A 56661-nucleotide genomic window follows, 5' to 3' on the forward strand; every position below is an offset into this window, starting at 1 on the left:
AGCGGGAAGCGGGTCTTAGTTTGAATGAGATTTGCCAGAAGTATCGGATTAGTCGCAAGACCTTTTTGAAATGGAAGGAAGAGGAGCGGCTGGCCAATTTGGAGCGAGTGCCCAAGGCGGAGTATGAGGCTTTATGGCTGCAGCACCAGGTTCTTCGTCAGCAATATCGGGAATTAAAAGAGAATGTAGCTATTGCGACCGCCCAATTGGAGGCCCGTAGAGAGCTATTGGCCCGTTTACTGCCCAAGGGAGAAGAGCAGTAATCATTTTGGCCAATTTAAAACAGAAAAAGCCCGATCAGCGTACTGATCGGGCTTTATATTTTGGCTATACAGCCGTTTCTTCTAAAAGAAGACTACTTTCTAGTAACGAGCGAAACCAAAGTCTTGGATAACGTTAGCACCTTCGAAAACAGAAACAGTTAGGTAAGAACCGCTGTAGTAGAACTCAGCGTTTTCAGTATCACCAGCACCGTCGATGTAGTTAGCGCGGAAATCTTGAGGATAGATACGTACAGAAATGGCATCTTTAGGAGCAGGTACTTCGATAGAGTAAGTACCGTTAGCGCCTACAGTAGTCGTGTAGTACATGTACTCAGAACCGTTGTTCAAAACAGAAACGTTAGGGAAATCGTCGGGATCAACGCGAACGATAAGCTCAGTTCCGCTAGGAGCGTAAGTATCGGCAGAAGTAGTGTCATTTACGGGAGCGTAAACGATACCAGAAACAGTAGCCATACCTGCATTTTCCATTACAGTTACAGTCTGAGGATCATCAACTTTCTTACAAGAAGTGATAGAGAAGGCAAATACAGCCAAGATGAAAGTTACAACTGCTAGATTTTTCATAGCTTATATAATTAAGTGGTAATTATTAAAATAAGAATATAAAAGGGAAAATATAAAATGAACGAAAGTTCAGATTAGAAGTGGAACATCAAGTTGATAGCTCCTCCGTAATCGGCAGTATTGATACCGAAGTTAGTCAAAGTACCAGCATCTACATCAGTGATTTCAACCACCTCTTGAGTAGCGGGGTTAAACTCTTCTGTAACTACTTGTGAGCGGTTAGTACCTCTGTAAGCAATACCTAGGTAAAACTCAGCGCCCAAAGAGATTTGGGGAGCAACGAAGTACTCAACACCAGCAAAACCACGAGCTCCGATAGAGAAAGTGTTTGCTCCTCTTGCAGAAACTTCACGGCTAGTCGCTCGGCTGCTAGCACCTGAGTTAAAGTTAGTAGTAGTGGTAGGGTTTTGGTTATCAACAGTAATCTCGTTACCGTAAGTATAAGTAGAGCCAGAAGTGCTCATACCGATATTGGCTTCAGCACCGTAAACACCTACGATACGGCCTTTGCTGCGGCGCCATTCTAGACCACCACCCAATTCTACAGTAAAAGTGTTAGACACTAGTTCATCTTCTACCTCGATGTTGGTCTGGTTTTGACCGTCCATCATCACGCGGTTTACTTGTTGAACAGTGTTTTGGTTTAGGCGGAGGCGACCACGGATAGCTTGGCTTTCCGAAAGGAAATACTTACCGTACAACTGCAAGCCCGAGTTGTTATCTACATAAGTAGCCGACAAACCGTTGTTGCTTGTGTTGTTGAAGAAGTCACCGACATAACCCAAGAAGGGGGCAGCATCAAAGCCAATAGCGAACTGGCCAGCTTCGGGCATTACGTCTAGACCATTCTTGCTGGTTACTTGTTCTACCTGAGCGTTAGCTACAGCTGCGAACAAAACCGCCATCAAAAAAATCGTCAGTTTTTTCATAATGAAAATTAAGGTTTAAAAATGAACAGCTAAACATTAGGGAAATGTTTGACTGCATTAGTAAATATCTGGATTGCTCTTAAGAGGGCTCGTCCTCCTCTTTAAAATTTAAGAGCGCCATGAATTACAGTGCAAATGTAGGGGCCTTTACCCCATAAAAGCAAGTCTTTTTTCTTTTTTTTACATTTTTTTAACAATCACTCAGAAAATGCTAATTACTAGGGATTTAGACCACTATTTTTTGGGTAAAAAATAGGTCTTTTGTCTATTTATTCTTGATCTTAGTCCAAACTTCTTCTACGCTATCTACAGGCAATTGGCAGGCATAATTTTCACAGAGGAAGATTTTGCTTTGGCCATCCGCTTGTTCTCTTCCTGCTAGCAGGGGGAGATTGGAGCTCTTTTCGGTAGCGGCATAGATCAGGTTGGGGGCAAAGTGACTTTGCATTTCCGCGGCCCAGTTAGCAAACTCTGAGCCAACAATAGCCAGTTCTTTAGTGGGGTATAAAATCTTAAATAAAAAGTTGGCCCATCGGCCAAAGGACTGAGGATATTTGCGAATACTTTTGCGCATAGCTGCGGCCATTTGGGCCGCTCGTTCTCTATATTCGGCCTTATCTAGGAGGATGCCTAGCTGCTCTAAGTTGTGCATCAGGCTTGAGTTTCCAGAGGGGGTTGCGCTATCGTAGAGGTCTTTTTTGCGGTACAAAATGTCAGTCTGTTGCGCAGAGCTATAATAAAAGAGGCCTGCTTCTGCCGAATGGTCGGCTATGCAGGCTTGCATCAATTGGTCGGCCCGTTGCAGATGCTTTTCCTCAAAGCTGACTTCATAGGCCAAAAGATGGGCTTCTATCAAAAAGGCGTAATCGTCAGAGAAAGCGAGTTGTGGAGCAATTTTGTCTCCAGCATAACTATGTAGTAGTTGTCCTTTTTCATTTTGCAGGCGCTTTTCTATTTGCTCCAAAATGCCCAAAGCCGCCTTTTTATATTCGGGCAAGCGGATGGCCTGATAGGCTTTGAGTAAGGCGCTGGCCAAAAGTGCGTTCCAAGAGAGGATAATTTTCTCATCTCGGCCGGGGCGGATGCGCTGGGCTCTGATGTCTAGCAGATGTGCCTTAATTTTATCTAATTCTTGTTGCAGTTCTTCGGGATCTAGCTTGCGGCTTTGGGCAAAGCCGGCCAGACTTTGGGGTCGGCGCAAGATGATTTTGCCCTCCCAGTTTCCTGCGGGAGAGGCATCATAAAAGTCTAAAAAGATTTGTTTCCAGGGTTGGGGCCAATTGGCCAGGGCCCTTTGCAGTTCTTCCCAGTTCCAGACATAAAACTTTCCTTCTTCGCCTTCAGAATCGGCATCTAGGGCCGAGTAGTAGGTTCCTTCTGGGCTTTGCATTTCGCTTTGCAGCCAGTTCCAGCATTCGGCAATGGTTTGGGCGTAGAGTGGTTTTTGGGTCAGTTTATAGCTATCGGCCAATAGGCCAATGAGCAGGGCATTATCATAGAGCATTTTTTCAAAATGCGGAATTTTCCAGTAGCGGTCTACGGTATAGCGGGCAAAACCACCGCCCAATTGGTCATAGATGCCGCCGTAAATCATGGCATCTAGAGAGAATTGGAGCTGCTGCATGGCTTTTTGGTCCTTTTCGTAGTAGTAGCTATTGAGCAGGTAGCGCAAAGACATGACGGAGGGAAACTTTGGGGAGTGGCCAAAGCCGCCCGCTTGTTCGTCAAAATTATCGGCCAATTGGTCCAGACAGTAGTTCCAGTCGCTGGCCTTAAATGGCGAGTCGCCATTTTGGCCAAAGTCGATGCCCTCGGTCATTTTGTCTTCTCCTTTTTGCAAGAAGTTGTAGAGTTTATCGGCTTGGTCGATAATGGTTTTGGGTTGTTCTTGCCAGACCTTGCTGAGGTTGCCGAGCACTTCCATCCAGGAGTTTCGGTTTTGCATTCGGCGGGGCGGGAAGTAGGTGCCGCCAAAGAAGGGGCGGCCGTTGGGGAGCAAAAAGCAGTTGAGGGGCCAGCCGCCTTGTCCGCCGGTCACTAATTGGACAGCCTCCATATAGATATGGTCCAGATCGGGTCGTTCTTCTCGGTCCACTTTGATGCTGACAAAATGCTGGTTCATGAACTCCCCTACCCTAGGGTCTTCAAAGGATTCTTTTTCCATGACATGGCACCAATGGCAGGTAGAGTAGCCGATGCTGAGGAGGATCATTTTGTTTTCGGCTTTGGCTTTGTCTAGGGCTTCTTGACCCCAGGGATACCAATCGACGGGGTTGTGGGCGTGTTGTTGTAGGTAGGGGCTGCTTTCTTTTTGGAGTCGGTTGCTGTATTTCATTTTGTTGTTGTTTTTTTTGGGGGCGTTACTCCTTACCGTCGTCGAACTGCGGCTTGTAGCCTTGTTGTCGTTGTCGCAGCTCGCTGCTGTTTTGGGGCCTCCCGCCTTCGGCGGGCGCTACGTTTCGCAGCTCGCAGGTCTGCTCGGCCCTGCGGCGGCTTTGCCGCCTTGGTCTGGCCTGACGGCCACTGCTTCACATCGCTAGGCCAGCTGCTTTTGGCCTAAAATAAGGGCTATTTGGGATTTTCTTGTGCTAATGCGCTTTAATTTCTGCTGTAAGGGTGGTATTCGTCGCTACGCTCCTCATTTGCTGATGATGTCCCCGCCCACCCTCCCCTCTGCGGGATTCCTTAAGGGAATCCCTTGGGGAGTTTGGGCCAATTGCTATTTTTTAAGGGGTGAGGAGCGGAGCGACGAACGCCATGCTGGGCGCTTTGGCCCCCAAGGCCAAAGGAGCCCAGCCCCCAGGCGGGGGCGGTGCAAGGGAAAGCCAAAACTGAAATGAAATATTTTGAGGGACGGATCAAGTAAAGTGCAAAGCAGGAAGTGGCCGCCGCCAGCCGCCGTCCGGGCGCGCTTGGCGCGAGCCGGCGAAGCTTGAAGCCGCAAAGCGGCTTGTAGCTGAGCCGCGGGGCAGCCTGGCCTAGGGACCTGTAGGGCTGGCCGCAGGCCAGAGCAAAGCCCGAAGGGCTGAAGGGCCGAGCAGAACTGCGAGCCCCAAAAGGGCCCGGCCGCCGAAGGCGGCAGGCCCCAAAAAAAAGCTACTCTAAATAGAGCAGCTATAAAGCATTTTAGTACAGTTCTTCTTTTTCTTCTACCGCCGCCTGATAATCACTTAATTTTAAACTTTTACTCTCTTGGGCAGCTGGAGCCTGCGATACGTTTCTATTGCCATACCAGCTTCCATTTCCTTTGCATCGGCGGCGTTTTTTATAGGGGCTTCCGCAAGAGGCCAAAACAAAAACAGCTAAACAACTTAGGGCAATAATCGATTTAGTTTTCATAATAAAAATCTATTAGTTCTAAAAAATGAGGATATATGAACAAACGAAAACCAAGTCACAAACGCTGGCTTATCCTAGCTATTTCTGGTCTTTTACTGACCGGTTTTGGGCTTTCGCTCTTAGGCGAAGCCATTATGGCCAAGGCCCAAAACCAAAGCTTTTATAGCTGGGGAAGCTGGGGCACGGCCGCCCTGCTCTGCTTCAATACGGGGCTATCGCTTTTTGGGGGCGCTGTTATTGAGCGCTATAGACTATTGCAGCAAGCCGAGCAAAAAGAAAAATAGCCCAGCCTAGCAGGCTCGGCCCAACTGGCTGCAAGCCAGAAGGATGAGCGCTGCGAAAGGGGGGCCGAAGGCCAGACCGAGCTTTTTGAGCAAAGCGAAAAAAGCGAAGGGCCGAGCAGACCTGCGAGCCCTGAAGCATAGCGACCCAAGGCCGAAGGCCGCAGGGACAGCCCCTGATCCTCATAAAAAAAGCCCTGTTTCTAAGAAACAGAGCTTAAATTTAGCAATTTAGAGACTAGGCCTTTTCTGCAGTCTGTACCCGCAACTGAAAGCCATTGCCATGAATATTGACAATCTCGATATTTTCATCGGGCTTGAGATATTTGCGCAACTTAGTCACAAATACATCCATAGAACGGGCCGTAAAGTAGTTGTCCTCTCCCCAAATTTCTTTGAGGGCCACCGAGCGGGGCAAAACGTCATTGACATAAACGCAGAACATTTTGAGCAACTCCGCCTCCTTGGGTGACAATTTGTCCTCTGCCGTACTGCCATCGGCTGCCGTGAAGGTCAAAATGCGCAAAGGATAATCAAAATGGAAGCGGCCAAACTCAAACTCCTTGGCCGAGCGATCCTTCTGCTCACTTCTTTGGCTGCGCTTGAGCACCGCCTGAATGCGATAGAGCAACTCCTCAGAGGTAAAGGGCTTAGAGATATAATCATCGGCCCCAGCCTTAAATCCCTTGATGACATCCTCCTTCATGGTTTTGGCCGTGAGGAAGATAATCGGAATCTCTTGGTCCAGTTGTCGGACATCCTTGGCCAAAGAAAGGCCATCTTTTTTAGGCATCATCACATCAAAGATGCAAAGGTCATACTGCCCTTCCTTAAATTTTTCGAGCCCTTGTTCGCCGTCTGTAGCCAAAACGACATCAAAGTCATTCATTTCTAGATAAGAAGATAATACATCGCCAAAGTTGCGGTCATCCTCTACCAGTAGGATTTTATTGTTATCAGTCATAGAGTCTCTTATTTTTTAGGGTTACTGCTCTTCATCGATTGCTTGAACGGTTGCATAAAATGTACCAAATTTTAACATTTGGCCGCTTTAATCCTCTTGGTGTTTATAGGGAAAGAAAAGCGTAAACTTGCTCCCCTTGCCCTCTTCACTTTTCACCTCAATATGTCCAGCATGGGCCGTCACAATGGCTTTCACATAACTAAGGCCCAAACCAAAGCCCTTAATATCGTGAATATCGCCTGTGGGCACCCGATAAAATTTATCAAAAATGTGTCGGCGGGCCTCCTTAGAAATGCCCAAACCATGGTCTTCTACCGTAATTTTGATTCCGCCAGAAGCATCGCGGCTATGCAAAATGATATGCGGTTTTTCAGGAGAGTATTTGTTGGCATTATCCAGCAAATTGTGAATCACATTAGTAAAATGCGTTTCATCGGCTTCTAGTTCATGCAGGCTAGCTTGTAAATCGAGCTCTACCTGCCCATCTTTTTGGGCCAATTGCAGCATGATCTTCTCGGCCGCATCTCGCATAATCTGATGTGCATCAATAATTTCCATATTCAAAGAGAACTCTTTTTTGTCTATTCTCGCCATCTGCAAGACTTTCCCCACCTGCGAGTTCATCCGCTCATTTTCTTCCTTAATAATATGTATAAAGCGCTCGGCCTTATCCACCTTACCCATTTTTACAAAGTTGCGCACGGCATCGGTGGCCAATGAAATAGTGGCAATAGGCGTCTTAAACTCATGCGTCATATTACTCAAAAAGTCGCTCTTCATTTCAGACAACTTCTTTTGTTTCAAGATAATATGAATGGTATAATAAAAGATAAAACTCACAATGCCCGTAAAAAAGATGGTCAGAATAATATTGGCCAATAAGCTCTGCCAAATATGGTACTGCTTATAGGGAAAATCAATATAGATCCGAGCCGTTTCCTCCTCCAAAGAAGGGTACAAACTCGCCATATATTTAAAGTCTTCTTTCTTAAAATAGGCTTTCTGCTCGGCCTTTTTGCAAATGGGGTTGAGGCGCAAAAAACTGTCGGCCCGCACATCATAAACACCATAGGCGTAGGGCCCCTCCACCCCTTTTTTGCTCAGCTCAATTTCAATCAATCGGTTGAGCTTAGACCAATCCAAACGATCCGTCAAAGGAATATTCTGCACCAAACTATGATGCGTAAAATAGGTCTTAAATTGGGTCATAAAGGCTTGCCCACCCCCTTTTTTCCAGCTTCGACTCCTCTTCTCTCGGCTAAAAAAGACCGTTTGCAAACGCCCAACGCCCTCCACCTCAAAGGTGTCTACAGAAACCGCCTGATTGTTGGTATCCTGGTAAATCAAAGAGGTGTGTATGGCCTCTACCTCGGCCAAAGTCCGCAGATCCCGCCCCAAATCTTGCCCTTCCGACAGTTTAGGGAGGTCGTACATTTCCGCCATCCGCTTAATATCGGCCTGCTCCAGTTTAGAGACCACATGCTCCAAAGCCGCATGAATATTATTGTCAAAAAGCTCGGCATTGAGCATAATAGCCCGCTGGATCGAATAGACTTGTACGCCAAAGATCCCCAAAAGAGCAATGCTCATCACCCCAACAATTCCTATAATAGACGATCGATTCATGCCATTAACTGATTTACTCCTTCCAAGAAAGAAAGAATCCCTGATCTTCAGAAGGTTCTAAAGGCTTTTTTGTTTTTTTTAATGTCTCTACTGCTTTTGGGGCCTCCGCGGCGGCTTCGCCTTGCGGCGGTTACTCCCTTTGGTCGTCGAACTGCGCCCTAAAGGGCTTGTTGTCGTTTATTCCCGTTGGTCATCGAACTGGCGCCTCTTCGAGGCTGGTTGTCGCAGCTCGCTGCTGTTTTTGGGGCCTCCTGCCTTCGGCAGGCGCTACGTTTCGCAGCTCGCTGCTCGCTCGGCCCTGCGCCGCCTTCGGCGGCTGGGTCTGGCCCTTTGGGCCACTGCTGCACATCGCTAGGCCACTCCCTTCGGTCGTTCTAGACCCAAAAAAAAGGGCCACTTTTCAGCAGCCCCAAGTTCTATTTACTATAAGTTGATTTTCGCTTTTCTACAAAAAGTGCCGAAATAGAACGATGCTCATGGGTGTTCCTGATGGCCCGAGAAAATAACTTAGCCGTAGATACTACCTTGATTTTTTCACTCTTTTCCTTCAGTGGAATCGTATCCGAAACCACCAATTCGGTCAAAACTGACTTTTCTAGCCGCTCATAAGCTGGGCCAGAAAGTACCGCATGCGTACAAACCGCCCGCACCGAACGCGCCCCCTTGTCTATTAAGGCCTGCGCCGCTGTGCATAAGGTCCCTGCCGTATCAATAATGTCATCAACCAAAATAACGTCCTTGCCTTCTACATCTCCAATTACAGTCATCTCGGCAATTTCATTGGCCTTTTTGCGATATTTGTCGCAAATGACTAACCCACAATCAAAATGCTGCGCATAGACTCTCGCTCTTTTAGTGCTGCCCACATCTGGAGAAGCAAAAATGAGGTTAGCGGTGTCTAGGTCTTCCAGATACTCAAAGAAGATCCCCTCACTCTTTAGGTGATCTACGGGAATATCAAAAAATCCCTGAATCTGATCGGCATGTAGGTCCATGGTCATAATCCGATTGGCCCCAGCCGCCATGAGTAAATTAGCCACCAACTTGGCCCCAATAGCTACCCGCGGCTTGTCCTTGCGATCCTGTCGGGCAAAACCAAAATATGGAATTACAGCCGTGATGTAACCAGCAGAAGCCCGCTTGGCCGCATCAATCATTAAGAGCAATTCCATGAGGTTTTCTGTGGGCGCAAAAGTAGACTGAATGAAAAACACATAGGCACCACGAACCGATTCTTTGATGTTTGCCTGAAATTCTCCATCCGAAAAACGCTCAATACTCATGTCTCCCAAAGGCTGACCATAGTAGTCTACAATCCGCTCGGCCAGATAACGAGAATTTTGCCCAGAAAAAAGTTTTACATCACTAACGAGTTCCATAATAGGAGGAAGTTTTAATGAAATCCGCTACAGATTTCTATGAATGCAATCTAAGTTGTTTAGCTAATCAATAAAAGGGCGAGCCACAGAAGTTCAAGCCACCCCATAAAAAAAGCCTTCAGCCAAAGGCCAAAGGCATAATTCTTTTATTTAGAGCGCAGTAAATAACGCATATTACCAATTACAATATATTTTAAGGTTTGGTTCGAACCCTCTACCAAAAAGATTTCTGACTCTTTGGAGGTGACCTCATTAACTACCTTTAGTATACGAGCTGGCACCTCTTTCGCCTTAATCGGATCAAAGAAACGCGAACGCTTGTTTTTCTTGATCTTAAAGACCTGCTTGGGGTTTGCCTTGTTTCTGCTGTCACTGATCTTAATGAACTGCTCCCGCTTCTTCCGACGCTTCCCCTTAGGGATAATCACTTCCTCAAATTCAATGCTCACCAAGTCCTTGGCGTAAATCCGATTGAATTCCAAATGATCGTACTTCAGTGCTAAGGTAGAAAATGGCACCACTTTCTGCTTATACAACTGCTCCTCATCTACCAAACTAACATCGCCCAATTGGGTAAAATATAAACGGTCTCGATCCAACTGATAATCTGGAGTAGGCGCTATATAATATATATGCTCCGAACTGGTCGGCTCCTCCTGATAATGCAATTTCACCAAACGACCACGGTCACAATGAAACTGAATAAACCCCTGTATCTCCGGATTCTGCAAGTCAATCAAAGTCATCACAAAGCCAAAAGCCTTAGATTCCGTTTTATGAATGTGCATGGTCACAGGCTCTTTATTAGGCGCCGCATCTATCCCCGCTGTCGAAAACCGAATCTTTTCACTAATCGTGACCTTGGTCCCCGTGATTTCAAATACGGCTTGCCCATGCTCTAAGGGACTGTCATAATGCGCCCCCCGCAATTTGGCCCGATAGGGTATAATAGTGTTTCCTCTTAAGTCATAGTCATATAAGTAGTCCCGATCCTCTACATAGGTAAATTTCTTTTTAGGTACTTCCGGAATCTGTGCCGAAAGTATCTGCGGGACAAATAATATCGTCAAACAAAAAATGAGTAGTTGTTTCATATTAGCTTATTCGATGAAGTCATTTAAATCTGGTATTTCGGTCGCTATGGTTTCAACTAATATACCAAAAGCCCCCTAAACCTTGTAACTAAAGCCGAGAAAAACGGTCCAAACTGCCATCCTCTATGCTCCTAAGAAGCTCTTCTAGCTTGTTCTCTACCCCCTCAAAACAGGCCGGAGCCGCAAAATCCTCGGCCCGATAATGATAGAGCTGCCAAGCTTTGTCTACATACTCTAAAGCCGAACGGTGCTCCATCCAATCTCCTGAGTTTAAGTAGGTCAATTGCCCAAACTCGGTCACTATCTCCCGATGCTGAGGCCGATGTACATGCCCGCAAACTACATAGTCGTAGCCCTTGGCCATACCCACCTCAATCGCTTTTTGCTCAAAGTCATTCATTTTTTGTACCGCCGCCTTTACCGAGGCCTTCAATCGCTTAGAAAACTGGCTAGGCGGTACCCCCAAAGGCTTCAACAAACGGTTCATCCCCCGGTTCAACATAATGCTCCAATCGTAAAATTGCCCCCCTATCTTGGCCCAAAAACGCCCCTTATGTACCGAGGGATCATAAGCGTCGCCATGAAAGAACCAAGCCCGCTTGCCATCCAACTCCAAAAGCAATTTGTCCTGCAAGTAGATGTTGCCCAAACGAAAAGGAGTCAACCGACGTAGACTGTCGTCATGGTTGCCCGTTAAGTAATAAACAGGCACCCCCGACTCGGCCAAGTTCATGAAGTGCCGCAAAACAGCCCAATGGGCCTGCGGAAAATACCCCTTCCGAAATTGCCAAATGTCTATAATGTCTCCATTCAAGATGAGCATTTTAGGCGCCAAGCTCTGCAAATACTGCAATAAGGCCTTGGCCTCCGAGCCCTGCGTGCCCAAATGCACATCAGAAAGGACCAATATGTCGATTTCTCTTTTGTCTGCCATGGGGAAAAGTTGGAGATTACTGCTTCTTACCTACAAAACTAATGTATTCCCAGACCCCCATATAAGCCGACCGCACTTTGTTCACTATAGGCTCAAAGTTGTCTCGCAAAAAAGGACGCAAATGCCCGTCCATCCGCACATGATGATTCCCCATATGACTCTTGAACCAGCCCTGCTTGCTGTCATGAAAATCGACTACCGCTATATAGCCCCCTACTTTGAGGTCTTTCTTGGCCTGCTTCAATAAGTCTTCCCACTGTGGGTTGATCATGGTCAATGAATAAGAAAACAAAATGGCATCATACTGCCCGTTTTGCCCCTCCGCATCCTGGCCATAAGGCTCATGCACAACCTGCACCCGCTGACCAAATGGCGCCACCTTCTTGCTCGCAATATCGACCATATCCGTAGAGACCTCATAGGCCTTGATCTCCGCCGCAGGAAAGGTCTCGGCCAATATCTTCGTATTGAAACCCGTCCCACATCCTACTTCCAAGATCTTTATCGAGGCATTCCGCTCTAAGGGAATGTCTTTAATCACTTCTACCCGACCAAAGAGAAAACTCCATCGCGTTAGATCATAAATTTTTGACTGAAATTTGTAGTACTGGTCCATACTACTCGCTTGCTCTTTCGAGTCTTTATGCGCTGTTCCCATACACTAATTCTTGTTCTTGATGTACAAACTTATTTCACTGTCCCTAAATAAACACTGCCATAAGTCCCTACCCGATCCTGAAAATGACTTTCCTTCAATTCCTCCTCCGAGGAAACCCAACTGACCCGCTCTTTCACAAAATCAGGAAAGAAGTCGATCCGCATGGCCGCAGAACGCATCAAGATTTTTGTGCCCGGCCGACTGTTCGCCAAAATACACTGCCACTCTTCCTCTAAAGCAGGCACATCATGCGCCGCCAACCAATCCTGATGGTCCAATAGTACATAATGACTGTATTTGCCCGGATTGTCCTTCAGAAATTGAGAAAAACTTGTCGTATGCGTATGGATGTTGTCCGCCCGCTCTCGCAATGATAAATAATTCTCCTCTCGCAAATAACTCGGACAGCAATCTTTGGTGTAATGCCCATTTACATAGACCTGCCAAAAGTAGTTTTCCTTGATGTCCAATTCCGTAAATACATGCCGAACCGCATCTACCACAAAACTACTCACGCCCCCAGGATATTCTTCAGTAATTAACCGACGCTGCGCTCTAGGTACACCCGCCAAGGCCAAAGAAAAATGCCGACTGATGGTCCAACGTACCGCCTTGTTAAACAATTTGCGCTCTACCTGCTCAAAATATTGCTCCTGCTCTTCTAAGGTCTCCGCCTTGAGCAATTTCAATACCTTGCTGTGCAAACTAGGCCGCATCTGCATATAACGCACAAACAACCAGGCTAATGTGCCCGAAGATCCTCTATAATAAAAACTCTTCTTAGGCCCCTTGCCCTCAAAGTAGCTCATCTTTTGGTCCCAAAATTCCTGCGCATAAGCCGGCAAATGTGGACGCAATTGCTGCCGATAAACTTCCTCCGCCTGCGCATGCTTGCCATCGCCAAAGTAGTCGTACAACTCATCATAAGAGCTATGCTTAAATAAGCTCTTCTTAAATTCTAATAAGGCATTCTGCCGAGAATTTAAATCAATACAATGAATGGCCTTGGGGTCATCCAACAGATAATCTAGGGCATTGCAACCCGCACTCGTAATCATCACAATCTCGCTATCTGGCTCAATTTGCATCAATTCACGATCGCAACGAGGGTCTTCCCAACAAATGTTGTAAACAAGGCTTCCACCATGCACATTCTTAAATACCCAATCTCTAAAATGGTTAATCATAAAGTTTAGTTTGTTCGCCCAATTTAGGGGCGGCTGAGGGCCTTTGCTTTCAGGCCCAACTAGTTTGGGCAAAAATAAACATTTTTTGCAGACTCACTAAACTAGATGTTAGGCAATGCTCGCTTTCTCCTCAGCCAATTCTGCTTCTAGCTTATTTTTTTGGGGCCTCCTGCCTACGGCAGGCGCTACGTTGCGCAGCTCGCTCTTCGCTCGGCCCTGCGGCCTGACGGCCTGGGTCTGCGGCTGCGCCGCACTGCTGCACATCGCTAGGCCGCTCAACAGTTATTTTCAAGCTTATCTTTCTGCTTCGGCCATAGGGCGGTTTACTTAAGCTATTCGCAATTTGTGAAACGGCAATTGTAAAGCCAGCTATGCTATTCGCAATTTGTGAAATGGCAATTGTAAACCCAGCTGTGCTATTTGCAATTTGTGTAATGGCAATTGTAAACCCAGCTGTGCTATTTGCAATTTGTGTAATGGCAATTGTAAACCCAGCTATGCTATTCGCAATTTGTGAAATGGCAATTGTAAAGCCAGCTATGCTATTCGCAATTTGTGTAACGACATTTGTAAATTGCGGTGAGCTATTTGTAATTTGTGAAAGGGCAATTGTAAACTGCGGTGAGCTATTTGCAATTTGTGAAAGGGCAATTGTAAACTGCGGTGAGCTATTTGCAATTTGTGAAACGGCATTTGTAAACTGCGGTGAGCTATTCGCAATTTGTGAAAGGGCAATTGTAAACTACGGTATGCTATTCGCAATTTGTGAAATGGCAATTGTAAAGCAGGGTATGCTATTCGCAATTTGTGTAACGGCATTTGTAAACCCAGCTGTGCTATTCGCAATTTGTGTAACGGCATTTGTAGGGACTGTTCAGGAGTTTGTGCATTAGAATAAAATTTGGGCCTTAGCTGCTTAGGATTTGGCCAATCATCGCCTAGGGACAAGCCCCTAGGCTAATCTAATGGGTTCAACCCTCTGCGAGGGCCTCAACTGTTGATATACAAGGCCTTGTTTAGTTGTTATCGCAGAGAAGGACCTCATCCAAAGGCCCTCTTTAGAGGGCTGTCTGAAAAAGCTAGCCTAGGGGCTTGTCCCTAGGCAGCAAAAAGGGCAGACACAAAATTTTAAACAGTCTCTAACAATCCTCTCTTAGGGAAAAAGAAAATCCCCTCGCAGGAGGGGATGGCAATTTGGTTCTTATGAACTTTATGAGCGTAGTAGGCAGAGAAAAGGGCCGAAGGCCCGCAGGCCTAGCGATGTGCAGCAGTGGCCGTCAGGCCAGACCAAGGCGGCAAAGCCGCCGCAGGGCCGAGCGAATAGCGAGCTGCGAAACGTAGCGCCCGCCGAAGGCGGGAGGCCCCAAAACAGCAGCGAGCTGCGGAACGACAACAAGAACTTTAGTTCGCAGTTCGACGACCGAAGGGAGTAACCGCCGCAGCTTTGCTGCGGAGGCCCCAAAACAGCAGCCTTCACTAGCTTCCTTTCTGTAGCATTCTTTGAATAGATTGGCCAAAAATGAGGACGGCAAAAAGGGCAAAACAAAGCAGTTTGAGGGCCATATTGCCTAGTTCTAGGGCTTTTTGGTCCCAACCCAAGCCGTAATATAAAAGCGTAATGCCCAAAACGGGCAGCAAACTCAAGAGCATTTTGCCCAAAGGCAGGCGGGGCGCTTTCAGCCAATAATCGCAGACCAACCAACTGAGTAAAAACATAATCATATAGGAAACCAAGGTGGTATAAGCCGCCGCCTGATAGCCATAGAGCGGGATAAAATAGAAGTTGAGCAGTAAATTGCCCAAAGCCGAGGCCAGCAAAATAACCGTCAGGTAAATATTGACCTTTTGGTACTGAATATAGCGGTTGTAGAGCAGCGACATACTATAAAAAATGTAGCCCAGAATAATTATGGGCACAATATAGAGCGACTGCTGAAAATTATTTTTGCTAAAACTGAGCAGCAAACTGGCCAAATCGACCGCAAAGAGGAGGAGAAAAACGCCCCCCAGCAAACTCAACTTATGGATACTATAGACCTGAGGGCCCAATTGCTCATACTTTTGCTCATTCATTATTTTATGATAAGCGGGATTGGCTGCATTTTGAAGGGCCGTAATCAGGCCCAGCAAGAGCATACCAATTTTGTAGGCAAAACTATAGAGGCCCGCCTCGGCATGGCCTAATTGGCTATTAATCAGCCATTGGTCAAAAGAATTGAGCAAAAAGCCTCCGATAGAATAGGGAATTAGGGGGAGGCCATAAGTCAAAGCGTACTGAAAATGCTTGCGTTCCAGATGAAAAGGCTGAATAAAAGGCCAGATACGCCAGATAAAAATCAGGGCAAAAAAGCCAGCAGCCAGCATCTCCCCGATAATTTTGCCCATATAGACCCGGCCTGTTTCATGCAAAAGATACATCCCAACACAGGCCAAAGCGAACTTGCTATATTGCCAAGCCACATTAACAATGCTAATTTCCACACTCTTTTGCTGCTCTCTTTTGAGTTGGAAAAAAATATAGTAAAGCACCCCAACATAGCCCATCAATAGCAAATAGGCAATCGTTTCTACGGGCAAGTTAATAAACTCAGCAATCGAAACTCTAAAGTAATATGCCAAACCACCCAAGGCCAGATTAACCAAAGCCGTAGCAGTCAGCACCGTACTCACAAACCCCTTGACATCTGCTCCTTCCTCATGAAAATAGCGACTAATAGCCAAATGTAAATTAAAGGACAAAATAACAGAAACAACACTAAGGTAGGAAATAAATATACTAGCCACCCCATACTCTGCCTCATCCATAAAATAGGTAAAGACAGGCAGAGAAACGATGCCTAGGCCTTGAGTCAAGAGCGTACCCAAAAAGTAGATACTAGAATGTTTAAACACATCAAAGAAAGAAAAAGAGCGCAAGCGCTCTAAAAGTTGGGCCAGCATAAATGAACATTAAATTAATCGATAGAAGAAAATGGCCCTAGTAGAAAAAGCAAGCTGCTGCACTAGAAACCTAGTCCAGCAACTCCTTATAGAAGCCTTTAAATGCCTTTACTTTTTTCGGATCATCATCATACCATCTCGGAGGGGTAAAAGCATAGGCTCCACCCGTTTATCTTCTCGAATCTTTTTATTTAGGGCATCGATAGCGATTGTTTTTTTCCCTTTGAGCTCCTCCTCGGCCACCTTGCCGCTCCAGAGCACATTATCGATAATAATACATCCGCCGCTTCGCATTTTGGGTAAAATGAGTTCATAATAATTGTCATAATTCATTTTATCGGCATCAATAAATGCCAGATCCCAGTCATCGCTTAGCTGCGGAATAATATCTAGGGCGGCGCCGATGCGCAGCTCAATTTTTTGGGCCAGGTCAGCCTTCTTAAAAAAGCCATTAACGGCCTCCTCTAGCTCCTCATTAATGTCTATGGTCAGTAGGCGTCCGCCGGGCGCCAAACCTTGAGCCAAGCAAATAGCCGAATAGCCTGTAAAGGTCCCTACCTCTAAAATCTTTTTGGGGGCCAAGAGCTTGCTCAACAAAGCCAAAAAATGGCCTTGCAGCTGCCCAGAAATCATCTGAGGCATTAGTACATGCAAATGCGTATAGCGTTCTATCTCTTTGAGGATCTCATCGGGAAAAACCGCTGAATGCTGCTCGCAGTAATCTTGTATATTCTTGGGCGGAAAATCTAACATAAATTGCTGTTTTGTAGTGCGTTAATCTTTTTTAAGCCATTTTTAATAGCAAAAAAATTAGACATATTAGTTTAATATACGTATATTTGATTAAGGTCAAAATTTAGCCAAATTTAAAAATATACTACGCTATGTGGAAGGAGCCAGCTATTTTTTCGCAAAGAAAAGAATATCACGAAGAGGAAGAGGTCCTATTAATGGACCCCTTAAAAGATGAAATCAAGCTTTTGGTTTACAATGACGACCACAACACCTTTGATTGGGTCATTGAGTCTTTTATGGAGGTTTGCGGTCATACCAGCATTCAGGCCGAGCAATTGAGCTATATGATTCACTTTAATGGCAAGGCGGTGGTAAAAACAGGGACCAAAGCCAAGCTAAAGCCGATGAAAGAGGCCTTGTTAGATCGGGGTTTATCGGCTGTTTTGGAGGATTAAAACGAACTACCTACTAACCTAAGTTGGACAAACATTGCAGTAATTAATGGGGGCTTGGCCCCTTTTTTTATGAACTCAATTTAAACATAACATATATGTACAACTTTCTTTCAAATGACAACATTGACGAATTTCCGCCCATAGAAGAGGATTTGGATGGTATTGTAGCGGTTGGGGGGCAGCTAACGACCGCCCGTTTGCTTTCTGCTTATCGCAAGGGGATTTTCCCTTGGACTGCTGCCAAGCAACCTATTATGTGGTGGTCTCCGGATCCGCGGATGCTCATGCGGCCAGAGGAGGTAAAGATTAGTAAGTCCATGCGGAAAATCTTGGCCCGTGGAGACTTCAAAATCACTTTGGACACCGCCTTTGAGGAGGTGATTCGCAACTGTGCTAATATTCCCCGCCGCGGCCAGGAGGTTGCCGAGGGAGAAGAATCTGGGGCTTGGCTCTTGGAGGATATGCAAGAGGCCTACATCAACCTGCATAAGGCGGGGCATGCCCATTCTGTAGAAGCCTGGCAAGATGGCGAATTGGTTGGGGGGCTATATGGTGTAGCTGTGGGTTGGAACTTCTCTGGGGAGTCTATGTTTTCCAAGGTTTCTAATGCCTCTAAGGCGGCCTATTTGACCTTAGTGCCGCTTTTGGGCCAGCTTGGTTTTCAGTGGATTGACTGCCAGATGTACACGGAGCATTTATCCAGTCTTGGGGCTCGGCTCTATCCTCGAAAAATTTACTTAGACTTTCTTAAGGAGAATGAGCAGGAACCTGGTATTCAGGGTTCTTGGACGCATTTGCTTTAGTTAGCTTTTGGAGCTGTCCTGGGTCGTTAATGGCTTGGGGCGGCTCATTTATCCCCCGCTCCTATTTTAACCACCATAATCAATATGAACAGAAAAGAGCGAAAACGTTTTGGTTCTGCAGAAAGCCCTTGCTTAGAGATGGGGTATGAGGCGGGGCCTCGAGAGGAATTGGTCCAGAAAGGCTTATTGGTTCTTTGGGCTAAAAATACGGTATCTATAGAAGTAGATGGAGAGCCCTTAGCCTTGGGGCCGGATGAGCTTCTTTTTTTGGGGCCAGAACAAAGGCGGCAATTTTTGGCGATAGATGGCCTCTCCTACTTACAATTTAATCCCTTATTTCACTGTATTTTGGAGCAGGACCAAGAACTGGGCTGTAAGGGGCGCCTATTTTTTTCGGCTGCAGAGCTGCCTAAAATTGCCTTATTGGGCAGATTGGGACAAAAGATCAAACAAATTTGGGCCGAGATAGAGGAAGAGCTGGTCCTAGAAGCGCCGCATAAGCTCAGTTTATTGCGTAGTCTGCTGCGCAACCTACTTATCTATGCCAACCGCCTTTATTTGGAGAACCACCAAAAAGCGGCAGAAAAATGGCCACAGGAAGAGCTGGTTCGAGAATTTTACTATTTGGTCAATCAGCATTTTAGAGAAAAGACCAAAGTGAGTGATTATGCCAAATTGCTACATCGCTCGCCCAAAACGCTGAGCAATCTGCTCAAGGAATTGGGCCATAAAAGTCCGCAGCAGTATATTCAAGAAAGGAGAACCCTAGAAGCTCGGCGTTTACTTATTTACAGTAATAAATCAATAGCTGAAATTAGCAGCGAATTGGGCTTTGAGGAAAAGCGCAGTTTTAGTCGTTTTTTTAAGCAGCAAACCCAATTCTCCCCCACTGAGTTTAGGCGGCAAAAAGGAAATATGGCTACATCTTAGGGAAAAACGGTCTTTTTTTTCGTTCAGCAATCTGTTTACTTTGCAGTATACAAGTATTACTATTAAAAGCATTCATCTAATGAGCGTAAAAATTGAAATCAGTAATGAGGGAAGCCACTTTGTCTCTAATGTGCACAATGGCCAAGTAGACATGCAGTTGGATCTTCCAATGGCTGCTGGCGCCCCTTATAGTGGTTATTCTCCAGTAGATTTATTATTGTCTAGCATTGCCTATTGCAAGCTGGCCACGGTTCGTTTTATTGCCATGAAAAATCAATGGAAGCTAGAGAAAATCACGGCTCAATTGGAAATGAAAGAGGACATGACTGGCGAGCTTCCTGAAACCAGCGTAAGTATGAAGATGCAGATTCAGGGAGAATTGAAGGAAGAACAGAAAGCCCAGCTTTTGGCTGCGGCTAATCACTGCCATGTTCATCAGCTTTTGGAGGGTAATTGGAAAATTGAAGACATCCAGTTGGAATCGGAAGTCTTGAGTTAGGTACTGACCTAAAAATGTAGCTATTTTGGATAAGGTCCTATAACAGTTGATGTTGTAGGGCTTTTTTTTGATGTAAAAAAAGGCCCCAGCTTCTGGATTAGAAGCTGGGGTATTTTTTTTCTGTTTTTGTCATAAAAATGTCAAAATAAAAAATCCAAGAAAGGAGGAGAGCCGTAACTAGACTAAAATAAAAAGCCCTGCTATGAAAAAATGGATCTTTAGAATTATATGGAGCAGCCTGGCGGTCTCCTTCCTTCTTTTTTCGGCCCTAGTCATCCATATTTATATGGTGATGGGACCTTCTAACATGAAATATCATAATAGCAAGCCCATACAGCTTTCTCGGATTGACTTTGAGGGCCCTAAAAATGACAGTTTATTTCATTTGGCGGAGAGTGAAGTGCGCAAGACGGCTGGGGTACAGCATGCTTTTTTGAACAAATCGCATGGCACCCTAGTCTATGGATACGCTCCGGGAGAAGTAGACCCCAAGGCTGTTTTTGCCAAAATTGAGCAGCTAGCGATTCGGCCCAAAATGTATGTGGTAGACAAAGAGCAGCTGGCCAATGGTTGTCCAGTTTTGGATAAAAGTTCTTTTAGCTATCGGCTAGGCGCCTTGATTCAATCCTTCTTTTAGGCAGGGAAAAAAGCCGGGCCTGAAAATGGTCCATGGCCCAGCGCTGCGCAGCGGTGGCCGCAGGCCAGACCGAGCGGGCGAAGCCCGCGAAGGGCCGAGCAGACCTGCGAGCCGCGCAGCATAGCGGCGGCCGAGCTAGGCGAAGCCTAGCCGGCCGCGGGCCCCAAAAAAAATGAATTAACTACATATAGCATTGCCGCTCCTCTAATGGCAGACTATTTTTTATTTATCACTGTTTAATCCTTATTTTATGACAAAGTATTTAAATGGTTTTCTCTTTGCCGTATTGGCCTTAGCCCTTTTTATGGGGTCTTGTAAAGAAGATGACACCGATGACAACACGAATGACGAGCCAACACTTTATGAGCGAGTTGGTGGAACGACCATGGTTTCGGACCCCAACAACTCTAGTCAAATGATTGAGCAAGGTTATTTGACCCTGCGCTCGGTAGTCGATTCTGCAATTTTTGTGATTGCTGCCGATACGGTAATGGCGCCTTATTTTCAGGTTTTGCTTACGGAAGTAGGCAATGGCGACATGTCTGGCGTTACCGCATTGAGTGCTAGTTTGACCAACTTTATGGCCGTAGCTACTGGAGCAGAAAACTTTAGTTATAATGGCCGCGATATGGTCACTGCTCATGATCCCGCCCAATATAACCGCATGGGACTCGCTGCAGACGATGCAGCCTATGATGCCTTTATTGCGGATGTGGGAACGGCCCTTGGGCAAAATGGCGTGACCGATACGGAGCTCATCAATGATTTGGTGGCCTTGTTGGAAACCCTACGTTCTGATATCGTTCAGCGATAGAAATCAGATTTTCATAGATTGTTAGGAGCCTCGGCCAGTTGGTCGGGGCTTTTTTTGGCTATAAATTTGCTGTAAAAAGCCGTCTAAGCCCCCTTTTTCTGGGAAAAGTCAAGTTTTTTTTTAGAAAAAGTGAAAAAAGTTCTGTTTTAGAGTTCACAACTTGGCCAAAACTTGCATTAAGGTCGTATAAACCAAACACTTTTTATGGATAAAGATCTGTACACACCTTAATGCCTCCTCTGGAACCATTATTCTACACAATAAACAAACTTCCCTCCCTTTGACACTTTTCCTTGATGAGGTCTTTATCAATGCTCTGTAATCCCAACCACCCCATTCCCCTTTTTGCTTGAGAATCCCCGTTCTCTACCCATCAAAAAATGGCAATAATCTATTTAGGTTATCTGCCCTTTTTTGTGTCTGTACCTAAGGCGTCGGTGTTTATGAAGCTTAGAAAAAAGCGTATCTTGTTTTAAACAAACTTACTGCAGATGATGCGCTTACTTTCCCTTCTATTTATTTTGGGTTTACTTTCTCCTTTAGCGGCCCAGAACAATACCTCTATTTATGATCATTTTTTGCCAGGCCAAAGCTATCTGCTCATGGCCGACAAGGTCAATTTGCGGCAACAGCCTAGTTTGCAAGCCAAGGTTTTGCAAAGAGCGCCCATTGGCAGCGCAGTAGAAATCATTAGCAAATCGGATAAGCAGCTTCGGTTGAAGGGGATAACGGCCCCCTGGTATTTGGTCCTTTATAAAGGGCAAAAAGCCTTTGTTTGGGGCGGATTGCTGGCCTTGGGCCAAGAGTCCCTCCAAGATGGCCGCCAATTACTGTATGGCTATGAGCGGATGGAGGTCCGCAAAGAGGGCCAAATAGAAAGCCGGCAGTTTTGGTTGGGCCTGCGCTTGGTCCAAAACAATAAAGAATTGCAGCATCTATCTATAAAGGCTATGGGCAACCTACAAACTAGCCTGAGCTTTAGGCTAGATGACCACCGTGGCCTAGAGCAGCTAGAGCATATTATTGAGTTTTCTTTTAGCGATGGCTATTGTGGGGGGACCAATGGGATGCAAACGGTTTTTCTTCAAAAGCAGCGGCTTTATGCCTTGCCTCCGCTTTATAGTGGTTCTGACTTACCCGTTTTCCAACATCAATACTTTGTTTATCCTAAGGAGCATCAAAAAAGCGCCAACCTACTCATTTTCAAAAATGAGTCAGGAGAATATGATGATGCCACAGGACAACCGCAGTACGATCAGCAAAGCAGTACTGACTTTTTATGGAATGGTCGAGTTCTTCTGCCCCTAAAACCTTAAACCCAATGCGCTATTTAGCTTATTTTTTGCTGCTTTGCGCCTTCTTTTCTTGCCAAAACAGCTATCAGGAATTCAAACAATTGGAGGGCGAAAAAGCCATGCTGGTTTCGGCCCACCCCATAGCTTCTTTGGCGGGCAAAAAAGTGCTTAAGGCAGGCGGAAACGCCATAGATGCCGCTGTAGCCGTTCATTTTATGCTGGCCGTGGTCTATCCAGAAGCGGGCAATATTGGCGGAGGCGGCTTTATGATTTTTCGCCCAGCTCAAGGCCCCGTACAAAGCTTAGATTTTAGAGAAACCGCCCCCGCCCTAGCCTATCGAGATATGTATTTAGATAGCCTGGGCCAAGCTAATGATAGCCTCAGCCGATTGGGGGCGCTCTCGGTGGGGGTGCCCGGTTCGGTGGCCGGACTCTTTGAGGCCCATCAAAAATATGGAAAGCTTCCTTGGGCCAAACTGATTGCCCCCGCTATTGAAGTAGCAGAAAAAGGCTATATCTTGTCTGCTTCGGCAGCTAAGCGCCTAAATGAAAAGCTGCCCGAAATGAGAAAGGTCAATCGCTACCAAATGCCTTTTATGCAAAAAGAAAGCTGGGCAGCAGGCGATCGCATTGTCCAAAAAGAATTGGCCCAAACCCTAAAACGTATCCAAAAAGAGGGAAGAGATGGCTTTTATAAGGGAGAAACGGCAGCCCTTTTCTTGGCCGAAATGCAGGCCGCTGGCGGCTTAATTCAGGCCGAAGACCTAGACAACTACCAGCCCAAATGGCGAAGCCCCATCCAGTTTAATTATAAAAACAAATATACGGTTTATAGCATGCCGCCCCCCTCTAGTGGAGGCATCGCCCTGGCCCAACTGCTGCAAATGGTAGAGGATTATCCTCTCAAGCAAATGGGCTTTCAATCAACTCGAGCGGTGCATTTAATGGTAGAAGCCGAACGCCGAGTCTATAGCGATAGAGCCAAACATTTGGGCGATACCGACTTTTATCCCGTTCCAATTGAGGCCCTAACCGATAAGGCTTATGCCAAAAATAGAATGCGGTCTTTTTCCTACCAAAAAGCCAGTCCTAGCCAAGAAATTCAGGCGGGACAGCCTAAAAAAGTGGCGGAGGAAACCACCCATTATTCTATTGTTGATGAGGCCGGCAATGCGGTTTCGATTACCACTACCCTCAACGGCAATTTTGGCAGCAAGTTGATGGTCCAAGGGGCGGGTTTTTTCCTAAACAACGAGATGGATGATTTTAGCGCAAAACCCGGCCACCCCAATATGTTCGGCCTTTTGGGCAGCCAAGCCAATGCCATTGCCCCCAAAAAACGGATGCTCAGCTCCATGACGCCCACTATTGTCGATAAAGATGGGGAGCTTTTTATGGTTTTGGGCAGCCCCGGCGGCTCCACCATTATCACTTCCGTTTTTCAGGTTCTCCTCAATGTCATTGAGTTTGAGCAAGATTTGCCCAGCGCCGTTCAGGCCCCTCGTTTTCATCATCAGTGGCTGCCCGATCAGATTTATATTGAAGAGGGGGCTATTCCAGAAAGCGAACAGCAGCAGCTCAAAAAAATGGGCCATCAATTTAAGTTGCGGGAGCCTATTGGCCGTGTGGATGCCATTATTCGCTTGCCCAATGGAAAATGGCAGGGTGCTGCCGACCAAAGAGGAAACGATAGCACTGCAGGCTACTAATCCTGATGATTTTTTCTTTTTGGGGCTGCCCCGCCCTTCGGGCGGGTCGCTCCCCTCTGGGCTCGCAGGTCTGCTCGGCCCTGCAGCCGCCTGCGGCGGCTTTGGTCTGCCGCTTCGCGGCACCCGCCGGGCAGCTCAGCCGACGGCCCTTCGGGCCTTTTTACTGCCCGCCAACCCCCTAAAATTCACTGCCGAAGAAGAAAACCAAAAGAAAAAAGACCGTTGAGCGGCCTAGCGATGTGAAAGGGTGGCCGCTAGGCCAGACCAAGCAAAACGAGCGATAGCGAAGTTTTGCGAAGGGCCGAGCAGACCTGCGAGCCCTGAAACGTAGCGCCGACGACCAAAGGGAGACGGAGGCCCCAAAAAAATAATAAAACAACTTCCTTTTGGCCCTAACCTTGACTAAAAGACAGCATTAAGCAATACGCATTAAACCACAACCGCTATGAAACAATTTATTTTTAGTCTTAGCTTTTGCCTCTTGGCCATGAGCAGCCTTTTTGCCCAGGGAATTCAGTTTGAATCTGGAAGTTGGGCCGATGTAAAAGCCAAAGCCAAAGCCCAAAACAAGCCCATTTTTGTGGATGCTTATGCCGTTTGGTGTGGGCCCTGCAAATGGATGTCGGCCAATAGTTTTACCGATGCCTCCGTCGGCGAGCTCTACAACAGTGGCTTTATCAACTACAAATTTGATATGGAAAAAGGCGAAGGACCAGCTTTTGCTCAACAGCAGAGCATTCGGGCCTACCCCACCCTCCTTTTCTTCTCGCCCGATGGCGAATTGCTCAAAAAAGCAGAAGGCGCCCGAGATGCAGAAGGCCTCATCAGCTTGGCCAAACCTTATTTGAAGGCCAACAATAATGCAAATCAGGGACAAACGACCACAGATAATAACTGGGAAAGCCTCAACTTCAAAGCTTGGGAGTACTACGAAACTAAATCGAGCCGCTCCGACCTCAGCAAAGCCCTAAAATGGGCCAATGCCTCTATTGAGATGAACCGAAATTGGTATAATTTGGATACCAAAGCGCATCTACTCGCCAAATTGGGCCGCAATAAAGAAGCCCTAGAACTAGCCGTAGATGCTATTTTGGCCGCTCAAGATGCTAACGAATTGGCAGAAGCCGAAGAAACCATGGACCTTTTGCGAAAGCTCCGAAATAACTAAGCGAAAGCGCCCAAAAAGAAAGCGCTTGCAGTACTCCTGCAAGCGCTTTTTGATTTAAATATCACCTAACTGCGGCCTTAGAATAATTTCTTCCACCACCGTTTGCGGACTCAAGCCATGGCAATCCCAAACCGATTGCGCAATATCTTCGGCCTTCATAAAGCGTTCTTGGGGCAGCTCTGTGCCCTCCCAAGAAGCCGTATAAGTAGCGCCTGGCATAACAGCCGTCACCCGAATCCCCTGAGCTTTTACCTCTTCTCTAAGGACCCTAGAAAAGCCCAGCATAGCATGCTTAGAAACGGCATAAGCCCCATAAGGCATAAAACTAGCAATGGAACACATATTAAAGATATGTCCCGATTTTTGGGCCTGCATCTTGGGCAATAGCGCCTGCGTCAAATAATACGCACTATAGAGATTGGTATCCATCATGAGCTCAAAACTCTGCTCATGTCCAGCCTCCGTTAAGGGACAAGGAATAAACACCCCAGCATTATTGATCACTAAATCAAGCTGCTCAAACTCCTGTAGAATGGCTGCCCCAAAAGCTTTTACCGCTGCTTTTTTAGACATATCTACAGCCTGAATAAAGACCTTTATATCTGAGTTTATAGCCAAAAGTTCGGCTTTAAAGGCTTCTAAATCGGCCAAAGTTCTAGAACAAAGGGCCAAATCATAGCCTTTTTCGGCCCCCATCAGGGCCAAGGCACGCCCAATTCCCTTGGTCGCACCCGTAATTACTGCAACTGACATCTTTTTAGTTTTTGCGTTTGGCAATCATCATATTGTCATGCTCTCGAGTAGAATGATAACCCAAAGAAAAAGGCAAATCCTTAATTTTTTGAGTTTTATACACCTCTCTTAGCTCCGACTGATAACGCACTTTGAATAATGGAATCGGGCTGGTATACTGACCATAAAAGGTAAAATCCCATTCGCTGCTATTGTAGTAGTGGTAGGGAATGGCCGTATCATCCTGAAAAACAGCCTTGGCCTTAGCCAAAATCAATTCTCTAACTTTGCTAAAGGTTGGGCGGTGCATCAAGTAACTAGCCGATTTGGTAAATGTGCGGTTGGCCGCTACCATTTCCAAATGCTTGTACAATTCTGGACGTTTTTCCAAGCCCGCATCCGATACATCAGAAGAATGATAAAAGAGGGTCTTTTGTTCTTGGGTTTTGGCATCTAAAAAGTCTACCCGCACCGAAGAAAAGTCATTGCTTCCCTCCAAAACAGCTACGCTACCATCTGCCTGAATGGCCACTGGGCGCACATTGACAATCTTGTTGCCCGAACGAACCAAAAAGACCAAAAGTGTAGGCAATACGCCAGTTCTGGCCATATCTACTTTCATGTGCTTGGTATGGAAAAACCCACCGCGAATAAAGTCGGCAATCGTATTTTGTACCGAATTACAGTAGTTCATCCAGTTTACATCATCCGATTTCATGAAGGTCAAGTTCCCTGCTGGCTCCAAAGCAAAAAGATGATAATTTTTAGCGGAAGGGAAAAACTGGTAGCCATAATAAATATCTGGTCCAGAAAAAGGGTAAAACAAATCGCCCTTCATCTCATTCAAGCCCGCCAACTCTGTTCCAGCCCAAGTCCGCAACTCATCAAAACGCTTAGCATCGGCAGAAGCCCAACCTTGGTCGGCCTTTTTGGCATAGGCTTTCCAGGCCGCTCCCTGCGTCACCTCATAAAATTCAGAGGCCTCATCAATGCTCATTCCCGCCAAAATTCGGGCAACATCATCATATTTTCGGTCTACGGCTACTTTTTCTACCTGCTCCTCCTGCTCTGGCTCGGCGGGCTGTTCCGCAGGCTGTTCTTGCAGCCTATCCGCCACCTTATTGGCAACTTCTGCACCGCCTGTTTTCGAGCCCGCTTCTGTGCAACTTCCTAAACTAAGGCTGGCAGCCAAAGCTAGGCTACTTAGGGTCCAAATCGACTTTTTCATCATGGATTTTATTACTTGATTGTAAATGGATTATTTTTTTGGGGCCTCCCGCCTTCGGCGGGCGCTACCTTGCGCAGCTCGCAAGTCTGCTCGGCCCTGCGGCGGCTTTGCCGCCTTGGTCTGCAGCTTCGCTGCACTGCTCCACATCGCTAGGCCATTTCTGCCCCTTCGGGGCAGGGCGGCCAAGCCGCCTTATTCTCGGCCCTTGGCCAAAAAATAGACCAGTAGCCCAAGGAGTAAGGTAGCCAGACCAGCAAAAGACTCTTTAGGATGATCGATCATCGTATACACCAACATCCAAAGCTCTAGCAAAATGAAAATTACTGCAGGCAAAGGATAGAGCGGCAGGCGATAGCCTTTGCTCGCTGGCTGCCGAGTTCTGAGGACCAAAAGGCCCACAACCGTTAGGCAGGTAAAGAGGGCCAAGGTAAAGCCCACATAGCGAATTACGGCATCAAAGCTAGCGGTATAAATAAGGGCTAAGGCAATAACAGACTGAATAATTACGGCCATATAAGGCGCTCCCGCCTTATTGCTAATGGCCCAAAAACGCAAGCCTTTTAGGTCTTGCCCCATTTGTTGGCTCACTCTGGGCCCCGCTAAGGTCATGCCCAAAACAGAAGCCAAAAGCCCTAGGCAAATCATGGCCGAAATCAACTGCCCGCCCAAATCGCCAAAAATGGCTTGGGCCGCAATGGCGCCCACTTCATTTTGCCCAGCTAGCTCCTCCATCGGAACTCGATACAAAAATACAAAATTGAGCAGAACATAAAGCGTCGCCACCAAAACAACGGACAAAATCAAAGATCGAGGTACATTTTTATTGGCCGATTTCACTTCTCCCGCCACATAAGTGACCGCATTCCAGCCCGAAAAGGCATAAGAGACATAAATCAGGGAAACCGCAAAACTATGGCTGGCAATGGCCTCAAAATCTACGGCCTCCATACTAAAGGAAAAATGACTCGTATCTCCGGCTATAAAAAAGCCGCAGACAATGAGGACCACAATGAGGAAGAGATTGAGATAGGTGGTTCCACTTTGTATCAAAGAGGACCAAGAGAGTTTCATGAAATTGACCAAAGCAGCCAAAAGGACCAAAACCATGGCCACTACAAGCTGTGCATTTTTCAGTTCGGCCTCGCTCATGCCCTCAAAATAGCTAGGCAAAGCCCAAGAAAAATATTTGCTAAAGGCCATAGCCGAAGCGGCAATGGGGGCCGCAAAACCAATTGTGGCCGAGGTCCAACCCGACAAAAAGCCCAAGGCGGGATGATAAATCTTACTTAGGTAATTATACTCTCCACCAGAACCTGGCAAACGAACAGCCAGCTCGCCATAGACCAAAGCGCCACAAAGCGCTACCAGTCCACCCACCAACCAAAGGACCACCACCGCAAAGGTAGATTTAATCCCAATCACTTGATAGCCCAAACTCGTAAATACCCCTGTACCAATCATGCAGGCAGCAATAACGGCTACAGCCGCAGCTAGGCCCAATTTATTTTCTCTTGCTTGCTCTTCCACAGTTTTCCTATAAAAAAGCGATATGCAGCATCCTCAAAGGGCCACATATCGCTCTATTTGATAATCTTTTAGCTTTTTGCTTCTATCGGCGGCGGCGCGAACGGCGGCGCTTATAAGAGAAGCTGACCTCAGGATCTACAGATTTTGCAATCGTTTTGATTTGTTCTGTGGTCATATCAGCAATGTAGGGTTCTGGATCTACACGCTTATTATTGATAAACACTTCATAGTGAACATGAGGCGAAGTAGAATAGCCCGTGCTACCCACATAGCCAATAATTTCTCCACGCTGTACTTTTTGGCCCACTTTGGCATCAATCAAGCACATGTGGCCATAGAGTGTTTTATAGCCATAGCCGTGGTCGATCACCACATTAAAGCCATAGCCACTGCGTTTGTGCTCTACACGAACCACCGTACCATCGCCAGTAGCGAAAATGGGAGCTCCCATAGGTGCGCCCAAGTCAATACCGGGGTGCATTTGCCAAACGGACTTATTAAAAGGATTTCTACGCATACCAAAACCCGAAGAGAGGTGAAGGGCGCGCTCTAGGCGCAAAAGGGGCCGGATTGCAGGAATAGCGCGCATGCGCTTTTCGGCCTTACTGGTTTTGGTTAATAACTTATCTTGAGAGGCGGCCACCATAGACATTTGGTGACGGATTTTTTGCAACTTTTCGGCCATTTCGACTAAGGCCGCTCCATCTTGGAGTTGTTGGAGTTCGGGATGTTTTACGCTACCCCCTACTCCATATTCCCATTCGCTATCATCAATTTGATTGAGGTCTAGAGTGGGGCTATATAGATTTTGGTCCCGTTCTTTGAGATCTACCAAGGCAGCGCCCATGAGGTCCAATTTCTGGTTGGTTTCTTGAATTTTTGCGGTAATCAGTTGTTTTTCAGCAACATAATTTCGCAGGCTTTCAGGAGCCGCTAGCGTCCATAATCCCCAGCCATAGAAGGCCGTGGCGGTTAGAATCATGGTCATTTGGCCAATTTGTTGGAGCCAATTTTTTTTGATTCGTTCGTAGGAGAGCGTGTTCCTGTTATAACGATAAAGTACTCGTTTTTTCATAGGTAGTCGTTCTAGTGAACTAAAGCTTAGGCAGTTAGGCCCAACTCACAGTTTGCTGCGAGGTCTTTTAAAAGACAGACAAAGATAAGCAGCTAATTTTCAAAAAACCAAATAATTAGCGGAACTTTTTGGGGCTTTAAGATTTGTCCCTGGCTAAAGTTCCCTTTAGCAGGGCTTTTTTTGGGCCAAATTGCGGTATTGGAGGGCGCGAAGCGCCCGCAGGCCTAGCGATGTGCAGCAGTGCGGCGCAGCCGCAGACCAAGGCCGTTAGGCCGCAGGGCCGAGCGAATAGCGAGCTGCGCAACGTAGCGCCGACGAGCGCAGCGAGGCGGAGGCCCCAAAACCTCCTACTTTATAAATAGAGGATCCAGAAGAGGCTAGTTAGGGAAATAATGAGCCAAAGGGCGATACCGAGGCTAAGGGCTTTGAGGCCAGCCTGTTTCATTTGTTCTAAAGAAAGATTGCTTCCGATGAGGAAAAGCGTGAGGACCAAAAGGGCCTTGGCGGCTTGTTTGATGCCAGCCGATAGAACATCGGGAAAAGGCGTATAGCTATTGATGAGGATAGCGATGAGGAAGCCGCCGATGAAATAAGGAATTTTAATTTTCTTTTGCTCGCCCTTGAACCAATAGGCAGAAAGCAGCGCAATGGGGATAATCCAGAGTGCGCGGGCCAATTTGACCGTAGTAGCCACCTTTAGAGCCTCTTCTCCATAGCTATGGGCGGCCCCCACCACCGAGCTAGTATCATGGATAGCGATAGCGGCCCAAAGGCCAAAATCGGCTTGGCTAAGGCCTATGGCTTGGCCAAGCAGGGGAAAAAGGACCAAAGCAATAGAATTAAGGATAAACACTACCCCTAAGGCCGTGGATATATTCCGTTCGGAGGCATTAACTACAGGAGCCACAGCAGCAATGGCGCTTCCGCCACAGATAGCGGTCCCCGAGCCAATCAGATGGCTTTCTCTTCTGGGCATTTTGAGTAGGCGGCCAATGATAAAGGCCAAACTGAGGGTAAGGCTAATTGAAAAAACGGTCAGTAAAAAGCCCTCTTGGCCTACTTGCAGCGCCTCTTGGGCCGAAATGCCAAAGCCCAGGCCGATAACCGCCACCTTCAATAATTTTTTAACCGCCTTTTGGCTATGGCTAAGAAAAGGGTGGCCCAAGAAATGGCGGAAAAGGAGGCCAACGACCAAAGCCGCAGCGCTATTGGCCCAGGGCGTAAGGGCCCAAACAAGAAGAAGGACAAAGAGTATACGGATAGGCCAGCTATTGGCTAGCGCTTGTTGTTTTGACATCATTATTGTTTTTTATGCAAAGAAAGCAGAGAAGAGAAAGTTAGTTTGCAATAAAAATCACAGCCCGCCCAAAGTAGCGACAAAAGAAAGACAAAAGTCCTGTTTTATAAAAGTAACTGGCTTTTTGGTCAAAATTTTGTTGAGCTTTATCATTAATTAAGTTTAACAAAAGACATATAGTCATATGATCTCAAAACCGAAATTCCCCCAGATTTTAGCTGTTTTGGCCTTTTTGTCCCTCCTCTGGGCCTGTCAATCTACAGCTAGCCCCGAGATCCCTGAAATGAGCAGCCAAGAACTACTGCAACAACCCACTCAGCGATCGGCTAGCTTTAGAGATGAAGTGGTGGTAGAAATTCAGGAAGAGCCCCTCTACATTCAGCAATTTAAGGCCTATATGGTTAACCAAGAAGGCAATCCCATCAAATGGTTGGGCAATGATGAATTGGGTAGCTTTTTAATTTTGGACCCAGGCGGCTTTATGGAAGGCGGCGACAACTATGGCGGCTATGAAGGCGAGTGGCGCTACAACAAAGAGCAAGACAAAGTGGAGCTCCGTATGCAAAGCGATGAAAAATGGTCGGCCGTAGAATTTAAGCTACACAGCCGCGAACGCATAGAGCTGATGGGCATTCTTTTCCAAGCCGATTTGGAGCTTCCCAACAGCGATACCGCCCAAAAATAAAAGGGCCCATGCTCCTGCACAGGCCCAAAAAGGCTCCACAACCTAAAAGTCACTGAAAGACTAAGCGTCAACTGATCCGTTCTAGCTAGGGCGGGATAGTTGACGCTTTTTTATGCCTTTAGTTATAAAAGGTTAGGGCAAAGTGGAACAAAAAGCATTTTTTTTGCCTAATTTTGTCTGAAACACAGGCTACTTCATCGCGAGAACGGGATGCTTGAGCTTATAAAATAAGACAAAGCCCTTCTTGAGGAAAGTCCGAACAACGTACTGCATCGCGCCAGCTAACGGCTGGGCAGAGCGCTAAGCACTCTGACGGAAAGTGTCGCAGAAAATAACCGCCCATTTTGGGTAAGGGTGAAAACCTGCAGATAAGCGCGCAGGCAGGCTGCTGGCAACAGTGGCTTGGGATAAACCCCGCGAGTTGAAATGCCATGTAAACCAGCGCCCGAGGGTTGCAGGCCCAATGCTGGAGGGTAGGCAGATAGAGCGTTTATGTGAGTAAACGCCCAGATAAATGATGAAGCCTTGAGGCTTAGGCCAAAAGTGACAGAATTCGGCTTATCGGTCTGTGTTTTTTCTTTTTTTCTTAAAAAAGGCTGAGGTTTAGATTTTTTTGGAAAAAATTGTACCTTTGCCATCCGTTGAGCTGTGGGCCATTGCCCCTCAGCCTCTTTTTATTGCCAAATCGTAAACTATTCAATAAAAATGGCCAATCACAAATCAGCAAAAAAGCGCATTCGCCAAACGGCTAAGCGCCGCGTGCACAACCGCTTCTACAAGAAAACAACTCGTTCTGCTATCAAACGTCTACGCAGCATCACTGAAAAGTCTGATGCGGAGAAGTTCTTGCCCAAAGTAGTCTCTATGATCGACCGCTTGGCTAAAAAGAACCAAGTACACAAAAATAAAGCGGCCAACTTGAAGAGCAAATTGACTTCTTACGTCAACAATCTCTAGGATTTTGGTCCTTGACAAATATTTGGCAGACCTACTGGCTCGGTTCCATTAGGTCTGTCTTTTTGTGCCCGTTTTAAACCTTCTGCTCCTATGCAAGCCTATATTGCCACTACTTTTTTTGGCCTAGAAAATGTCTTGGCCAAAGAACTCAGCCAGCTTGGCGCCAAAAATATTAAGCCCCTTAAAAGAGCGGTCCGCTTTGAGGCCGATCCGCTTCAATTATATAAGGCCAATATGGGCCTGCGCACGGCCTTGCACATCTTGCACCCCCTGGCCGAAGAAAAGGTCCGAAATGCCGACCAACTCTATGCCCTCGGCAAAGCCATCAACTGGATGCGCTGGTTTAATAATGAGGCCACTTATGCTATCCGCGCCCGAGTAAGCCAGGCCCCCGAGTTTAAAAGTCCGCTTTTTGCCGCCCTTAAACTCAAGGATGCTATTGCCGACCAATTTAGAGATTTTACGGGCAGCCGCCCCAATATTGACCGAGATAATCCCGATATCGAAATCCACCTGCATATTTTTAGAGATCGCTGTAGCATTTCTATTGATAGTAGCGGCTCTTCGCTCCACCGCCGGGGCTACCGCCGAGGGGGACATGCCGCCCCCATGAATGAGGTCCTTGCCGCTGGTATGCTCCTCCTTTCTGATTGGCGGGGCCAAGGTAATCTGGTCGATTTTATGTGCGGTTCAGGAACGATTCTGACCGAAGGGGCCCTGCTGGCCACCAATAAAGCCCCCAATTTGCTCCGGCCCAACTTTAGCCTCAAGCATTGGAAAAACTTTGATAAGGAGCTCTGGAGCCAGGCCCGTATGGAGCTGATGAGCGAGGAAAAATCCTTTGAACACCGCATTTATGGCTCGGACTTTAAACGCTCGGCCATTTCTGAGGCTTTCAAAAATGCGCATTCTGCTGGCGTGGCCGATTTGATGCAGCTAGAGAACCTAGATTTTAGAAAGCTCAAACGCCCAGAAGAAGGCGAGCCCGGCGCAGTGATTATCAACCCACCTTATGGGGAACGCCTCAAACCTAGCCAAATTGGCCGCCTCTATGCCCAGATTGGAGATGCCCTCAAGCAGCATTTTTCTGGCTATTCGGCCTGGATCCTCTCCTCGAACAGAGAGGCCACCAAGGAGGTGGGACTCCGACCCAAAAATCGAATTCCGCTTTATAATGGTCCCCTCGAATGCCGCCTTTTACAATATGACCTCTACGATGGCAGCAAATACCTTGAGAAAAAACGACAGGCCGAAAAAGAAAATGATGCGCCCAAAAAAGAAGAGTCTTAATGGAAGAACTTCCGCTTTTTAGCCGCAGCCAACTGGCCTTGCGCAATGGCCAAGACCGAGAAGAAATTTGGGTGGCCTACCAGGGGCTTATCTATGAGCTCAATGGCAGCCGCCTTTGGCGAAATGGCCAGCATTATGGCCAATGGGCCGGGCAAGATCTTACTGCAGAATTAGATCAAAAAGCGCCTCATTCAGCCGAACATTTGAAAAGATTTAAGCTGGTGGGCCAATTGCGTCTTTAATAACTTACTGTTTTTTTGGGGCCTCCCGCAGCCCTTTTTTTCGGGGCTGCGGGCGCTAGGTTGCGGGGCTCGCTGTTCGCTCGGCCCTGCGCCAGCAAGCTGGCTAGGTCTGGCCCTTTGGGCCACCCCTCCACAGCGCTAGGCCGTTGCAGGCTTTGCCTGCAGGGCGCTTCGCGCCCTAATCCGCGCAGAAAAAAAGCCAAAAGGCCACTAACTTTTTCCAGTTAGTGGCCTTTTTTCGGGACCGTAAACAAAATAGGGCCAGAGCAGAAAGCCTAAAGCAAAGCTATCAGTTGAGCGGCCACAACAAGGCCTTTAGGCCGCAGTTCGACGACCAAAGGGAGTAACCGATGTGGAGCAGTGCAGCGAAGCTGCAGACCAAAGCGCTTTAGCGCTGCAGGGCCGAGCAGACCTGCGAGCTGCGACAACAAGGACTTCAGTCCGCAGTTCGACAACTGAAAGGAGTAACGCCCCAGAACTAAAAAAGCCCCAAGCAAAAGCTCGGGGCAAAAAATTAGTTGGCATTATCAGAGAGGAACTTGAGTCTGTAGAGTTCTATTTCTTCTAGAGAAATATCATCTTCTTTGAGTTCCTCAAAAGCCGTATCGAGATTATCGGTTTCGGCCTGCATAAAATAGTCTTCAATATCTTCCTGCACTCCTTCATCGAGGATATCCTCAATATAATAATCGATATTGAGTTTAGTGCCTGCATTGATAATCATATAGAGTTCTTGCAGTAGCTCATCCATGCGGATGCCAAGGCTATCGGCAATATCTTCAAAGGGCATTTTGCGGTCAATACTTTGGATAATAGTGACCTTAGACTTTGATTTTCGGGCAACTGATTTAATAATAAAATCGACGGGGCGGATAATATTATTCTCCTCTACATAATCCTTAATGGTAGCCAAGAAGTTGCGGCCATATCGGCGAGCTTTGCCCTCAGAGACCCCAGAAATATTTTTCATCTCCTCAATGGTAAAGGGATATTGAGTAGCCATTTCTTCTAGAGACACTTTTTGGAAGACGACAAAAGGCGGTACATTTTTCTTGCGCGCCACCTGTTTGCGTAAATCCAGAAGAATTTTGAGCAATTGAGGATCTAGTGTAGAGCTAGCATTTTGTTCTCTTTCCTCCTCCATATCTTGCATTTCTTGGGCAAAATTATGGTTTAGGCTAATCTCAAAAAGTTTGGGTTGGGCCAAAAATTCATGTCCAGCCTCTGCCACTCTCAAGATACCATAGTCTTCAATATCTTTTTTGAGATAATCATTGAGTAGGCCTTGGCGGAGGACGGAATTCCAGTAGTGGCGGTCCTTATCTTTTCCTTTGCCAAAGAGTTCGTGTTTCTCGTATTTAAAGTCGAGAATAGACTGTGTTTTCTCTCCGAGGAGGAAATCGAGCAACTCCTTAGCTTGAAGCTGTTCGTGTAGGTCCTTGACCACCTGCAGCAAGAGCTGCAAAGCCTCCTTAGCATTTTCGGTAGGATGTTGTTTTTTGCAGTTATCACACATTTGGTCTCTTCGGCAGACCTCATCCTTATATTTCTCGCCAAAATAGTGCAGCAAAAAGCGTCTTCTACAAGCGGTAGTTTCCGCATAGGCAATCATTTCAGCCAATAGCTGAGCGCCCATTTCCCTTTCGGCCACAGGCTTATCGCGTAAAAACTTCTCGAGGCGGAGAATATCCTTATAAGAGTAGAACGTTAGGCAGTGAGCATGTTGGCCATCTCGGCCTGCTCGGCCTGTTTCCTGATAATAGTTTTCAATACTTTTAGGAATATCATAATGGATCACAAAGCGGACATCGGGCTTATCGATGCCCATCCCAAAGGCAATCGTAGCGACAATCACATCCACTTTTTCCATTAAGAAAGCATCTTGGGTATCGCTTCTGAGTTTGGCCTCTAGACCAGCATGATAGGGCGCCGCTTTAATATCGTTAACCGAGAGCACCTTGGCCACCTCTTCGGTTGTTTTACGGTTTTGGACATAGATAATGCCCGATTCATTGGGGGCTTTATCCTTAATAAACTGTACAATACGTCGGAGAACATCTTCCTTCTTTCCTTTGGGCTGCACCTCATAAAAGAGATTATCGCGATTAAAAGAGTCCATAAATTCTCTGGGCTCCTCTAGACGAAGGGTTTTCACGATATCCATACGGACCTTAGGGGTAGCCGTAGCCGTTAAGGCAATAATAGGAATCTCCTGCTCTATATTTTCAATCATAGAGCGGATTCGGCGATATTCTGGGCGAAAATCATGGCCCCATTCCGAAATACAGTGCGCTTCATCAACTGCGACAAAAGAGACCTTAATTTGCGATAGAAACCGAAGTGTATCTTCTTTGGTCAGGGTTTCTGGGGCAATATAAAGTAATTTGGTAGCGCCAGAAACGATATCTTGTTTGACTTCTTTTACCTTCGCTCTACTGAGTGAAGAGTTGAGAAAATGGGCCACTTGGTCCGACTCTGCATAAGAGCGAACGGCATCCACTTGATTTTTCATTAGGGCAATGAGTGGAGAAACCACAATAGCGGTGCCTTCAGAAAGTAGGGCGGGTAATTGGTAGCAAAGTGATTTTCCTCCACCCGTTGGCATAATCACAAAAGTATCTTGTCCACTGAGAATACTTTGAATAATCTCCTCTTGTTGGCCTTTGAATTGTTCAAATCCAAAATATTTTTTCAAGGCCGTTGTTAAACTCCTATCTTTAACCGTCATAATATCTAATATTCAGTGTCTAGTTGCTATGTTCACTATTTGTGGGGGAGGTACATAAAAACGCTGGGAATGGGAACTTTTTAAAAGTACAAATATTTTGCCGATTCCTCAACTAAAAAATTCCTAAAAAGCCCTTAAAAACTATAGTTTTAGGCATTGTCTAAAAAATTTATCCTATGATTATTCGCATTGTCAAGATGACTTTCCAGCCAGAGGAAACCGCTAATTTTTTAACTTTTTTCGAGCCTTTCAAGGAGCAAATTCGCCATTTTGAGGGCTGTCAAAAATTGCAGATCCTTAGAGGAAAAGATCAGCCAAATATTATTTTCTCTTATAGCTACTGGGATGGGCCTGCAGCCTTAGACTGTTACAGAAAATCAGCTCTTTTTGGGCAGGTTTGGCCCGAAACAAAAAAACGCTTTGCGGCCAAGCCCGAGGCTTGGACGGTAGACCTTTTAGCTGAAATTGACTAATTATGCGCAAGGCTTTTATTTGTCAATCTAATTATATTCCCTGGAAGGGCTACTTTGAGGCCATTGCTCAGGCCGATGTTTTTGTGCTTTACGATTGTGTGCAATATACCAAGAACGATTGGCGCAATCGAAATCGTATAAAAACGGCCCAAGGGCTACAATGGCTCAGTATTCCTGTTCGTCAAAAGCAGCTAAAACAGCGCATTGCCGATACGCAAGTTGCGCAGGCCAATTGGGCCAAAAAGCATTGGAATAGCTGGCAGACGCATTATGCTAAGGCGCCTTTTTTTAAGCAATATGCTCCAAAAATTAAGGCCCTTTATCTGGAAGAGGACAGCCCTTTTCTCTCTCAAATCAATAAGCGCTTTATTCTTTGGGCCTTAAATGAGCTGCAGATACAAACGGAGGTTTTAGAAAGCGTTCATTTTGATTTGCAGGAGCAAGACCCTAGCTTGCGATTGATTGAGCTTTTGCAGCAAATTGAGGCCCAACATTATTTGTCGGGCCCAGCCGCCAAGGCTTATCTGAATGAAGCAGCTTTTGAGGCCGCTCATATCAAATTGGAGTATTTGAATTATGGCCCCTACCCTACTTATGAGCAACTTTATCCGCCATTTAGCGATGCGGTCAGTATTTTAGACCTATTTTTTCATTTGGGGCCAGCCGCCAAGCAGTTTTTTCGGTCCATCTAAACGGCTCTACAGGGCGCAAAGCGCCCGCAGGCTGAGGGATAGTAGGGGGTGGCCGCAGGCCAGACCGAGCTTTTGAGCGCAGCGAAAAAGCGATGGGCCGAGCGAACAGCGAGCCCCCGCATAGCCCGACCCGCCCGCAGGGCGGGGCAGCCCCAAATCATCTAACTTTAACGACTTGCCCATGTCATCTGTAGACTATGCTGTTGTGGTCCCCGTTTATCGAGGCGAAGAGAGTTTGCCCCTACTCTATCAAGAAATCAAGGCTTTTTTTGAGGGGGCCAATTTGAGCTTTGAGCTTATTTTGGTCCATGATTGTGGGCCCGATAATTCTTGGGCGGTCATGAAAAAATTGGCGGCTCAGGATGCTCGTGTCCGCCCCTTTCAACTGAGTAGAAATTTTGGCCAACACAACGCCATTATTTGCGGTTTTGCGCAGGTTCGGTCCCCTTGGATCATTACGATGGATGAGGATTTACAGCAGCGCCCCGCCGATATTTCGGCCCTAATTGCCGAGCAAAAAAAGGGCAATTTTGATCTGGTTTATGGCTACTTTGAAGAGCGGCAGCACAATGGTTTTCGGAACCTGACCTCCTGGTTGATGCAGCGCAGTTTGAGCTTGGCCATTCCGCAGTTGCATCGGCATTATAGCCCTTTTCGCCTGATTCGTAGCGATATGGCCAAGGCTTGCCTGCAGATGAATAATTCCTATACCTTTTTAGATGGCTATCTGAGCTGGATTACGCAGCAGGTGAGCAGTGTGCGGGTCAGTCATCAGCCCCGGCAGGCCGGAGAAAGTGGCTATACGCTGCGCAAACTGCTCAATCATAGCATCAATATTTTAATTACCTTTTCGGACCTGCCCATCCGCTTACTTTCGGGCATTTCGATCATTATATTTATACTATCTTCGGTCTATTCGCTCTACATTTTGCTCCGAAAACTGATTCTCAACGATATTATTCCGGGCTATAGCAGTTTGGTGATTATCCTGGGCTTTGGGCTCAGTTTGATTCTTTTGGGCATTGGCATTTTGGGCGAGTACATCCACCGTATCAATCAGCGCAGCAGCAGAAGGCCCAATTTTTGGCTGCGTGCCTCAGAAAATGAAGAGCAAGATGAAGACTAGGCGCTATGTTTTTTTGGTTTCGGGCGGGGGCGGCAACCTCCGACTATTGGCCAAGTTCTTGGCCTTTGGCCTTTTGGATGGGGAGTTGGTTGGCGTTTTGGCCGATCGGCCTTGCCCCGCCCTGAGTTGGGCCCAAGAAAAAGGCATTTTTGCCCAGCAAATGAGTTATCGGCAGAGCCAGCCCGAGGAGTTGCGGCGGTATTTGGCCCAATTGCAAGCCGATCTGATCATTACCAATATCCATAAAATTATTGATGCCCAGACCTTGGCCCAATTCTCTGAGGCGCATTGGCTCAATTTGCATTATTCGATTTTGCCTGCTTTTGCTGGCCTCATTGGCCTAGCGCCCCTAGAAGCCGCCCAAAAACAGCGCTTGCCATTTTTTGGGGCAACGGCACATTTGGTAGAGGAGCAACTAGATGCTGGGCCGATTTTGGCCCAGGGCATTTTTGCTACCGCTTGGCAAAAAAAGACTAAAAAAGCCCATATTGAGCAAACTTTTCGGGCGGGTGGACTTGCGCTTTGGGCCGCTTTGGCCCAACTAGAAGGCCAAGAACTCGCCGAGCAGCCCGCAGCTATTCAATGGGAAAATGGGCAGCGCATTTGCCTACATCCCAGCCCCAAAATTCCAGAGCAGCTGCAGCAAGAAACATTTTGGCAAAATATCTAATTTTTTTCTTTTTTGGGGCCCGCGGCCGGCTCGGCTGCGCCTCGGTCGGCCGCCGCTATGCTGCGGGGCTCGCAAGTCTGCTCGGCCCTTCGCAAAACTTCGCTAACGCTCGTTTTGCTCGGTCTGGCCTTCGGCCACCCACTCCGCAGCGCTGGGCCAATAGAGCCTGGCAGCTATCCAGAAATTAAACTATTTTCTTATGATTCGATTCTTTTTTATCTGTTGTTTAGCCCTCCTATTTTTTGGGCCCTTAAAGGCCCAACGGCCCGACAGCAGCTTTTTGATGGACAATATTTACAAGGTCAAATTGGGCGAAAAAACCCTCTGGGGCTTTTATGAGCGAGAAACAGGAGAAATTCTTAGCCCCGCCGCCTATGATAGCATCAAATATCAGTTTCGCCTAGAACAGGATTTGCGCTATTACGAAATTCAGAAAAATGGAAAATGGGGCCTATTAAATAAGGACCTCAGCGCTTGGATTCCCCCCAAATACGATAAGGTCAATTATCGCTATAAGCTAGATCCGGCCCGCATCTTTGTAGAAGTTGGTGGAAAGTACGGCATCTTTAATGAAGATGGCAGCGAATGGCTGGCCCCTATTTATGATGAAATCATGTTTGATGGCAACTACTTTAAGGTTAAGCAAGGAGAAAAATGGGGCATTCTCACTATTCGTGGAGAAGAATATTTGCCCATTTGCTTTGCGCATATCTATGACAATTTAGAGCCTAAATACTCCTTGGTTCGCCAAGAGAACAAGCAGCTTTGGTCGGTATATAATTGGTTGGCCCAAAATGGCTCGCCCTGCGAATTGCAGCCCGAGCTCAGCTTTGAGCGGATAGAATACTTCAATGAGTTTTTTACGGTCTATAAAGATGGACTTTGGGGCGTTGCCAATGATGAAGGAAAATTACTCATTGAGCGAAAATACAAGGAGCTCGAGCCCTTTTCCTTTTTGCCCCTGCGCTGGCTCAAGGTCTTAGAAAAAGATAAGTATGGTATTTTGCGGCTAGATTCTTTGGGAAAATTGGACACTATTCTGGATCCTATTTATGATGATATTGGCATTGACCCCGACAACTACAAGCTGATGGCCCGCTATAAGGGCAAGGAAGACTATATGTATGAGGGCGAGGGCTATTTTAATTTTGCCTATGATGGCATTAAGTACTTTTTGCGGCATCAGCTTTTTATTATAGAGCTCAATGGCAAGGCGGGAGTGGCCAATGTGGAAAAAGACATTTTGATCCCCCCCAAAAAATATAGCAAGCTGCACATCATTGACCGCAACACTTTTATGGTCCAAAAAGGCGGAAAATGGGGAGTGGTCGATGCCCAAAACCGAGAACTCATTGCCCCCGCTTTTACCAACTTTGACTTTAGGAAAGAGGGCTACTTCTTTGCTGCCGATGGCGAAAAATGGGGAGTGGTTTCTCTAAAAAAGGGTATTTTGCTGCCTCCAAAATATGAAGATGTGGTCATTTTGCCCAAAGGCCGTTTTTTGGTCCAAAAAGGCGGAAAATGGGGCGTAGTGGCTGTTGGTGGCCGAATTATTGAGCCCATCAAGTGGGAACGCTATAGCTACCCCAGAGGCAGCGAAGAGATTGAGCTCATCAAAGGAAATAAAAGCTTTAAGTATAAACTTTAATGGAGTCTAGGGGCCCGGCCAGGCGGTCCTTGGCCCAGCGCTGCGGAGCGGGTGGCCGTCAGGCCAGACCAAAGCCGCCGAAGGCGGCTGCAGGGCCGAGCGAACAGCGAGCCCCGAAGCATAGCGGCGGCCGACCTAGCCGAAGGCTAGCCGGCCGCGGGCCCCAAAAAACAAAGAAAAATGAAAAAAACAACCATTGCCATCGCCGTTGTGATTGGCCTAGTCATTGGGGGATTTATCCTTAAGGAAGTATTACTTCAGGGCGAGCTAAAAAGCTGGCAAGAACAGGGCTTAAATGTGCAGGATAAGGAAGAACTTTCTGTAGAAAACCTAAGCCGAGAAATGGCCAAAACTTGGCTAGAAAAGGACGAAAGTCTGTCGGAGAGCTTGCTCAAAACGATTTCAGAGATGGACCTTGTTTTTAAGTATGTGCAGCGGGCCAAGGCTGGAGAAATCAAAGATGTGTCCTTGCTTTTTGAGCTACAGCGCAAAATTGACCAGCGCATACTTTTGATTATTCAGCTGCCTTTGGTCCAGAAAAACAAGAGTATGCTCAAGACCCTCAGCGAAACCGAAGAGGCCTATGCGCAGTGGGAAGTAGACTATCAGGATAGCAAATATTTTAGGATCATGACCTACACCAATAGTGTTCGGCGGGCGCAAATTTCTAATTTGGTGGGGGCTTTGCAGCGAGACAAGCAGCAGAAAAAATAGGCTGTTTTCTCTATTATTTCTAGTAAAAAATAGCTTTATCATGGAAAACAGTCCCTCTTTTCGCTCCTTATCTTTTGTCCTTTTTGCCTTAGCCCTGGGCGTTTTGGGGACCGTCTACGTTTTGCAAGAAGTAGATTTTAGAAAAAAGACGCGGCCCGAGTACATCCTTAGTACAGAGGTCTTGGACCTTCAGCTTCGTCAGTTGGGTATTTTTAGCCAGCTGCGCTTAGAAGCTGTTGCCGTAAAAACCTGTGAATGTTTAAAAAAAGGGGAAAATGATGAGCTTTACTGTGCCGAATTTACCTACAATGACCGAATTCGGGATAATGTTCGGCAGTATTTTCAGTTGAGGAATGAATTTGAGGTAGATTTAAAGATCAATCAATTGCATTTTTCTTTGCTCCAACAAAATTGCGATTATCCGAAGATAGACAGTTTATTTGAGGCCAAAATGCTGCATTTATATCGCCAATAAAAAAAGGGCAGCCGAGCTATCGGCTGCCCTTTTCGCTTTAATAGGTCCAGAGATCATGTTCAAAATTTCGGATTTTCTCCTGAATTTTCTCGGCTTCTAGCAAGGCCTGCATCCCTTCTGCATAATCTTCAATTCGGCGATCTTGCAAATTAGACTGCTTAATAATCAGGGAGCTAAAGAAGCGGGCATCTAGGGCATCGGCCCAGCTCATGGGCGTATTATAAGGGGTGTAGCTTCTGCTTTTGGCCAGTGCTTGTCGGGCATCTGGATAATAGGCCCAAAAGAGGGGGCGGCGAGCCAGAAACTCTCCATCCTCGCCATATTCTTCTACAATTGGGGCCAGGCCTAAAATTCGCACATCTAGTTTTCCTCTTTGCAAATCAAAGTACCAAACCTCTTTGAGGCGATAGGCCACAATATTTTGATAATTGAGGGGGGTATAAATAGCAATATGCTCCTCCTCCAAAGTTTCTGGATCAATCACGGTTGTGGTATCGGTTTCGCCCAAAATTTCTTTGCGGTCGGCAGGGCAAAGCGGCTGGCTAAAGCGGTCATCTATAGGGTGGTAAAGCGTAATTTCGCCAGATTCTGCGGACTTAATCAGTGCGGCGATCAGCTCTTGGTCTATAGCAGAAAAATGCTGATTTGCTTTTTCGGCTACAATAATATCTCGCCAAATTCGGGTTTCCCAAAAAACGTCTCGCTCTTCCAAATGCGAGTATTGCAAAAGGGGCGGAGCCGCTTGGCTGCTAAGCTCCTGATTATTTTCTGGGGCCTCAAAAGTATATTGGGCCAAAAGCAACTGGGGGCCCAAAACGAGCAGGGCCCAAATCATCAATTTAGGATAAGCCATAGTATCGTTTTTTTATGAACATCAAGCAGAGCGGTCCGATGAATTCGATAGGTAAATCTATATGCCTTTTTTAGTGGCAAGTTAGGAGTAAAGCTTATCTCAATAGCAATAATTTTTTTAGGACAAATAATTTGGGGCTGCCCCGGCCTTCGGCCGGGTCGGGCTATATACTCCCGTTGGTCGTCGAACTGGCGCCCCTTCGGGGCTGGTTGTCGTGGCTCGCAGGTCTGCTCGGCCCTTCCTCGCCTTCGGCTCCTTGGTCTGCGGCTTCGCCGCACCACTTTCTATCCCTCAGCCTGCGGGCCCATACTGGGCCCTGCAATACGCAGAAATAGGACCAAGTTGTTCTAAAAACGAAAAGAGACGTTCTATTCGTATAGAACGTCTCTTAAAAAAAGTAGAAAGCAGCAGAGCTGTTTTCTGTAGACCGGGGTCTAGTATGTCCAGAGGTCGTGCTCATAGTCACGGACCTGCTCCTTAATCTTATCGGCTTCTAGCAAAGCATCTACACCAGACTTATAATCTTGGATACGGCGATCATGCACATTAGATTCCTTGATAATATAAGAAGAGAAATGTCTTGCTTCAAACACATCCTCCCAGCTCATGGTATTCAAGTCGTTGGTAGGATTATAGCAAGCGTGTTGGGCCAAAACTGGGCGGATGTCGGGGTAGTATACCCAAAACATGGGACCAGAGTTAAGGAAGTTTCCATTATCATCATAACGATCTTGGATAGGTGCAATACCGAGGATACGCACATCCATAGCAGAAGTTTCTTCATCGAAGAACCAAACCTCTTTAAGGCGGAACTGTCGTACGTCTTCAGGGTTGAAGGGGTTGACAACAGGCTCGATAATTTCTTCTAGTGTTTCGGGGTCAAAAGTAACAACGGTGTCAATTTTGGTCCCTAGTGTCTGCATTTCTTCTTTTGGGATGGGGTTACTAAAGTTATCTCCATCGGCTCCTTCTAGACCTTGCACTGAGTAGGCGGCAATATCATCTTTACGAGCATGATCCAAAAGAATCATAATAAAAGGCTTACGGCCGGTAGTGGCCACAGCGGCAAAGTGGTGGTTTTGCTTTTCGCGCACATCAATGAGGCGCCAAACGCGTTTTTCCCAAAAGACATCTTTTTCATGTAGATAGTCATAAGGGATGATCAACTTTTTAGAGTTGATATGACGTTCATAGATATCGTCACGGGGTGTTTCCTGAATTGGATTGTTTGATTCGGTAGTGCCGATAGGCATCCTTTGAGCCGAAACTGTTAGGTTAGCAGCCAACAGAAACATAAATACCAAGGCAGACTGAAATAAGGCAGTAGCATTCATTGAATTTAACAATTTAAGTGCGAGGCTTAGCTAGGGCCTCAGAGTGAGTTAAATGTTAAGAAAGAAAAAAAGCGTAATCTTTCTCTCGCTTGTGAAAGACTCACCGAATGCGAAGGAAGTGATTTTGGTTGTGGAGCCTCTATCACTAATAAAGAAAGTTGGTTGCTTCCTTAGATTAACGAAAGACAACCAACTTCTATTTTATTCAGCTACCAAAAACTTCTAGCGAATTTGGAAAGCCAAGCCGTTTAGTTTACGACCTACAGCATCACCGGGGCAACGACCTTTCACATCAACGAATTGGAAAGATCCACCAGGTTTAGCAGAACGGATTGAGTTCAATACTGTACCAGAGAATGTACCACCGTTGTTCTTGGCAGGAACGGGGTCCTGACGAGGAGGTGTGTAGTACATAGTAAAGCTTTGAATTTTACACTGTGCATCGAAGTCAAAGTTTTGCAATTTAGCAATAAGACCTCTTTGTACGCGCATTTCACCAGCTTTTACAGTTCCATCTGATTTACCGTTAGTCAAGATAGCAATAGGATCGGGAATACGCTTCACACGGAAGGGGTAAGAGCCCAAAGCCTTTCCTGTTTTCTTGTTGGTGACTACGATATTACAGTATGATCCTTTCTTGGTCATTTTGGTAGCGTTCACGATGAACTTACCTTTACCAGCAGGCTTGAGTTTTGCTCCACCTGCACCAGAGACAGAAACAGAGATATCATTTGAAGAAACACCAGCAGCAGCTACAGAGATGGGGTTATCTACACCAATGTAGAATACGTTCATCTTGTCAGCAGCAACAGTTACTGAAGGTACACCTACTTCATAGGCAAACTCTTTGCTTACGCGCTCAGTTTCACCAGTAAGAGGGTTTTCTACAGTAATAGTAGCGGTATACTTCTGCGTACCTACAGAAGAAGGCTTAGCCGTAAACTTCGCTTTAGCATCTTCTACAGAAAGGGCGCGACCGCCAACATTTACAGAGAAGTTTGCTTGGCTAGAGTAAGCACCCAAGGCGATTTCTGCTTCATAAGTCTCACCCAAAAGGATGTAAGGCTTTTTAGAAGAAGAGAATACATCAAACTTGTCATAAACGAGTACTTTGTTACCCATGTTGTTAGACAAGAAGTTGATTACCTGAGCAGCAGCGTTTTTCGCATCATTCTGATACTTACGGAAAAGAGGATAACAAGCAGCTACAGGCATGTAACCGAATACATAAGCTTCCCAAGAAGCCTTACCTGCTTTTTGCCAGATCTCGTCATCGATTTCCTCGAGTACCAAGTTCTTCTTAAGCTTTTCGATTTCAGCTTTGTCAAACTTAACCCCTTTCATAGGTGTTTTTTCGTTCAAAGCAACGATATCGTCAAGTACTTTAATCAATTTTCCACGAGTAGAAGTAATAAGTTCTTTCAACTTAGCTCCTTGGCCTTCATCAACCAAAAGACGCTGAGTAACATCCTTATTTTTCTTACCCTTAGGCTTACCGTCGAGTTTTTCTTCGGCGCCTTCAACGATTTTACCAATAGTAAATCCTTTACCTTCCCACTTTGATTTGTGGTCAGCAGTAGAATAGAGTCCACCAGATTCGTTGGTAATGTTTACACGAAGTTCGTCGATATAATCCAACAACTCTTTGATTTCGCCGGGTACTTTTTCAGCAGCGGCAGTGATAGGCTTTAGTGCAGGCTTATCATCTGAGGTTGTTTTCATCGCAGAGATAGTCCCTTCCAGGCCTTTATCAACGATTTCGTTTGTGTGTTTAATACCTTTATCGAGCATAAAGAAGGCATTGATGATTTCGGCCGAGACGTTCAAGGCCAACATAGCCGTCAGTACGAGGTACATCAGGTTAATCATCAGTGCCCGTGGCTCCTTTGGAATTGCCATAGCTTATAATGATTTTTTGGAATTCAAAATTCAGTTTCTGTACTTTATGCTAGAATTAGGCTTTTTGGCCCATAGCAGAAAGAACATTACCGTAGACAGAGTTCATTGACTTGAGGTTCTTGTTCAACTGAGTCAATTGCTCTTTGTATACGCGAGTATCTTCTAGAGATTCGCTGATGCTTTCTACGGCCTCACCCAAAGCTGAAGCAAATTTGCCAGCACCTTGAGTTACTTTTTTGATTTCGCCAAAGTCAGCTTCTTGAAGAGCCTTCAAAGAAGTCATGCTCTTAGCCATGGTCTGTAGTTCACCGATCATAGCTTTTTGTTGGTTCTCGATTCCAGAAGTGTCCAATTTGATGTTACCCATCTGCTTGCCCAATCTTTCGATTGTTACGTTTAGGGCATCACCGTCAAAAGATCCGCCACCTTGTCCGATAGCTCCTTCGATTGATCCACCGTGAGTATCTAGACCGGGGTATAGTTTTTCCCAGTAGTACTCTTTGTGAGGGGGAAGAAGACCCATCATGATAAATAGTCCTGCCTCAGTCAAAAGACCAGCAGTCAACATTTCAGATGCACCAGGCCAAGACTGGATTTTAAAGAGGGCTCCTACAAGTACAACAGATGCACCCACACCGATAATCAAGTTTTTGATGTAAGCGAAGCCACTAGAATGAATAAAACTCATGACGCTAAAGTTTTAAATGGTTAGTGAATGAAAAGGGTTTTCTCAATCAATAATAAAGAAAGTAATAATAGTGTGCCCTTAGCTCGAGGGCCTCCTTGAGGCTAAGGGTTCGTAAGTATAAGACAATTTCTTAAAATCGTTACACTTTTTATAACATTTTTTTTGAATGCCCCTTTTGATGGGCTTTTTCGGTTTTTCTTTTACTGTTTTGCCCAAATTTTATTTGGGTTCTTTTCTTTTTATTTGGGCTTTTTTCGCCCTTTTTTTTGCCTTTTTCGGGGCTGCTTTATTCTCTTAATACAGCCTAGGGGCATTGGTTACAGTTTGCTGGCTAAAAATATCATTTTTTTTATAAAATGCCAATTTGTTCTTGGCCTGCCCTTTCTTGCGCTTAGCAGGGCGCGAAGCGCCCGCAGGCCTAGGGATGGTAACTGGTGGCCGAAGGCCAGACCGAGCTTTTTGAGCGCAGCGAAAAAAGCGAAGGGCCGAGCGAACAGCGAGCCAGTGCACAGCCCGGCCGCCGCAGGCGGCAGGCCCCAAAAAAATAATAAAAAAGGCGCCACATCATTAAGATATAGCGCCTAAAGTATTTTTAGCTAAATGTAGCCTAGTTGAAGTCGTTGATTGAGCGACCGAGGAAAGTCAATACACAACGGAAACCGATGTAAGACTTGGTAGTATCTTGGTACTCCCAGTGGCGAGTTCCCGTTTGGATATAATACATAATATCCTTCCAAGAACCTCCGCGGATTACCTTACGCTTCCAAGTATTGGGATCATCTTCTTCGGCATCGAAGCGGATATCGGGCTGCAAGTCATGAATAAATGCATAGGCATTTTCGTAATAAGCAGAAGAGGTCCATTCAGAAGCATTTCCGGCCATACAGTACAAACCGTAATCGTTGGGGAAATAAGCATCACCTTTTACGGTGTACAAACCACCATCTGCGGGATAATCACCACGGCCGGGCTTAAAGTTGGCCAACAAACAGCCTTTGGCATTACGCACATAGTATCCCCCCCAAGGGTAAGGAGCCAATTCGCGGCCACCGCGAGCGGCATACTCCCATTCGTGTTCTGTGGGCAGGCGGAAATCCTCTGTATTTACTTCTTCAAAAGCGTTCCAAAGGTTGGTTCTCCAGTAGCAGAACGCCATAGCTTGCTTCCAAGCCACACCAACAACGGGATAGTCGTCAAAGGCGGGGTGCCAGAAGTAGTTCCGTGTCATGGGCTCATTATAAGAGTAAGTGAAGTCACGGATCCAGCAAAGGGTATCGGGATAAATGCGGATAGCATCTTTACGGATATAATCGGCGCGATTGTGTTTCTCCTTAGAGAAGCGGTTAAAGTCGGTCTTCCAGTCAAAGTCCTGAGCGGCCTTTTTCCAGTCATACCATTGGTAATCATAAACCAATTGGCGGATGTCGATATTTCTGCGGTCTCCCAATTGCTCGGCACCAGAATAGAACATTCCGTCTAGTGCTCCACCGGGCTCCCAATCGAGCTCAGCCTCCCAGTCAACGCCCTGAACGCCATTGGGGTGGTCTACAGTATGGCCCATTTGTACGTGAGCGATAGAATCGCGCACCCAGTGTACAAACTGGCGGTATTCGTTGTTGGTAATTTCTGTATCATCCATAAAAAATCCTTGGATAGAGACCTGTTTGGGTCGAGCTACCAAAGAGTGGTTGACATCCTGATCGCTGGGACCGATATGTAGGGCACCCGAAGGTACGTACTGCATTCCGTAAGGATTGATAGGCGACCAAGAGGGACGGTCCATAACACCTATAAGTTGTCCATTATCGCGCGGAGCGCAAGAGAACAGGAGCAACGTGCTGGCAATGACGGCTAGAATTTGCTGTTTTTTCATGTTCGCACCCGAGTTTAATTTCGTTGTTTTTCGTTAATAATGCCCCTCAATCCTAAAGGCTTAAAGATTAGAGTTGCGTATGATCCGTATATAAAGGCAATAGGCCCTTTTGGCAAGTAGGCCTTTTTTTCTTTTTTCTTAGTTGTTCATCTTAAAACTAGGCCAAGGTTAGCAGCTAATCAGAAAATTATTTCAAAATTATTGCGGCATGAAGCTTCGTCTTGACAAAGTCATCATAGAAACGGAGGAGCAAAAGCAATTATTTTATTAAAAATTGCTTTTTTCCCAACTTTCTTTTAGAGGGCTTCGTTTCGCCCCCTTTTCCCCCTAATTTTTAACAGATTGGGGCCGAGGACCCACAAAGATAAAAACTATCTGCATAGAATAAAAAAAGTAGCTCCTTTGTCCAGAGCTACTTTTGTTTTTTATTTCCTTCCCTTTCTCCTTATAAAAATCGGGGATTGTAAATGACCTTGGCCGGTAATTCTCTGCCAATGGGTTCTTGCAAATTATAATTTAACATAATTTCATGCGAGCCGCCATTGAAGTTGCGCAAGCCCGATATGCTCAAATCATAGGCATAGGCCATTTTTAGCTGCTTATTCAAGCGCCAGCCCATCACTAAAACAACGGCATCCAAGCTTTTGCTATCATAGCCCCGCAAATTGATCCCCCCATAAAATTGGTCCTGATAATGGGCCAATACGCCCAGTTCTGGCTGAAATTTGGTCAAATCGGTTTTCAATAATACGGTCGGCTGCAATTTCCAATCGCCCTGCCCATCCAAATCAAAGGTATAAGAGCCCGATAAAAAATAGTTTCGGCTGCGCAGCTCATGGTCCACCGCCTGATCATTTAAGGCCAAAATAGGCTCGGTCAAATAATTAGAGGATAAACCCAACTGCAAACGCTCATTTTTATAATATATCCCAAAATCTGCCGTGGCCGATTGCGCCTGACTTACGCCCAAGGGGATGATCCCATCATTATGGTCAAAAATTCCGCTATCTGTATTATAAGAACCATCTGGCGCCCGAAATGCACCCCCATCTACCCGCTTTTGCAAATAGCGAAAAGCCGCACCTATAGATAATTTCCCCTCGCCCAGATCAATAAAGTAGTTATAAGAAAACCGAAAGTTGGTGTTGGTGTAGGCATTGCCATCCAAACCCCGATAATCTTGCTCAACCATAAAACCTACTCCACTATTAATATAGTTAATAGGCAAATGCGCCGAAAAGTTAAAGCTCAAGGGGCTGCCCGCAAAACCGGTCCACTGCTTCCGAAATTGGCCCGTCATGCTCAAAGATTCATCTAAACCCGCATAGGCCGTATTATAATAGTAGGGGTTCCAAGGCTGCAAACTATATTGCACGGCCTGCTGCCCATAGGCATTCCCCAAGAAAAAGAGGGCAAAAAATAGGAGTAACTGTTTTTTCATGGCTTTTCTTTTTTTTATTTGGGGCCTCCGCTGCGGCTTCGCCTTGCGGCGCTACGTTACAGGGCTCGCAGGTCTGCTCGGCCCTTCGCCAGCAAGCTGGCTCGGTCTGGCCTTCGGCCACCCTTTCACATCGCTAGGCCAGGGCGGTTTTGTCCCCTCAAAATTCATGCACACTAGCTCAAACTAGAGAGATAATAGCCTAGGGCCAAGGCCCCGCCCAACCAAAGCAGTATTTCCCAAATCGTAATCGGCTTGCTTTTCTGTCGTTTAAATTTTCTTTCTAAAAAGGGCGTCTTTTCCGACTGCTCTTCTTCTTTTGGGGCCTCTGCTTTTTCTGCTTCTTGGCCCATATAGGCCAAGGTCTCTAATACAGAAACTTCTGCGGCGGGAGCGGCCTCCCAACTTTGAGCATAGTCTTTAGCGGGACCAGTTTCCCAGGCAGCGGCCAAGGCCTCAAAAGAGGGCCAGCGCTTGCCGGGCTCTTTTTGCAAACAGCCTTCTACTAAATAACGCAGCTCGAGGGGCAAACGTCTAAGCAGCTCCCTAGGCAGCTCCCCTTTCAGAATGCGGTTTTTAATTTTTGCATTAGTTTGCTGAGGCGATTTTTGGCCAAAAGGCAATTGGCCGGTCCAAAAAGCAGTAAGCAAGACCCCAAAGGCCCAAATATCTGCAGCGGGACCAATGGCCTGCCCCTGCAGTTGCTCGGGAGCCAAATAGGCATAATCTAGATGAAAATAATTGGGCAAGCTTTCCTTGGCCCCATAATTTATCAACTGCCAGTCTAAGGCCTCTTCTTCTTTAAATAACAGATGTTCTAACTTTAAGTTCTGTAAGCAATGCCCTTCTTTTTCTAAGAAAATCAGCAGTTTGAGTAGTTCTTGCAGCAAGCCTAGCTTTTCTTCAGCGGTCAATTGGCTGCGGCGGCTGGCCCAATCTCCGCCAGCGCAATAGTCCATTAATATATAGTATTGGACCACCTCCTCCTCTCTAAAAATGTGCACCGCCTGATAGGGCAACAAATGAGGATGTTCCAATTTTTTGGCCTCTTCATAGAGGCGGCCAAAGAGCCCATCATCAAAATTGGGGTGCAGCTCTAGGACCTTAAGGGCCAAGAGCTGCTCCTCTTGGTCCTTAACTCGATAAACAGAGCCCAAGCCTCTGGCTGGCAAGGGCCGAGCATAATCTATTTCGTATTGCTGGCTAAATTCAGCGATATTTTTCATCTTTCTTTGACAATTTTGATCCCGCGTCTAGCAGCGGGCGAAGCCCGCTGGGCCTAGCGCTGTGAAGGGGTGGCCCGAAGGGCCAGACCCAGGCGGCGAAGCCGCCGCAGGGCCGAGCAGACCTGCGAGCCCCGCAACATAGCGCCGAGGAGCGCAGCGAGGCGGAGGCCCCTAGTCCTCCCCTACTCCCAACTGAAAATCGATCAATTCCATTTGGGTTTCTAATTTTTGGCCGATCCCAAAATACTGATGTAGAGTCACGCCCAGGCCCCTTGCGTATTCTACTCTTTCGTAAGGGCCAATTTGGTAACTAAAGCGGTCTTCATAGCGTTTACCCAAAATCTCTTTTGGGGGCAGGCGTTTGGCTGCTACCTGCATAAAGACATCGCCCTTGCAAGTATTGTAGCTAGCCGAGTCGGTGGTGGGCAAATAAAGCGGCGCCAGAAACTCCCCTCCCCCACGGCCTTGGCAGCGGACAAAAAGGCTATCATTTCGGAGCATCCATTTGGCCTGATTGAGGTCCAGATAGAGGCCATCGGCTTTTTGTTCAGTTTGCAGCAGCTCTAGTTTTTGTTCTATCGGTTCTTTTTCTTGATTATGAAAAGTATAGCGATAGGTCCAGACCGTGCCTTTTTGGCTTGGAACAAAAGCCGTTTTTTCGGGAGTTTGGCTAGGCAACTTTTTGCTGCCCTGGCAGGCCGACAGCAGCAAAGCAAGGATAAATAGGGAGTACAATTTAGGCATAGGGCGTGTATTTTATTGGCTCACTTCTTGGCGAATTTGCTTCATGAGGTAATTCCAATCTTCAAAGGGGAAACGGCCTTCTTCGCCCTTGGCGTGGGCTTTATTGCGGATAGAATAGCAGGCGTATTGGTCGCTTTCGAACAGCCAGCCGAGTTTGCGGTCGTAGCGCCAATGGTACTCGCTATCTTCATAATAAAAGATGGCGATTGGTTTTTGTTCTACCTTAGCAAAGCCCTTAATGCGGAGTTCGTTGAAGGCTTCAAAGGTTTTGGCGGCATAATCGGCGGTTGCTTCTTCGCTATCGAGGCCAACAAAATCGTGTAAAAGGGCATGGGCCAGATGGCGATTGGTCCATTTTCCGCCTTGTTTTTCCCAATAAGAGAGCAAGAGGTCTAGCTCTTCGGGAGAAAGGGCGTAGGGATGCCAATTTTCAAGGTTCCACCAGCCCATCAGTTGTTTTTCTTGATGCGGGGCGGCTAGGTAGAGGTATTTTTCGCCTCCTTCTGGGTGCGGGGTATATTCTAGGCGGAGCGTATAGCCTCGGCCACAGTCAAATTCGAGGACCAAAATGCGGTTAAAGCCTTCTTGGCGTTGGTTGCCCACTTTAAAATCGAACTGTTCTCTTTCAATTTTAAAATCTTGGCCCAGCGCATCTAGCCATTGGTCGACCATTTCCTCAGTTACTTCAGATCGTTCTAGGAAGCTGAAGAGGTTCCAGAAAGCCAACTTTTTAAAAGTGGCGGGTATTGTTTGTTCCATAGTTTTGTATTGAGGGGCTAAAGATACATTAGATTATCTAGAACTCATTTAAAAAAACCTTAAGCTTCTGTGGGGACAAAAAAAACGCAGCCTTTAGGGCTGCGTTTTTTTTGGTTTTCTGGGCTGTTTTATTCGCTATCGTTGGTCACTAGTGTCCCGATGGCTTCTCCTTTCAGGATGCGGATCAGGTTATTAGGTTCATTGATATCAAAAACCACAATAGGCATGGCATTTTCTTGGCACATCGTAAAGGCCGTCATATCCATAATAGAGAGGCCAGAGCGGATAATTTCTGAGAAAGAGATATTATCAAACTTTTTGGCCTTGGGGTCTAGTTCGGGGTCGGCGGTATAGATACCATCTACGCGGGTGCCTTTAAGGATCACATCGGCGTTAATTTCGCTAGCGCGGAGGGCTGCGGCGGAGTCGGTAGTAAAATAAGGGTTACCGGTTCCAGCGGCAAAAATGACCACACGGCCTTTTTCTAGGTGTCGGATAGCTCGGCGGCGGATATAGGGTTCGGCGACTTTATCCATACCGAGGGCGGTCATCAGGCGGGTGTAGATACCTTCTGCTTCTAGGGCAGATTGCAGGGCTAGGCCGTTGATTACGGTAGCGAGCATCCCCATATAATCGCCTTGAACTCTTTCGATGCCAGAATCCTTGGCTTCTAGTCCGCGAAAAATATTTCCTCCTCCGATAACGACAGCCACCTCAATACCTTGGTCGATGGCTCTACGAATTTCGGAAGCATAATGTACGAGCATTTTGGGAGAGATACCAAAATCTTTGCCGCCCATCAGCGACTCACCACTAAGTTTGAGCAGGACTCTTTTATAATTAGCCATGATAATAGAAAGCTTCTAGAAGTTGTTGAAAAGATCTGTCTCTGTCTATTTTTGGGTATAAAAAAAGCGTTTCGACGGCATCGAAACGCTTTTATATTTGCTTATACAAGCATTAACCTAGGGTAATGTGTACAAAAGAAGTAACCGTAAGGTCTTTATCTAGTGTACCAAGGAATTGAGCAACAGTTTGCTTGTGTCCTTTTACGAACTCTTGGTTAAGGAGTGTATTTTCTTTGTAGAAAGCATTGAGTTTACCCATAGCGATACGCTCGAGCAACTGCTCGGGCTTACCTTCATTGCGGGCAACTTCTTTTCCGATTTCGATCTCTTTCTCTACGATAGAGGCATCAACACCGTCCTTATCTACAGCGATGGGGTGCATAGCAGCAATTTGCATAGCTACATCTTTACCAGCAGTTTCTAGGTTATCAACATCTTTGTTGAAGCCTACAACAACACCAGCTTTATTGCCCATGTGTACATAAGAGATAACTTTAGCAGCTTCAACGCGGCCGTAGCTATTCAACTCAATTTTTTCACCGATAACCCCTGTTTTTTCGATAAGAGCATCAGCTACAGTTTTGCCAGCGCTTAGTTCTAGAGCGGCAAGAGCTTCAGCATTTTCGGGGAAGTTAGCCAAGGCCAACTCAGCGATAGAAGCTACAAAAGCAACGAATTCGTCGTTTTTGGCTACGAAGTCAGTTTCGCAGCTAATACGAACAGCGATACCTTTGCTGTTATCTTCTGAAGTGAGTGCCAAAACAACGCCCTCTTTAGCTTCGCGGTCTGCGCGCTTTTCGGTCATTTTTTGGCCCTTCTTACGAAGATACTCAATAGCACCGTCAAAGTCGCCTTCAGCTTCTTGTAGGGCTTTTTTACAATCCATCATGCCCGCGCCAGTTTGGTCGCGTAGCTTTTTAACTTCGGCTGCAGAAATTTTGAAAGCCATTGTCAATTATTGGTTTATAAGGTGTGAGATGTGATGTCGTCGCTTATTTTTCGGCGCTAGCCTTTTTTTCCTCTTTCACTTTTTTGCCTTCTTCTAGGCCTTCGCGGATAGCCTCAGTGAGGTAATTTACCACGATAGCGATAGCTTTAGAAGCATCATCGTTAGAAGGAACAGCAAAATCTACTACAGTAGGATCAGAGTTAGTATCTACGATACCAATAGTGCTAATACCCAAACGCTTGGCTTCAGCAATAGCCAAATGCTCATGGCTAATGTCTACAACAAACAAAGTATTAGGCAGACGGTTAAGGTCAGCAATACCACCAAACATACGGTTTAGTTTAGCGTGCTTACGGCTAAGTACCAAACGCTCTTTCTTAGTGATATTATCTAGCGTACCATCATTGAGCATGCGCTCGATGCTTTGCATTTTGCGTACAGACTTGCGGATAGTCGCAAAGTTTGTCATCATACCTCCCAACCAACGGTCAGTAACAAAAGGCATGTTTACGCTGCGGGCAGCAGTTTCTACAATACCGCGAGCCTGCTTTTTAGTCCCAACAAAAAGGATCTTTTTGCCAGACTTAGCCATTTGTTTCATGACTTTAGCAGTCTCTTCTAGCGATTCAATTGTGCGGTTAAGGTCAATTACGTGAATACCTTTACGCTCCATAAAAATGAAGGGACGCATTTTGGGGTTCCACTTTCTTTTCATGTGGCCAAAATGACAACCCGCATCCAACAACTCTTTATAAGTAGGTGTTTGCATATCTTTATCTATAATTTGTAGCTCGGGCCGCTAAGCAGCCCCAAGCAGAGAGATGGCAGAAATAAAATTAACGTTTGCTGAACTGGAAGCTCTTACGGGCCTTGGGCTTACCGTATTTCTTACGCTCAACAGAACGAGGATCACGACTGAGGTATTTTTTCACCTTGAGCGGGCTGCGGAACTCTTCGTTCAACTCTACCAACGCTCTAGAAATACCCAAACGAACAGCCTCCGCTTGTCCTTTGATTCCACCCCCGCTTACATTCACTTGAATGTCATATAGGTTCTGTACTTCTACCTCTTGTAGAGGAGCTACTACTTTACCATGAATGTGGATAGCAGGAAAGTACTCTTTATAATCAAGACCATTTACCGTTACTTTGCCAGAACCCTGACGCAGGTATACACGGGCTACGGCCGCTTTTCTTCTTCCGATAGTGTTAATCATTTCCATATCGTAATACTTGCGTTTTATTATTTATTAGTAGGATCGAAAGG

The 56661-nt window shown here is 46.3% G+C and carries 56 protein-coding genes and 1 other RNA gene (2 of these 57 running past the window's edge); 24 read left to right on the forward strand and 33 right to left on the reverse strand.

Translation table 11 applies throughout. The annotated features are described in order from the left end of the window. A protein-coding gene (locus tag SGRA_RS06870) for a transposase (protein ID WP_015691904.1) crosses the window boundary here: on the forward strand, nt 1–263 show its 3' portion. Its footprint begins 43 nt before the window's first position; 263 of the gene's 306 nt are visible here — the last part of the coding sequence; the start codon falls outside the window, past its left edge; the stop codon is at nt 261–263. Between the two features lie 99 nt (nt 264–362). On the opposite strand, the gene SGRA_RS06875 is transcribed toward SGRA_RS06870, so the two are convergent. The 4 genes from SGRA_RS06875 to SGRA_RS06890 form a co-directional block, all read right to left on the reverse strand. Next, nucleotides 363–848, reverse strand: a complete 486-nt coding sequence (locus tag SGRA_RS06875) for a hypothetical protein (RefSeq protein ID WP_015691905.1) — start codon at nt 846–848, stop codon at nt 363–365. Between the two features lie 74 nt (nt 849–922). Next, complete coding sequence (locus SGRA_RS06880; RefSeq protein ID WP_041329535.1) at nt 923–1777, reverse strand: hypothetical protein; 855 nt, start codon at nt 1775–1777, stop codon at nt 923–925. Nucleotides 1778–2042: 265 nt separating this feature from the next. Continuing rightward, entirely contained in the window at nt 2043–4112 is a 2070-nt protein-coding gene (locus tag SGRA_RS06885; RefSeq protein WP_015691907.1) for a thioredoxin domain-containing protein, read from the reverse strand. Between the two features lie 791 nt (nt 4113–4903). After that, nucleotides 4904–5116 (reverse strand): hypothetical protein, encoded by a 213-nt coding sequence (locus tag SGRA_RS06890; RefSeq protein ID WP_015691909.1) that lies wholly within the window; start codon nt 5114–5116, stop codon nt 4904–4906. Between the two features lie 35 nt (nt 5117–5151). Between SGRA_RS06890 and SGRA_RS06895 the strand changes: the two genes are divergently transcribed. Beyond that, entirely contained in the window at nt 5152–5400 is a 249-nt protein-coding gene (locus tag SGRA_RS06895; protein ID WP_015691910.1) for a hypothetical protein, read from the forward strand. Between the two features lie 235 nt (nt 5401–5635). Here SGRA_RS06895 and SGRA_RS06905 read toward each other — a convergent pair whose 3' ends face one another. From SGRA_RS06905 to SGRA_RS06935, 7 genes are all read right to left on the reverse strand, one after another. Continuing rightward, entirely contained in the window at nt 5636–6361 is a 726-nt protein-coding gene (locus SGRA_RS06905; protein ID WP_015691912.1) for a response regulator transcription factor, read from the reverse strand. A gap of 87 nt (nt 6362–6448) precedes the next feature. Next, nucleotides 6449–7987, reverse strand: coding sequence for a sensor histidine kinase (locus SGRA_RS06910; protein ID WP_041329536.1), 1539 nt, complete (start codon nt 7985–7987; stop codon nt 6449–6451). Between the two features lie 416 nt (nt 7988–8403). After that, on the reverse strand, nt 8404–9366 hold the full coding sequence (locus SGRA_RS06915) for a ribose-phosphate pyrophosphokinase (RefSeq protein WP_015691914.1): 963 nt from the start codon (nt 9364–9366) through the stop codon (nt 8404–8406). A gap of 146 nt (nt 9367–9512) precedes the next feature. Beyond that, nucleotides 9513–10460 (reverse strand): hypothetical protein, encoded by a 948-nt coding sequence (locus SGRA_RS06920; RefSeq protein ID WP_015691915.1) that lies wholly within the window; start codon nt 10458–10460, stop codon nt 9513–9515. A gap of 88 nt (nt 10461–10548) precedes the next feature. Then, complete coding sequence (locus SGRA_RS06925) at nt 10549–11394, reverse strand: UDP-2,3-diacylglucosamine diphosphatase (protein WP_015691916.1); 846 nt, start codon at nt 11392–11394, stop codon at nt 10549–10551. A gap of 16 nt (nt 11395–11410) precedes the next feature. Further along, a complete protein-coding gene (locus SGRA_RS06930) occupies nt 11411–12052 on the reverse strand; it encodes a class I SAM-dependent methyltransferase (RefSeq protein WP_015691917.1) in 642 nt (213 codons plus the stop codon). Between the two features lie 29 nt (nt 12053–12081). Further along, nucleotides 12082–13239, reverse strand: a complete 1158-nt coding sequence (locus SGRA_RS06935) for a BtaA family protein (protein ID WP_245538655.1) — start codon at nt 13237–13239, stop codon at nt 12082–12084. Between the two features lie 371 nt (nt 13240–13610). Between SGRA_RS06935 and SGRA_RS06940 the strand changes: the two genes are divergently transcribed. Next, nucleotides 13611–14132, forward strand: a complete 522-nt coding sequence (locus SGRA_RS06940) for a hypothetical protein (RefSeq protein ID WP_015691920.1) — start codon at nt 13611–13613, stop codon at nt 14130–14132. Nucleotides 14133–14715: 583 nt separating this feature from the next. On the opposite strand, the gene SGRA_RS06945 is transcribed toward SGRA_RS06940, so the two are convergent. Further along, complete coding sequence (locus tag SGRA_RS06945; RefSeq protein WP_015691921.1) at nt 14716–16179, reverse strand: lipopolysaccharide biosynthesis protein; 1464 nt, start codon at nt 16177–16179, stop codon at nt 14716–14718. Between the two features lie 108 nt (nt 16180–16287). After that, entirely contained in the window at nt 16288–16932 is a 645-nt protein-coding gene (locus SGRA_RS06950; protein ID WP_015691922.1) for an O-methyltransferase, read from the reverse strand. 131 nt (nt 16933–17063) lie between these two features. On the opposite strand from SGRA_RS06950, the gene SGRA_RS06955 reads away from it, so the two are divergent. The 9 genes from SGRA_RS06955 (at nt 17064) to SGRA_RS07000 (ending at nt 25224) form a co-directional block, all read left to right on the forward strand. Continuing rightward, complete coding sequence (locus tag SGRA_RS06955) at nt 17064–17369, forward strand: ATP-dependent Clp protease adaptor ClpS (RefSeq protein ID WP_015691923.1); 306 nt, start codon at nt 17064–17066, stop codon at nt 17367–17369. Nucleotides 17370–17464: 95 nt separating this feature from the next. Then, entirely contained in the window at nt 17465–18172 is a 708-nt protein-coding gene (gene aat, locus SGRA_RS06960) for a leucyl/phenylalanyl-tRNA--protein transferase (protein ID WP_015691924.1), read from the forward strand. Between the two features lie 84 nt (nt 18173–18256). Then, complete coding sequence (locus SGRA_RS06965; RefSeq protein ID WP_015691925.1) at nt 18257–19102, forward strand: AraC family transcriptional regulator; 846 nt, start codon at nt 18257–18259, stop codon at nt 19100–19102. 79 nt (nt 19103–19181) lie between these two features. Next, the gene (locus SGRA_RS06970) at nt 19182–19601 is read left to right on the forward strand and encodes an OsmC family protein (protein ID WP_015691926.1); all 420 of its coding nucleotides are present in this window, start codon (nt 19182–19184) and stop codon (nt 19599–19601) included. A gap of 202 nt (nt 19602–19803) precedes the next feature. Continuing rightward, a complete protein-coding gene (locus SGRA_RS06975) occupies nt 19804–20238 on the forward strand; it encodes a hypothetical protein (RefSeq protein ID WP_015691927.1) in 435 nt (144 codons plus the stop codon). Nucleotides 20239–20488: 250 nt separating this feature from the next. After that, nucleotides 20489–21052, forward strand: a complete 564-nt coding sequence (locus SGRA_RS06980) for a globin family protein (RefSeq protein ID WP_015691929.1) — start codon at nt 20489–20491, stop codon at nt 21050–21052. 491 nt (nt 21053–21543) lie between these two features. Further along, entirely contained in the window at nt 21544–22368 is an 825-nt protein-coding gene (locus tag SGRA_RS06985) for an SH3 domain-containing protein (protein WP_015691930.1), read from the forward strand. A gap of 5 nt (nt 22369–22373) precedes the next feature. After that, nucleotides 22374–24056, forward strand: a complete 1683-nt coding sequence (ggt, locus tag SGRA_RS06990; protein WP_015691931.1) for a gamma-glutamyltransferase — start codon at nt 22374–22376, stop codon at nt 24054–24056. A gap of 445 nt (nt 24057–24501) precedes the next feature. Beyond that, on the forward strand, nt 24502–25224 hold the full coding sequence (locus tag SGRA_RS07000) for a thioredoxin family protein (protein WP_015691933.1): 723 nt from the start codon (nt 24502–24504) through the stop codon (nt 25222–25224). Between the two features lie 54 nt (nt 25225–25278). Here the strand turns inward: SGRA_RS07000 and SGRA_RS07005 are convergent, their stop codons facing one another. The 5 genes from SGRA_RS07005 to SGRA_RS07025 all read right to left on the reverse strand — a co-directional run bounded on the left by SGRA_RS07005 (nt 25279) and on the right by SGRA_RS07025 (nt 31083). Continuing rightward, on the reverse strand, nt 25279–25977 hold the full coding sequence (locus tag SGRA_RS07005) for an SDR family oxidoreductase (protein WP_015691934.1): 699 nt from the start codon (nt 25975–25977) through the stop codon (nt 25279–25281). 4 nt (nt 25978–25981) lie between these two features. Further along, nucleotides 25982–27187: a hypothetical protein gene (locus SGRA_RS07010; RefSeq protein ID WP_245538656.1), complete on the reverse strand. Its 1206-nt coding sequence runs from the start codon at nt 27185–27187 to the stop codon at nt 25982–25984. Between the two features lie 189 nt (nt 27188–27376). Then, the gene (locus SGRA_RS07015; protein ID WP_015691936.1) at nt 27377–28711 is read right to left on the reverse strand and encodes an APC family permease; all 1335 of its coding nucleotides are present in this window, start codon (nt 28709–28711) and stop codon (nt 27377–27379) included. Between the two features lie 82 nt (nt 28712–28793). Then, nucleotides 28794–29786: a M23 family metallopeptidase gene (locus tag SGRA_RS07020; RefSeq protein WP_015691937.1), complete on the reverse strand. Its 993-nt coding sequence runs from the start codon at nt 29784–29786 to the stop codon at nt 28794–28796. 352 nt (nt 29787–30138) lie between these two features. After that, a complete protein-coding gene (locus SGRA_RS07025) occupies nt 30139–31083 on the reverse strand; it encodes a YeiH family protein (RefSeq protein WP_015691938.1) in 945 nt (314 codons plus the stop codon). 184 nt (nt 31084–31267) lie between these two features. Between SGRA_RS07025 and SGRA_RS07030 the strand changes: the two genes are divergently transcribed. The 5 genes from SGRA_RS07030 (at nt 31268) to SGRA_RS07050 (ending at nt 34257) form a co-directional block, all read left to right on the forward strand. Then, nucleotides 31268–31768, forward strand: coding sequence for a hypothetical protein (locus SGRA_RS07030; RefSeq protein ID WP_015691940.1), 501 nt, complete (start codon nt 31268–31270; stop codon nt 31766–31768). Between the two features lie 202 nt (nt 31769–31970). Further along, an RNA gene (gene rnpB / locus SGRA_RS19670) (RNase P RNA component class A) lies at nt 31971–32345 on the forward strand. Nucleotides 32346–32473: 128 nt separating this feature from the next. After that, a complete protein-coding gene (rpsT, locus tag SGRA_RS07040) occupies nt 32474–32725 on the forward strand; it encodes a 30S ribosomal protein S20 (RefSeq protein WP_015691941.1) in 252 nt (83 codons plus the stop codon). Nucleotides 32726–32815: 90 nt separating this feature from the next. Further along, complete coding sequence (locus SGRA_RS07045; protein ID WP_015691942.1) at nt 32816–34015, forward strand: THUMP domain-containing class I SAM-dependent RNA methyltransferase; 1200 nt, start codon at nt 32816–32818, stop codon at nt 34013–34015. Continuing rightward, complete coding sequence (locus SGRA_RS07050) at nt 34015–34257, forward strand: cytochrome b5-like heme/steroid binding domain-containing protein (protein ID WP_015691943.1); 243 nt, start codon at nt 34015–34017, stop codon at nt 34255–34257. Before SGRA_RS07045 ends, SGRA_RS07050 begins: the two co-directional genes overlap by 1 nt. 514 nt (nt 34258–34771) lie before the next feature. On the opposite strand, the gene recQ is transcribed toward SGRA_RS07050, so the two are convergent. Continuing rightward, nucleotides 34772–36985, reverse strand: coding sequence for a DNA helicase RecQ (gene recQ, locus SGRA_RS07060; RefSeq protein WP_015691945.1), 2214 nt, complete (start codon nt 36983–36985; stop codon nt 34772–34774). Between the two features lie 176 nt (nt 36986–37161). Here recQ and SGRA_RS07065 point away from each other — a divergent pair, with 176 nt between their 5' ends. From SGRA_RS07065 to SGRA_RS07095, 7 genes are all read left to right on the forward strand, one after another. After that, entirely contained in the window at nt 37162–37458 is a 297-nt protein-coding gene (locus SGRA_RS07065) for a putative quinol monooxygenase (RefSeq protein WP_015691946.1), read from the forward strand. Between the two features lie 2 nt (nt 37459–37460). Next, the gene (locus SGRA_RS07070; RefSeq protein WP_015691947.1) at nt 37461–38150 is read left to right on the forward strand and encodes a WbqC family protein; all 690 of its coding nucleotides are present in this window, start codon (nt 37461–37463) and stop codon (nt 38148–38150) included. A 181-nt stretch (nt 38151–38331) separates the two neighbouring features. Next, the gene (locus SGRA_RS07075) at nt 38332–39276 is read left to right on the forward strand and encodes a glycosyltransferase family 2 protein (protein ID WP_015691949.1); all 945 of its coding nucleotides are present in this window, start codon (nt 38332–38334) and stop codon (nt 39274–39276) included. Continuing rightward, a complete protein-coding gene (locus tag SGRA_RS07080; protein ID WP_015691950.1) occupies nt 39266–39946 on the forward strand; it encodes a formyltransferase family protein in 681 nt (226 codons plus the stop codon). The genes SGRA_RS07075 and SGRA_RS07080 overlap by 11 nt, the downstream gene beginning before the upstream one ends. Before the next feature lie 199 nt (nt 39947–40145). Next, nucleotides 40146–41594 (forward strand): WG repeat-containing protein, encoded by a 1449-nt coding sequence (locus SGRA_RS07085; RefSeq protein ID WP_015691952.1) that lies wholly within the window; start codon nt 40146–40148, stop codon nt 41592–41594. A 180-nt stretch (nt 41595–41774) separates the two neighbouring features. Beyond that, on the forward strand, nt 41775–42308 hold the full coding sequence (locus SGRA_RS07090) for a hypothetical protein (protein WP_015691953.1): 534 nt from the start codon (nt 41775–41777) through the stop codon (nt 42306–42308). 40 nt (nt 42309–42348) lie between these two features. Continuing rightward, nucleotides 42349–42783, forward strand: coding sequence for a hypothetical protein (locus tag SGRA_RS07095; protein ID WP_015691954.1), 435 nt, complete (start codon nt 42349–42351; stop codon nt 42781–42783). 37 nt (nt 42784–42820) lie between these two features. On the opposite strand, the gene porN (SGRA_RS07100) is transcribed toward SGRA_RS07095, so the two are convergent. The 14 genes from porN (SGRA_RS07100) to rplM all read right to left on the reverse strand — a co-directional run. Next, nucleotides 42821–43636 (reverse strand): type IX secretion system ring subunit PorN/GldN, encoded by an 816-nt coding sequence (porN, locus tag SGRA_RS07100; protein ID WP_015691955.1) that lies wholly within the window; start codon nt 43634–43636, stop codon nt 42821–42823. A gap of 434 nt (nt 43637–44070) precedes the next feature. Continuing rightward, nucleotides 44071–44970: a type IX secretion system ring subunit PorN/GldN gene (gene porN / locus SGRA_RS07105; RefSeq protein WP_015691956.1), complete on the reverse strand. Its 900-nt coding sequence runs from the start codon at nt 44968–44970 to the stop codon at nt 44071–44073. Nucleotides 44971–45192: 222 nt separating this feature from the next. Next, entirely contained in the window at nt 45193–46869 is a 1677-nt protein-coding gene (gene porM / locus SGRA_RS07110) for a type IX secretion system motor protein PorM/GldM (RefSeq protein ID WP_015691957.1), read from the reverse strand. Nucleotides 46870–46924: 55 nt separating this feature from the next. Next, nucleotides 46925–47557: a type IX secretion system motor protein PorL/GldL gene (gene porL / locus SGRA_RS07115; protein ID WP_015691958.1), complete on the reverse strand. Its 633-nt coding sequence runs from the start codon at nt 47555–47557 to the stop codon at nt 46925–46927. A 607-nt stretch (nt 47558–48164) separates the two neighbouring features. Continuing rightward, nucleotides 48165–49430 carry a T9SS ring complex lipoprotein PorK/GldK gene (porK, locus tag SGRA_RS07125; RefSeq protein WP_015691961.1) on the reverse strand — a complete coding sequence of 422 codons (1266 nt, stop codon included), beginning with the start codon at nt 49428–49430 and terminating at the stop codon, nt 48165–48167. 445 nt (nt 49431–49875) lie between these two features. Beyond that, the gene (locus tag SGRA_RS07130) at nt 49876–50871 is read right to left on the reverse strand and encodes a PorP/SprF family type IX secretion system membrane protein (protein ID WP_015691962.1); all 996 of its coding nucleotides are present in this window, start codon (nt 50869–50871) and stop codon (nt 49876–49878) included. A 173-nt stretch (nt 50872–51044) separates the two neighbouring features. Then, a complete protein-coding gene (locus SGRA_RS07140) occupies nt 51045–52094 on the reverse strand; it encodes a protein kinase domain-containing protein (RefSeq protein WP_015691963.1) in 1050 nt (349 codons plus the stop codon). Nucleotides 52095–52265: 171 nt separating this feature from the next. Further along, the gene (locus SGRA_RS07145; RefSeq protein ID WP_015691964.1) at nt 52266–52838 is read right to left on the reverse strand and encodes a hypothetical protein; all 573 of its coding nucleotides are present in this window, start codon (nt 52836–52838) and stop codon (nt 52266–52268) included. A gap of 12 nt (nt 52839–52850) precedes the next feature. Next, nucleotides 52851–53597, reverse strand: a complete 747-nt coding sequence (locus tag SGRA_RS07150; RefSeq protein ID WP_015691965.1) for a hypothetical protein — start codon at nt 53595–53597, stop codon at nt 52851–52853. A gap of 128 nt (nt 53598–53725) precedes the next feature. Next, on the reverse strand, nt 53726–54445 hold the full coding sequence (gene pyrH, locus SGRA_RS07155) for a UMP kinase (RefSeq protein ID WP_015691966.1): 720 nt from the start codon (nt 54443–54445) through the stop codon (nt 53726–53728). Between the two features lie 112 nt (nt 54446–54557). Next, the gene (gene tsf, locus SGRA_RS07160) at nt 54558–55394 is read right to left on the reverse strand and encodes a translation elongation factor Ts (RefSeq protein WP_015691967.1); all 837 of its coding nucleotides are present in this window, start codon (nt 55392–55394) and stop codon (nt 54558–54560) included. Between the two features lie 43 nt (nt 55395–55437). Next, nucleotides 55438–56163, reverse strand: coding sequence for a 30S ribosomal protein S2 (gene rpsB / locus SGRA_RS07165; protein ID WP_015691968.1), 726 nt, complete (start codon nt 56161–56163; stop codon nt 55438–55440). Between the two features lie 67 nt (nt 56164–56230). Then, on the reverse strand, nt 56231–56617 hold the full coding sequence (rpsI, locus tag SGRA_RS07170; protein ID WP_015691969.1) for a 30S ribosomal protein S9: 387 nt from the start codon (nt 56615–56617) through the stop codon (nt 56231–56233). Between the two features lie 20 nt (nt 56618–56637). Further along, nucleotides 56638–56661: the 3' portion of a 50S ribosomal protein L13 gene (gene rplM, locus SGRA_RS07175; protein WP_015691970.1), read on the reverse strand. The gene runs 429 nt beyond the window's last position; the window shows 24 of its 453 coding nt (coding positions 430–453); its start codon lies beyond the right edge, outside the window; the stop codon is at nt 56638–56640.

Source organism: Saprospira grandis str. Lewin (genome assembly GCF_000250635.1).
In the GTDB taxonomy this organism is placed as follows: domain Bacteria; phylum Bacteroidota; class Bacteroidia; order Chitinophagales; family Saprospiraceae; genus Saprospira; species Saprospira grandis.

Bases quoted from the DNA above. Each gene is read 5' to 3' on its own strand.
- SGRA_RS06875 (WP_015691905.1), bottom strand. From the start codon at position 848: ATGAAAAATCTAGCAGTTGTAACTTTCATCTTGGCTGTATTTGCCTTC.
- SGRA_RS06880 (WP_041329535.1), bottom strand. From the start codon at position 1,777: ATGAAAAAACTGACGATTTTTTTGATGGCGGTTTTGTTCGCAGCTGTA.
- SGRA_RS06885 (WP_015691907.1), bottom strand. From the start codon at position 4,112: ATGAAATACAGCAACCGACTCCAAAAAGAAAGCAGCCCCTACCTACAA.
- SGRA_RS06890 (WP_015691909.1), bottom strand. From the start codon at position 5,116: ATGAAAACTAAATCGATTATTGCCCTAAGTTGTTTAGCTGTTTTTGTT.
- SGRA_RS06895 (WP_015691910.1), top strand. From the start codon at position 5,152: ATGAACAAACGAAAACCAAGTCACAAACGCTGGCTTATCCTAGCTATT.
- SGRA_RS06905 (WP_015691912.1), bottom strand. From the start codon at position 6,361: ATGACTGATAACAATAAAATCCTACTGGTAGAGGATGACCGCAACTTT.
- SGRA_RS06910 (WP_041329536.1), bottom strand. From the start codon at position 7,987: ATGAATCGATCGTCTATTATAGGAATTGTTGGGGTGATGAGCATTGCT.
- SGRA_RS06915 (WP_015691914.1), bottom strand. From the start codon at position 9,366: ATGGAACTCGTTAGTGATGTAAAACTTTTTTCTGGGCAAAATTCTCGT.
- SGRA_RS06920 (WP_015691915.1), bottom strand. From the start codon at position 10,460: ATGAAACAACTACTCATTTTTTGTTTGACGATATTATTTGTCCCGCAG.
- SGRA_RS06925 (WP_015691916.1), bottom strand. From the start codon at position 11,394: ATGGCAGACAAAAGAGAAATCGACATATTGGTCCTTTCTGATGTGCAT.
- SGRA_RS06930 (WP_015691917.1), bottom strand. From the start codon at position 12,052: ATGGGAACAGCGCATAAAGACTCGAAAGAGCAAGCGAGTAGTATGGAC.
- SGRA_RS06935 (WP_245538655.1), bottom strand. From the start codon at position 13,239: ATGATTAACCATTTTAGAGATTGGGTATTTAAGAATGTGCATGGTGGA.
- SGRA_RS06940 (WP_015691920.1), top strand. From the start codon at position 13,611: ATGCTATTCGCAATTTGTGAAATGGCAATTGTAAACCCAGCTGTGCTA.
- SGRA_RS06945 (WP_015691921.1), bottom strand. From the start codon at position 16,179: ATGCTGGCCCAACTTTTAGAGCGCTTGCGCTCTTTTTCTTTCTTTGAT.
- SGRA_RS06950 (WP_015691922.1), bottom strand. From the start codon at position 16,932: ATGTTAGATTTTCCGCCCAAGAATATACAAGATTACTGCGAGCAGCAT.
- SGRA_RS06955 (WP_015691923.1), top strand. From the start codon at position 17,064: ATGTGGAAGGAGCCAGCTATTTTTTCGCAAAGAAAAGAATATCACGAA.
- aat (WP_015691924.1), top strand. From the start codon at position 17,465: ATGTACAACTTTCTTTCAAATGACAACATTGACGAATTTCCGCCCATA.
- SGRA_RS06965 (WP_015691925.1), top strand. From the start codon at position 18,257: ATGAACAGAAAAGAGCGAAAACGTTTTGGTTCTGCAGAAAGCCCTTGC.
- SGRA_RS06970 (WP_015691926.1), top strand. From the start codon at position 19,182: ATGAGCGTAAAAATTGAAATCAGTAATGAGGGAAGCCACTTTGTCTCT.
- SGRA_RS06975 (WP_015691927.1), top strand. From the start codon at position 19,804: ATGAAAAAATGGATCTTTAGAATTATATGGAGCAGCCTGGCGGTCTCC.
- SGRA_RS06980 (WP_015691929.1), top strand. From the start codon at position 20,489: ATGACAAAGTATTTAAATGGTTTTCTCTTTGCCGTATTGGCCTTAGCC.
- SGRA_RS06985 (WP_015691930.1), top strand. From the start codon at position 21,544: ATGATGCGCTTACTTTCCCTTCTATTTATTTTGGGTTTACTTTCTCCT.
- ggt (WP_015691931.1), top strand. From the start codon at position 22,374: ATGCGCTATTTAGCTTATTTTTTGCTGCTTTGCGCCTTCTTTTCTTGC.
- SGRA_RS07000 (WP_015691933.1), top strand. From the start codon at position 24,502: ATGAAACAATTTATTTTTAGTCTTAGCTTTTGCCTCTTGGCCATGAGC.
- SGRA_RS07005 (WP_015691934.1), bottom strand. From the start codon at position 25,977: ATGTCAGTTGCAGTAATTACGGGTGCGACCAAGGGAATTGGGCGTGCC.
- SGRA_RS07010 (WP_245538656.1), bottom strand. From the start codon at position 27,187: ATGATGAAAAAGTCGATTTGGACCCTAAGTAGCCTAGCTTTGGCTGCC.
- SGRA_RS07020 (WP_015691937.1), bottom strand. From the start codon at position 29,786: ATGAAAAAACGAGTACTTTATCGTTATAACAGGAACACGCTCTCCTAC.
- SGRA_RS07025 (WP_015691938.1), bottom strand. From the start codon at position 31,083: ATGTCAAAACAACAAGCGCTAGCCAATAGCTGGCCTATCCGTATACTC.
- SGRA_RS07030 (WP_015691940.1), top strand. From the start codon at position 31,268: ATGATCTCAAAACCGAAATTCCCCCAGATTTTAGCTGTTTTGGCCTTT.
- rpsT (WP_015691941.1), top strand. From the start codon at position 32,474: ATGGCCAATCACAAATCAGCAAAAAAGCGCATTCGCCAAACGGCTAAG.
- SGRA_RS07045 (WP_015691942.1), top strand. From the start codon at position 32,816: ATGCAAGCCTATATTGCCACTACTTTTTTTGGCCTAGAAAATGTCTTG.
- SGRA_RS07050 (WP_015691943.1), top strand. From the start codon at position 34,015: ATGGAAGAACTTCCGCTTTTTAGCCGCAGCCAACTGGCCTTGCGCAAT.
- recQ (WP_015691945.1), bottom strand. From the start codon at position 36,985: ATGACGGTTAAAGATAGGAGTTTAACAACGGCCTTGAAAAAATATTTT.
- SGRA_RS07065 (WP_015691946.1), top strand. From the start codon at position 37,162: ATGATTATTCGCATTGTCAAGATGACTTTCCAGCCAGAGGAAACCGCT.
- SGRA_RS07070 (WP_015691947.1), top strand. From the start codon at position 37,461: ATGCGCAAGGCTTTTATTTGTCAATCTAATTATATTCCCTGGAAGGGC.
- SGRA_RS07075 (WP_015691949.1), top strand. From the start codon at position 38,332: ATGTCATCTGTAGACTATGCTGTTGTGGTCCCCGTTTATCGAGGCGAA.
- SGRA_RS07080 (WP_015691950.1), top strand. From the start codon at position 39,266: ATGAAGACTAGGCGCTATGTTTTTTTGGTTTCGGGCGGGGGCGGCAAC.
- SGRA_RS07085 (WP_015691952.1), top strand. From the start codon at position 40,146: ATGATTCGATTCTTTTTTATCTGTTGTTTAGCCCTCCTATTTTTTGGG.
- SGRA_RS07090 (WP_015691953.1), top strand. From the start codon at position 41,775: ATGAAAAAAACAACCATTGCCATCGCCGTTGTGATTGGCCTAGTCATT.
- SGRA_RS07095 (WP_015691954.1), top strand. From the start codon at position 42,349: ATGGAAAACAGTCCCTCTTTTCGCTCCTTATCTTTTGTCCTTTTTGCC.
- porN (WP_015691955.1), bottom strand. From the start codon at position 43,636: ATGGCTTATCCTAAATTGATGATTTGGGCCCTGCTCGTTTTGGGCCCC.
- porN (WP_015691956.1), bottom strand. From the start codon at position 44,970: ATGAATGCTACTGCCTTATTTCAGTCTGCCTTGGTATTTATGTTTCTG.
- porM (WP_015691957.1), bottom strand. From the start codon at position 46,869: ATGGCAATTCCAAAGGAGCCACGGGCACTGATGATTAACCTGATGTAC.
- porL (WP_015691958.1), bottom strand. From the start codon at position 47,557: ATGAGTTTTATTCATTCTAGTGGCTTCGCTTACATCAAAAACTTGATT.
- porK (WP_015691961.1), bottom strand. From the start codon at position 49,430: ATGAAAAAACAGCAAATTCTAGCCGTCATTGCCAGCACGTTGCTCCTG.
- SGRA_RS07130 (WP_015691962.1), bottom strand. From the start codon at position 50,871: ATGAAAAAACAGTTACTCCTATTTTTTGCCCTCTTTTTCTTGGGGAAT.
- SGRA_RS07140 (WP_015691963.1), bottom strand. From the start codon at position 52,094: ATGAAAAATATCGCTGAATTTAGCCAGCAATACGAAATAGATTATGCT.
- SGRA_RS07145 (WP_015691964.1), bottom strand. From the start codon at position 52,838: ATGCCTAAATTGTACTCCCTATTTATCCTTGCTTTGCTGCTGTCGGCC.
- SGRA_RS07150 (WP_015691965.1), bottom strand. From the start codon at position 53,597: ATGGAACAAACAATACCCGCCACTTTTAAAAAGTTGGCTTTCTGGAAC.
- pyrH (WP_015691966.1), bottom strand. From the start codon at position 54,445: ATGGCTAATTATAAAAGAGTCCTGCTCAAACTTAGTGGTGAGTCGCTG.
- tsf (WP_015691967.1), bottom strand. From the start codon at position 55,394: ATGGCTTTCAAAATTTCTGCAGCCGAAGTTAAAAAGCTACGCGACCAA.
- rpsB (WP_015691968.1), bottom strand. From the start codon at position 56,163: ATGCAAACACCTACTTATAAAGAGTTGTTGGATGCGGGTTGTCATTTT.
- rpsI (WP_015691969.1), bottom strand. From the start codon at position 56,617: ATGGAAATGATTAACACTATCGGAAGAAGAAAAGCGGCCGTAGCCCGT.